This is a genomic window from Alishewanella sp. WH16-1, from assembly GCF_001441695.1.
GTDB lineage: Bacteria > Pseudomonadota > Gammaproteobacteria > Enterobacterales > Alteromonadaceae > Alishewanella > Alishewanella agri.
In genome coordinates this window covers 1-44,343 of sequence record NZ_LCWL01000037.1, presented here as the reverse complement: position 1 = coordinate 44,343, position 44,343 = coordinate 1, and the positions used below count along the sequence as shown (strand labels likewise).

The window sequence follows — 44,343 nt, the reverse complement described above, 5'->3', positions numbered from 1 at the left end:
ACCGGAGACGTGTGGATAACTTTGAGGGTTAGCTTAAGCTTAGTTGGCGCAGGGTATCGAGGATACGGGAACAGGCTTTACCATCGCCATAGGGGTTATGGGCAAAGCTCATGCTTTCGTAATAGGCTTTGTCGGTCAGTAATTTAGTTACTTCGCTGACAATTTTTGCCTTATCGGTGCCGACCAGCTTCACGGTGCCCGCAGCAACCGCTTCCGGCCGCTCAGTAGTATCCCGCATCACTAATACCGGTTTACCCAATGACGGGGCTTCTTCCTGAATACCACCAGAATCCGTTAACACCAGATAGCTGCGATTCATCAGATAAACGAAAGGCAGATAATCTTGCGGCGGGATCAGGTGCACGTTAGAAACATCGCTCAACAAGCGATAAACCGGCTCTTTTACGTTCGGGTTCAGATGCACCGGGTAGACGATATCGCAATCCGGATAGGTTTTAGCAATTTCTGACAAAGCGGCGCAGATCTGCTCAAAACCCCCACCAAAGCTTTCACGGCGATGACCGGTAACTAAAATCATCCGCCGATCGTGCTGGCCGTAGGGAAATTGCGTTGCAAATTGCTGGTTCAATGCGCTGTTATTTTCGATTTTCGCAACTACCTGCAGTAGTGCATCAATCACCGTATTACCGGTAATAACGATCTGCTCTGCCGGAACCCGTTCTGCCAATAAATTATCAGCGGAGGTTTGAGTGGGTGCGAAATGCCAGCGGGTTAAGGCGCCAGTTAGCTTGCGATTCGCTTCTTCCGGCCAGGGGCTGTAAATATTACCGGTACGTAAACCGGCTTCGACATGGCCGACAGCAATTTTTTCATAATAGCAGGCGAGCGCAGCTGCAAAGGTCGTACTGGTATCGCCATGAACTAACACGATATCAGGCTGGAACTCACGTAAAACCGGTTTGATATTCAGTAGGATACTGGTTGTAACATCATACAGATCCTGACCGGGCTTCATAATTGCCAGATCGTATTCGGGTTTGATATCAAATAACTTTAGGACCTGATCTAACATTTCCCGGTGCTGACCGGTAACACAAACCCGGCTGTCGAAAGCGGCATCCTGCTTCAGCTGATTAACCAGCGGTGCCATTTTGATAGCTTCAGGCCGGGTGCCAAACACGCTTAGAACTTTAATCATCTTGTCCCTCTTTTTTTCGTCTCCGGTACCGGTCGGAGGTCAGGCCGGTACCGGAGACGTGTGGATAAACTGGTCGGTCTGGTACCGGAGACGTGTGGATATGTGGATAAGTTATTCGATTTCGTCGAGGAAATCGAGGGTGTCATCGTCCAGGGTTTCTTCCGGTGGCGGTGGATTGCCGTCGTAAATTTTAAATTGTTGCCGTTGGAAGTAGCCTTCTTTAACAAAGGAGTACGGATCCAGTGAATCGTTCAACATATTTTCGACCTGCATCAGCTGTTCACGGGCATCCAGCGCCATAATGGCAGCGCGGGTCAGGGTTAGCGGCGTATTCAGTAACCCTAGCGGGAAATACAGGTTATCGACGATACCACCTGCCGTGCCACGAATGGTGGTAGGGCCGCGGGCAGGCACCATCAGATAAGGACCATCGCCAACGCCCCACACCGCAAGCGTCTGGTTAAAGTCTTCGTCTGCCGGCTCCATCCCCATTTTACTGGCTACATCAAACAAGCCGACTATACCCACGGTGCTGTTGACCAGAAACCGGCCGGCACTCACCGCAGCTTTTTCTGGTTTTGCCTGCAAAATACTATTTAAAAAGCTGGCTGGCTCGCCCAGGTTGTCGACGACATTAATCAAACCTTTGCGCACCGGCTTGGGTACCACCGTCATATAGCCGACGGTTACCGGGCGCAGTACATAGGCATCCAGCACATCGTAGTTAAAATCCCACAGTGGCCGGTTGACCCGCTCCCAGGGATCGCGCGGATCATCATAAACTGGCGGCGGCACAGCATTAGACTCTGCCGCCTGCTGTTTCGCTTGCTCCGAGCTGGCACAACCAGCCAGAAATGCCAGCGATAGTACCAGCGTAGCGGCTCTGCTAATAAGACGAAATGTATTCAAAGCGCTCATCCTAATCTTCCAATGTTAAGGCAAGTCGAATTGCGGGTTGGTCAAAACGCAGTGCCGCCGAGTTCACTTCCACATCGGCGTCCGAGCGCTCCACTGTACCGGAAACAGTCATGCGTGCCACCACTTCAATTTGGTCTGCCTGATTCAGATCCCAGCCCTGTTGCATCGCATCTGCCGTGGTTAATTGTACCGTCAATTTACCGGCTTGCATCGGGATCCGTTTCGCCGCCAGCGGGATCGGGGGGCCACCAACTGCGCGGGCGAATACCAGGATCATCGCATCCGGGTGTGCCGCCGCCAGCTCTGCAGCCACTTCAAGTTCAAGCTGAATCTGCCGCCCGTCCATTGCGTCAGCTGGCGTTGGTGCTAAGCGGGCAGTTAATTCGGCCAGCCGCTCATTTACCACCTCCAGCCGCGGATCATCCGCGTCAAGGCGCTCTGCCAGCAGTTGCCAGGCTGCTATTGCCTGCTCATTATCACCGCGTTCATAGGCAATTAACGCCATCAGCGAAACCGCATCGATATTTTCCGGCTCGCGCATTAATACCTGCGCCACGCTTTGCCCGGCTTTCGCCAGGTTTAAGTCACCACCAAGCATAATCAAGGCCTGGCTGTAGCTGATCAGTAAAGGTGTGCGTTCTGGCATCAGCTTTAACGCCCGCTCGAACGACTCAATTGCCTCTTCCAGCATCCCCAGCGTCATCCAAACCCGCCCCAGCAACATCCAGGCCACAGCATCATCGCCCTCATTCGCCAACTTGGTACGCAGCGCCAGTGAGAATAACTGCATGTCGCGCTCTTCCATTGGCGCACCTTCACCTAATAAGGCGCGTTGACCAAAAGCCGGCAGATTTTGCTGGGCATACTCCCAATCAGTCAACTGGCGATAATGGCCATTCTGACTATAGGTTAACGCCACGATTACAGCGGCCACTAACACTAAACTTAAATGAAATAATGCCTTATGCCGGGGTTGCTGATAACGCACGGCTTGCTGCTCCTGCTCCAGAAACTGTTGTTTCAGTTCTGAAGCCGCACTGGCAAAGTCCTGTTCGGCCAGCTCACCGGCATCACGGGCTAATACCAACAACTGCAGTCGTTCTTCAAATAGCTGAGCCGGCGTTTGATTATTTTGCGCACTGGCACGGCGTGGCCAGCAGATAAAGATGGCACTTAGCGCCAACATGGCGAGTGCGCCGGCGACAAGATGCCAGATCATGGTTTATTACTCCGATAGCGATCGATAATGTTATCCAGCTGCTGCTCTAGCTCCGCCTTAGCTGCTGACGGTGCAGGCTCTGCTGACTGGTCAGACCGGTACCGGAGTGCGGTCTGACCAGCGCGGCGTTTAAGCTGGAACAGGAAAAGCGCCAGCAGCACCAGGGCTGGCAATAACCAGAGCCAGATTGTTATGCGGTTTAATGGCGGCTGGTAATGGACGAAGTTGCCATAACGGTCAATCATATAATCCAGTACTTGTTGCCGGCTGTAGCCCTGCTGCACCAATTCGTGGGTTTTTTCGCGCATATCCACGGCGACCACCGCATTAGAATCGGCGATATTCTGATTTTGACACTGCGGGCAGCGTAGCTCCGCAGTTAACTGGGCGTAGAGTCGGCGCTGCTCTTCACTTTCAAAGGTCATCAGCTCTTTGCTGCCATCAGCCAACACGCTAAAACTGACCAGCAATAGCAATGCAATTAAAGGCTTCATGGTTTAGCCACCCACTGTTGATAAATTGGCGCCAGTTTGCTGCGCCAAACCTGGGGGTTAATATCACCGATATGATGGGCCCGCACTATGCCTTCGGCATCAACAATAAAATGCTCCGGCGCGCCACTTACGCCTAAATCCATCGACAAACGGCGGTTGCGATCCAGAATATTGAACTGATAAGGGTCGCCAAAACTTTGTAGTCGGCTTTGCACATCCTTTTGTAGGGTGGCTAAATCAAACACTTCGCCAAACATCGGATCCTCGGGTAACACATAGTACAGACCAATAATTCGCACACCCTGCTCGTTGCGCAGCTGGCTCATATACCCCAGCTCGGCATTACAGGTTGGGCACCAGATACCCCAGACATTCAGCAAGAAGGTCTCGCCTTTTAAACTTTCCGGCGTCCACTGCTGCTGTGGGTTCATTAAATCCGGCAGGCTAAAGGCAGGTAGTGGTTTACCGATAATGGCGGAATCGCGCTCGCGCGGATCGGAAAACAGGCCGCTTAATAAAAACAGCGACAAGCCTAAAAACAGCACTAGCGGAATATAGAACAAGCCTTTACGCATGTCGCACCTCCACCGCGGTGGTTGGGCGACGATAGCGTTTATCCAGCAGCGCGATCAGTGCACCCAGTGACATCAGCAAGCCGCCTAACCAGATCCAGCGCACAAAAGGCTTCACATAAACCCGAATCGCCCAGGCGTTGCCAGGTAAGGCCTCGCCCAGCGAGACATATAAATCGCGGCTTAAGCGGGCATGTACTGCGGCCTCGGTCATTACCATGCGCTGGATTTTATATTCGCGCTTCTCGGCATGTAAATGCGTGACATAGCGGCCATCAACAGTACGCACATCCAGCTCTGCCGCCTCGCCGCCATAGTTCGGGCCGTTCAGCTTATACACATCCTGCAGCTCAAACTCATAACCGGCCAGCACCACCCGATCGCCTATTTCCATCCGTACATCGCGCTCTTCACTGTAGGTCAGCGTCATCGCTACACCGACCACCAGCACCGCAAAACCGATATGGGCCAGCGTCATGCCATAGTGCGAGGCCTGTAGTTTGGCGATACCTTTAGACAGTGAACCAAATTGCTGCAGCCGCTGGTAAATTTCCAACAAGGCCGACAAGCCAACCCAGGCACCGAGTAATAACCCCAGTAATGCCAGATTCGCTGTTACACTTTGGGTGGCCGCCAGAGTACCCAGGGCCAGGATCAGGCTAAATACCGCCACCATGCTGAGGGGTTTTAACAACGGCGCCGCCTTTTGCTGCTTCCAGCGCACCCAGGGGCCTAAACCCAGTAACAACGCAAAAGGAATATTCAGGTAATAAAACATCTGGTTAAAGAACGGCTCACCAATAGAAATCGAACCTAAACCGAGCTCTTTATGTACCAGTGGAAACAGTGTACCCAGCAGGACAACCAGGGTTGCCGTCAGTAAAAACACATTATTACCCCACAGCATCACTTCGCGGGAGAACAGCTCATAACGTGCCTGACTGCGTACCGAATGCATGCGGCTGGCATAGAGTAATAAGGAACCACCAATGACAATCAGCAGGAAAATCAGCAGAAAGACGCCGCGCTCCGGATCGGCAGCAAACGAATGCACCGACACCAGCACGCCGGAGCGCACTAAAAAGGCACCAAGTAAGCTAAGAGAAAAGGCGCCCAGCGCCAGCAATACGGTCCAGGATTTAAAGGTACCCCGCTTTTCAGTAACGGCCAGACTGTGGATCAGCGCCGTACCCACCAGCCAGGGCATAAAGGAGGCATTTTCGACCGGGTCCCAAAACCACCAGCCGCCCCAGCCCAACTCTTTATAGGCCCACCAGCTGCCGAGCATAATGCCCAGCGTCAGGAACATCCAGGCTGCTAAGGTCCAGGGTCTGGCCCAACGCGCCCAGGTGCTGTCAAATTTGCCACCAATTAATGCCGCAATGGCGAAGGCAAAAGACACCGCAAAACCCACGTAGCCCATATACAGCAGCGGCGGGTGAATGATCATACCGAAGTCCTGCAGCAGTGGGTTAAGATCATTACCCTCTACCGGATAAAACGGCAGGCTGCGCTCAAACGGATTCGACATAAACAGCGAAAAGGCGATAAAGCCAACGTTAATCAGGCCCATAATGCCGAGGATCCGGCCTTGCATCAGCAAGGGCAGGCCCTTGGAAAATTGTGCCACCAGCGCGGTCCAGGCTGCCAGAATCATCACCCACATCAGCATAGAGCCCTCATGTGAGCCCCAGGTGGCGGTGAGTTTATAGTACCAGGGCAGGATTGAACTGGAGTTGGTGGCAACGTTGATAACGGTAAAGTCATCGTGATAAAACGCCCAGCACAGCGCGATAAACGCGAGCAGCGTAAAGACAAAATTACCCACGGCTAAAGGCTTAGCGACCAGCAGGGCCCGCTCGTTAGCGGTAAAACTGCCAACTAATGGCACTACACCCAGCAATAACGACAGCGCAAAGGCAAACGTCAGCGTCAGCTGCCCTAATTCAGGAATCATGCTTAGCCTCCGTAGTTAGCGCTGCTGCGCTCAGACTGCTTTAGCTGGCTGGGCGGGACGTGGCGGATACCTTTCATCGCTTCGGCGACTTCCGGCGGCATATATTCTTCATCGTGTTTAGCCAACACTTCGGTTGCCGCCAACACTGTCGCGCTTTTTAACGAGCCCTGTGCGACGATACCCTGCCCTTCACGAAACAGATCCGGCAGAATACCTTCAAATTCCACGGTGGCAATTTCGCCACTGTCATCGGTTAAATCAAAACTGACTTTTAGGCTGGTTGCATCACGCTTCACCGAGCCTGGCACCACCATACCGCCTAAGCGTAAACGCTGACCAACATCGGGTTTAATTTTGCCTTCGCCCAGGCCCTGCACCAGCTGGCCCGGGGTATAAAACAAATTAATATTTTGGCTAAGGGCAAATAGCATGGCACCGATAGCACCGGCAATCAGGCCGATGACTAGAAGAATGGAAAACAGGCGTTTCTGACGTCTTGATTGCATTAGGTCTGTTGCTCCTGATACTGCTTAACTCGTTGTTCGCGTGCCAGCCGGGCGGCTAATTGCTGCTTAAATTGTTTGTGTTGGTAGTAACTCCAGACGATTAACCCCACCAGCAATAAATAGGTTAAGCCAAAGGATAACCAGACAAAAAACGCATAGCTGATGCCGGTGGTCGCCATGGCTAAAAAGTCACTAAAGCTGGCGAAATAGAACGGAAAAAGGCCAAAAAGTTTCTGCGGCAGCTCGGGACTGGCGGTAAAAAGCATAAAAAAATGACTCAGACTGTGCATCATACTTTACCTACCAGTTGTTTTACCCAGGGCCGGTGCTGTTCATTTTCCAAAATAGCGGTGCGTAGCCGCACGCAGGTTAACCACAGCATAAGTAACTTAAACGCCAGCAAACTAATCAACAACGGCCATAACATACTGGGATCGATTGACGGTTTGGCGAATTTGGTAATAGTCGCACCCTGGTGCAGGGTGTTCCACCACTCCACTGAAAAGTGGATGATGGGTAAATTAATCGAGCCAATCACTGCCAGCAAGGAAGCAACCTTGGCACCGGTTTGCCGGTCTGAAAAGGCACCATGCAGTGCCATGACACCAAAATACAGGAACAACAGAATCAGTTCAGAGGTTAAGCGGGCATCCCACACCCACCAGGCGCCCCACATTGGCTTACCCCAGGCCATACCGGTTAAGAGGGCAATAGCTGTATATACCGCACCAATTGGGGCAATCGCCAATACAGCCCATTGCGCGGTTTTAATTTGCCACACCAAGGCGGTAAAGGCAGCAATCGCCATCGCCAGATAGGCGCCCATCGACATAATGGCCGAAGGCACATGGATATGAATAATACGGTAGCTGTCGCCTTGCTGATAATCGGTTGGCGTAAAGCCCAAACCCCAGATATTGCCCAGCAGCAGCGTGAAAAGCGCACTGGCCATTAACCAGGGCGAGAGTTTGCCGCAAAAATGATAAAGGGTTTCTGGCTTGGCCAGCGGATGTAACCACTTAAACATATCAGCTCACATTAATTTTCAGGGCACTGCACACGGCCATCGGCACCAGCGCCAGCGCAAACAACATTATTGCCAGTAAAATTGCCAACTGCCCCTGATAGCCAAGCCCGATACTGGCGGCCTCAATCGCTGCACTGGCAAAAATCAGCAGCGGAATATACAGCGGTAAAATCAACAGGGCCAGCAAAATGCCCCCTTTATCGGCCGAAACCGTAATGGCCGCGCCAAGCACACTAAGCAAACTCAGTACCGGCGTACCCAGCAGCAGTGTCAGTGCCATCGCGCTAAAGGCGGCACTTTCCATATCAAACAGCAAGGCCACCAACGGCGATAACAACACCAGTGGCAGGCCGGTACTAAGCCAGTTGCCGCTGATTTTCGCTAATACAAAGGGCATTAATGCCTGTTGCGATGCGACCAGTTGCTCGATCACGCCGTTACGGTAGTCATCTTTAAACAACCGCTCAGCCGCCAACAGTACGCTGAGTAAGGCGGCGATCCAGACAATACCTGGCGCCATTATACGCAGCATATTCGGCTCTGGGCCAACGCCCAGCGGAAAAAGTGTTAATACGATGATAAAAAATAATACCGGATTCAGCCAATCTGACTTTTGCCGCGCTAACAAGGTTAGCTCGCGCTGTAAGAACACCACAAAACTTACCATCGGTAGTGGATCTCCAGTGCGAACAGCTGTGCATATTGCAGGCTAAGTGGCTGATGAGTAGTGAGAATAATGGCTCCGCCCTGCTCGAGGTGAGTAACAAAATGCTGCTGCAAGGTGGCGATAGCGCTTTGATCCAAAGCGGTAAAGGGTTCGTCGAGGATCCAGATTTGGGCTTTAGTGGTCCATAACCTGGCTAATGACACCCGGCGTTGCTGACCGGCAGAGAGCATCCGGCATGGGATATCTTCTAAACCGGCTAAGCCCAGGCTCGCCAGCAGGGCCAGATCATCGGCCGGTGTTAGATCACAGGCGGCGCGCCAGAAACGTAAGTTTTCCAGCGCGGTCAGCTGTTCATGAATACCACTCTGATGGCCGATAAAACACAGGTTAGTCGCATAATCGACCCGGCTTTGCGCGATAGCTTGCCCCTGATAATACAGCTCGCCTTCGTCGGCCCGTGCCAAACCGGCTAAAATACGCAATAAGCTGCTTTTGCCGGCGCCGTTTTTGCCTTTGATTTGCAGTAACTGACCGGGATGTAGCTGCAAAGATAACTGCTCAAATAGCACCCTGTCCTGCTTAACGCAGCTGAGGTTGCTGGCAGCGAGCAATGCGCTCTGCGCGTGCGATTGGGTTGATTGCGTAAGATCCACTGGCCTTAACTATCGACTCTGCAAAAATTTGCGCGCATATTAGCATAACAGGCGACGAATACGAATCAGAACCGGTACTAAGCCATGATCCAGATCAGCATCTTTTCCGCAACTTATCCACCACACTCTCTGCTGCGGTTCGGTACCACCCCAACTACTTTATCCACACGTCTCCGGTACCGGTCTGACCAGCTGATTTTATCCACAGCACTCCGGTACCGGTCTGACCAGTCAGATTCTTCTCCCGCTGCCTGTCAAAGGCCCAGGCGGGCGTGCAACGGGCAGCTCAGTTAATGGACCCTTTACTCCCACTGCTAAGAGCTGGCCAAGCATTGCCTACTCAGAGTGGCGCAGCTTTAGTGTTAAATACGCCGTATCCGGCACAACTTGAGTTACAAGCTGGCGCACCGTTATTAGTGCTGCGCTCTGGAGCTGCTGAGCTTCGTTTATCATTACTGCAATTACCTGAGTTGCCCCTCGGCAAAGCTTTAACAGCGACACTGGCATTTGAGCCAGGCCAGGGGATCCGCATCCTCGTCAGCCAGACTGGCGCCGCCATCACGCTGCCGTTGACGGCGCCACAGCGCACTATCTTGTTGCAGCCGCAGCAATTAACGCAACTTGCGCAGCAACTTAACCGTGGTGAAAGCCCACTGCTTGATGGTAAGCCGATATTGACACCAGAGATACAGCGCTTTCTGACGACGAACGCCCCGATAACTCTGCAGTTAGGCAGTCATGGAACCTTATCGGTGCAAACCGCTACACCGCGGGCAACTCAAAGTATTCCGCTGTCATCATTAAAAGAGCCTGCCGTCATTCAGAGTTTGCTTGCCACCAGGCTGCCGTTGATGAAACAATCTCAAACAGCCGAGGCTAACGGTAATAGCATGAAAACACTGAATTTAGACAAAGTCTTACAACTCTCTGGCGCTAATATCGAACAGCATAATGTCCGTTTGCAACCGGGGGTAGACTATTACGCGCGGTTACAAGTTAAGGCTAACCAAGCTGCCGAGTTAGTTGTGCAAACGCCGCAAGGTGTATTGCGCTTGCCGCTGCAGCAAGTGCCGCCGCTGCCGCCCGGTTTGCCACTATTATTGAATTTTCAGCAGCTTAATGCTGAGCGCTTGACGATACAGGTTAAGGTTCTGACCGGGATAGCAACGGAGATACCACTTACTGCAACCCAAGCCCGATTGTTGCAGGAGCCAAAACAACTGGCGATGCTGCAGCAACAATTAAGCCGGGGGGAGGTGCCGGCGCAACTGGCCGGTGAGCCGTTGAAACTTCCTGCAACGCTCAGCAGCAATACTCAACCAGTCAACTTACAGCTGCAGCCTGCTTCTACCACAAGCACAGCTGCCGGTAGCACATTTGAGCCAAAGGGCATACTTTTATCAGTGCAGCCGGTAGCCGCAGAACAAGTACTACAGCTTAATAATAAAGATTTTCTGAAACCGCTACCCTGGCAGAGCAACCAGGGCGCGGCAACAGCGACATCTGGCGCAGATAAAGCCACAAACCACGTGGCTGAGCAGGGCTGGCGTCAGTTACTGCCGCTACTTAGCAGCAGTCCGGCCCGACTGGCTGCCTTGCCGGAAATGCCCGCGGCTGTCGTGGCATTACTGCAGCAAGTCCGGCAAGCTCAACCGGGCGGTAATCAGGTACTTAGTGTGTCGGAAATCCAGCAACAGCTGCAAGCCGTGTTGCAATTTCAGCCACTGCAGGCTCAGCCTAATCTGAGCACTGGCGCCGGCACGCTGGCCGTAGCGATTCAATTATTGTTAGGACATTTATTACGTCAACCGTTAAGCGACAACAGCAAAGCCGGCGGCAAAATCCAGCAGCTGGCGCAGCAAATTGGCCAGTTAGATAACCAGCAAGCCAGCCAATTGCTGCGGGCACTGGGCAGCCACAGTAGTTTGCTGCAGTTATCGCAGCTGCAAAATGCTGATTTGCCGCAGCTAAACCAGCAGTGGTTTATTCCGCTCGCGCTGCAGCAGCAACAAGAAAGCCGGTTTAGTGAAATTTTACTCGAGCAACGTGAAGCAGAGAAAAAGCCAGGCGCAGAGAAACAAAAACTTTGGCAACTGACGATGAAGTTTGATTTGTGCCAGTATGGCCAGCTGTTGGCTGTCGCTAAACTGGCGGGCCAGGATCTGCAACTGCAATTTTATACTGATCAGCCCGCAGCGCTGCGCCAGGCCGAGAAGTTTTTACCCTTGCTCACCGAGCGCTGTCAGGCGCAAGGCATTCAGGTTAGCCAGGCCGCTTGCCAGCTCGGGAAAATCCCCGACACCCTCGGCAGCCGCAGAACAAGCCTTATCGCTACCCAAGCCTGAGTTATCCACAGCACTCCGGTACCGGCCAGACCTCAGAGGTCATACCGGTACCGGAGTGCGGTTGGACCAGTTAGAACAGTAAGTTTTTACCGAAATAGATGGTTGAGACGGTGTTTACAAAAATAATTAACAGGATCAGTGGGATAAAAGTACCCAATGAGAAGTTAACGTATTTTTGCAGCACTGAACCGGCAAAGCCCGGGTTGCCATCGGCGATTTCTTTATCCAGGTTGTGCGCTTTCCAGCGGTAAACGACAAACAAACACAGCAAGAAACCGTTTAACGGCAGAATGGTTTCGTAGAACATGTCGTAAACCATATCGAAGAAGGACTTGTTGTTACCGCCATAGTTCAGAATATTGCTTAGCCAATCTATGCGACCAAATGACAAGGCAGATACTACCGCCAATGCCACCATTACCGCACCTAGCGTGTAAAGCGCCTTGCGGCGGCTTAAACCTTTACCGTCCATCACACTGGCCACCGGCACTTCGATAATGGATACCAGTGAGGTCATGGCAGCAAAAAACACCAGTAAGAAAAAGAACGCGGCGACAAAAGAAGCACCGAAATAGCCGATATCCGCCTGTAAAGCCAGGAAAATTTTTGGCAAAAACATAAAAATCATGCCGATACTGGACTCGGATAACTCGGCGATTTGAATGTCAGGATTAAACGAAAATACTGCAGGCAGGATCAGCAAGCCGGAACAAGCGGCAACTAACAACGATAAACCTGCCACGGTTTTACCGGCTGAGACGATATTGTCATGCTTTTGGATATAAGAGCCATAGGTGATCAGGATACCCATTGCCAGTGATAACGAGAAGAATGCCTGCGCCAAGGCACCATTTAGGACTTCACCGGTAAGCTTAGTAAAATCCGGGATAAGGAAAAACTTGACGCCTAACATGGCGTTATCTAGTGTCAGCACGTAAATTACCAGTGCAATTAGCATGATAAACAGTGTCGGCATTAATACCGTAGTCGCCTTTTCGATACCCTTTTTGACACCACCCTGCAGAATTAAGAAGGTTAAGCCGACCACCAGCGCCATATACACAAAGAGTTCATTGCTGTTAATAAAGACATTAAAACCTTCAGGATCAGCCAGTTGGTCGAGCTGGCCTAACACTGCTTTACCAAGATAACCGGCAATCCACACCGTGATCACCAGATAAAATACCCCAATCATAAAAGGGGTAATTACCGACAACCAACCCACAGTGCGCCAGGCGCGGTTTTGACCAATTTGGGTGTAAGCGCCAAGTGGATTTTGTCGCGTGTGACGCCCCAGGCTCATTTCGGCCAGCATCACGGGTAAACAAATAAAGAACACGAAAATCGCGTACATGATAAGGAAGGCGGCGCCGCCATTTTTACTGGCCATTACCGGAAAGGCGACCAGATTACCGATACCAACGGCGGAGCCGGCCGCGGCCAGAATAAAGCCAAGGCTGGAACTGAATTGTTCACGTTTCATGCGTGGGTGGACTCCCTGAATGGATTTTTTTAGTTATTGTTAGAAAAAGCGCCTTCATGCTAACAGCCTGTGCCGGGAAATCCTAGCCCGACCTGCCGGCCTGAATTGGTTTTAAAGCACAAATCTGCTAAGGTGCAGCCAGAATTTCTAGCGTAGCGAGTTTTAACATGTTCTATATGATTTATGCCGAAGATGCGGCCAATAGTCTGGAAAAACGGTTACAAGCCCGGCCGGCGCATTTAGCCCGCCTGGAGCAATTAAAAACGGAAGGTCGGCTGCTAATGGCCGGCCCGCTGCCCGCCGTTGATTCAGACAATCCAGGCGCAGCCGGCTTTACCGGCTCGCTGGTGGTGGCTGAATTCCCCTCGTTAGCAGATGCAGAAGCCTGGGCTGCGGCTGACCCGTATTGGGCAGCAGGCGTTTATGTTAAGGCGACTGTTAAACCTTATAAAAAAGTCTTGCCTTAACTGCTTCGTTTTTTAGCCAAAGGATTGCCTATGAGCTCTTATATTTTGCTAACCGGCGGTGCCGGTTATATCGGTAGCCACACGGCACTGTGTTTGCTGCGCGCTGGCTATAACGTGATTAGCTTTGATAATTTTAGTAACAGCTCGGCAGAGTCGCTAAAGCGGGTCGAACAACTGGCGGGTAAATCACTACTCAGTATCAATGGTGATATCCGCGATCAGGCCGCGCTTACGGCAGTATTCAGTCAGTATAAAATCAGCGCGGTGGTTCATTTCGCTGGTTTAAAGGCGGTAGGAGAATCGACCGAACTGCCATTGCATTACTACGACAATAACGTCGCTGGCACTGTCACCCTGTGCCGGGTAATGCGGCATTTCCACGTCAAAAAGCTGGTGTTTAGCTCTTCGGCGACGGTTTATGGTGATGCCAAAGAAGTGCCTATTAAGGAAACTTCGCCACGCTCGGCTACGAATCCTTACGGCCAAAGTAAGCTGATGATCGAGCTAATTCTGGAAGACTTAGTAAAAGCCGAACCGGACTGGTCTATTGCACTGCTGCGCTACTTTAACCCGGTCGGCGCCGATGACAGTGGCCAGATCGGCGAAGATCCTAATGGCATCCCGAACAATTTAATGCCGTTTATTTCCCAGGTTGCGGTTGGTAAACGTCAACAACTCAGTGTGTTTGGTAACGATTATCCGACCAAAGATGGTACCGGCGTACGTGATTATATTCATGTCGTGGATCTCGCCAATGGCCATTTAAAGGCGCTGCAATATCTGGAACAGAGTAAAGGTATAGAGGCGATTAACCTCGGTACCGGCGTTGGCTACAGCGTGCTGGATATGGTTAACGCCTTTAGCGAAGTGAATCAGGTCGCGGTGCCGTATCAGATTGCGCCGCGTCGCCCCGGTGATATTGCGGTCTGTTATGCTGAGCCAACTAAAGCCCTGACTTTACTGGGTTGGAAAACAGAGAAAACGCTGGACGATATGGTCCGCGATACCTGGCGCTGGCAGAAACAAAACCCCAACGGCTATCGCAGCTAGCTGGTCAGACCCTGCTCTTACCAAAGAAAAGGGAGACGTGTGGGTAAAACTGGTCAGACCGGTACCGGAGACATGTGGATAAACTGGTCAGACCCTGCTCTTCCCAAAAAAAGGGAGACGTGTGGATAAGTTTAAGGGGTGATAAGGCCCAGCTCCAGAGCGAGTAATACTGCGCGGGTGCGATCCCGCACCCCCAGCTTACTTAAAATGGTCGAGCACTGGTTTTTTACTGTGCCTTCAGATTTAAACAGCGCGCTGGCAATTTCTTTATTACTGTAGCCAGCCGCCATCAGCCGCAAAATCTCTAACTCTTTATCAGTTAGCGGCTCGGGCAACACCGGCTTGCGGTACTGGGTATCGCTACTGCCAGGTAGTTGCTGCAACAAGCGCTCGGTTATAGTGGGCTGAAAACAGCTGCCCCCGGCCGCCAGGCTCTCAATGGCTTTGATGAGCGTATCAAGCGACACATCCTTTAATAAAAAGCCACGGGCCCCAGCTTGCAGGCTTTGCAGCACTAACTCATGGTCGTCAAAGGTGGTCAATACCAGCACCGGCGTGTCGCTGCCGGCTGCTTTCAAGGCTTTAATGGCGGCGATACCGTCCATTTTCGGCATTGACAGATCCATCAGGATCACTTGCGGCCGGCAGCTTTGCCACAGCGCCACCACTTCACTGCCATCACAGGCTTCACCGACTACCTCGACCTTGCCGGATATCGCCAGCAAGCTACGAATGCCATCGCGGATCAGTTTTTGGTCATCGACTAATAGCACCTTAAACATTGGCCACTCCTGCCTGAGGTAACCAGATCTGTAAAGCCAGGCCACCGGCATCAGCGACAAGATGTAGTTTACCTCCACATTCGGCAACGCGCTCGCGCATGCCAATCAGACCATTACCGGGCTGCCAGCTTGCCTTTAGCTGACCATTGTCTTTAATTCCCAGAGCGATGCCCTGCTCTGCCTCCCTGGCATGGATCCACAAGCGGCTGGCATTGGCATGCTTCAAAGTATTACTAATAGCTTCCTGCGCCAGATACTGTAGATGCTGAGCCTGGCTTAGAGAACTGGCTTTTAGCTTGGGGGCAATATCCAGTTCAACCTGCAAGCTTTCCGGCAAATGCTGCAACAAGGGGGTAAATAACTGCTGTAAATCCAGCTCGGAACTGTCGCGCATGGCGGATACCGCTTCGCGCACATCAGAAAGTAACAATCTGGCCAGTTGCAGACTTTTCTCTACCTGTAATTTGGCCTCGCCATCGCACTGATAACTGGCAATCTGTAGCTGTATTGTCAGCGCGGTCAAATGATGCCCCAATAAGTCGTGCAGATCGCGGACGATCCGATTACGCTCCTCCGCGCGTGACGCCAGCTGCAATAGCTGTTGTGCCGCCAGCAGTTGGCGATGCTTTTCTGTTAATTCAGCGCGCGCCTCAGTCTCAGCTTTGATTGCTGCCTGCATCAGTACCGCAAATAAATGAAAGCTGCCGTACAGGGCTGCGGTGATCCACAGGCTGCGCTGTTCCAGATAGGCCTGTAAGCCAAACCACAGCACCACTATGCCCAGAGTCAGTAGCAAAGCCAAACGCTGCGACATCAAATGTGGTAGCAAACAGACCCAGATAATGGTCAGGATGGCCAGATAATCGAAAATAGCGGTCGGTAATAACCACTGTAAGGCAAAGGCACAGAGCAGTGGCAACGGTAGTAACCAGCGACCATAGCGGCCACCAAGACCCAGCGGGTGCTGCTCCTGCGTCAGTAAGATAAAGCTGATGCCATAGACTAACAACAGCAAGCCTGCTGGCAGCAGAGGCTGCGGTGCAGGCAGCCGTAACAGCAGCATCAAAGTGATACCGGATACCAGTAGCCAGGTCAGGATGCCGGCCAGAGTTGCCAGCGGAAAATGGTATTTCATCGGCTTATTATGACGCTTGTCTTAACGAGTGCAATAGGCCAAAAGTCATGTTCGAAAATCCTGACTTCCGGCACCTGCGATCGGGCAACTGCAGGCGTAAGCTGAATTTGTTTTCAGCCTAAGGAGGCGTTAAATGAACTACTTACATACAACTCTACTTTTTCTGCACATTTTATTGGGCGCTATTTGCCTGATGCTATTTTGGGTGCCGGTCGCCAGTGCCAAAGGCAGTATGCTGCACAATACGGCCGGTAAGCTTTACTACCAGATGATGCTATTAATTGCGGGCTCCGGGGTACTGATGTGCCTGATGGTGTTATATAGCCCCACCATGGTTTATGGTCAGAATCCGAACTGGACAGTGGCACAGCTGGAGAGATTTATTTCAGAGCGGCGTGTGTTTTCCTTCTTTTTATTACAACTCAGCTTATTGACCTGGGTGACAGTGCGCCATGCCTATGGTGTGCTGAAAGTAAAAGCTGAGCTGGCACAGCTACGGGTATGGTCTTATCAGGGACCGGTGTGGACGTTGCTGGTCGGCAGTGTTGCGCTGGCAATAGTCGGTTTTGCTGCCGGTGATTTGTTATCAATCATCTTTAGCGGTGTGGGTGCTATGACAGTGATTGGGATTTTGCGTTATATCCGTCAACCCGGCTTAAAGCCGCGGCAATGGATTATTGAGCACTTTACTTCAATGATTGGCACCGGTATCGCGCTATACACTGCCTTTTTTGCCGCCGGTGGCCGCCGCTTACTGGCCGAAGTGCTGACTGGTCAATGGCAGTTGGTAAGCTGGATTATCGCCCCGGTAATGGGCATTAGCGCCATTATGCTGTTTAAACGCCACTTTAGCCGAAAATTCCGTGTCGGCAACTAACTTATCCACACGTCTCCGGTACCGGTCTGACCAGTTTGCCCACACGTCTCCCCTAATTTTGGGAAGCAGGGGTCTGACCAGTCATGGTGACTTCACTTTGACAGTCACACCGCAAATCCCCTAACATCGGCCATCTGTATCTTAAGATGGCTATAACAATGACAATATCGCTACAAGACAAGGTGATCTGGATCACCGGTGCGTCAGGGGGCATCGGTGAAGCTTTGGCAAAGCAATTTTCCGCAGCCGGCGCCAAGGTGGTGCTGAGCGCCCGCCGTAAAACAGAGCTTGAGCGCGTGCAGCAAAGCTTGCCGCATCCAGAGCGGCATTTAACTGTACCATTGGATATCTGCGATGAGCCTGCACAGCAGCAAGCGCTTGATAAGATTATTCATCACTACGGCCGGCTGGACTGGCTGATCAATAACGCCGGGATCAGCCAGCGCGCGCTAGTAATGGATACCAGTAGCGACACTGATCGCAAAATTATGGAAATTGATTACTTTGCGCAGGTGGCGCTGAGTCGGCGGGTGTTGTCGGTGATGTTAAAACAAGGCACCGGCCAGCTGGTGTTTATCTCCAGTGTCGCCGGTTTAGTCGGTACCCAATACCGCGGCAGTTACTCTGCCGCTAAAGCCGCGCTGCATTTATGGGCCAATAGCGTACGGGCTGAGCTATATAGTCAGGGTATTCGCGTGGCGGTGGTTTTCCCCGGCTTTGTGAAAACCGCGGTATCAATGAATGCACTAACCGGCAGTGGCGAAGCGCTCGGTAAAATGGACGATGCCCAGGCAAAAGCCATGACTGCCGATGAGTTTGCTACGGCAACACTGAAAGCATTGCGCAAAGGTAACAGTTATATTGTTATCGGCGGCTTTAAAGAAAAGCTGGCGGCTTGCATCGCCCGGCTATCACCTGAGTTGCTGTACCGGCTGATCCGCAAAAGCAAGGTGCGTTAAGGCAGGTAACTGGTCGGTCCGGTACCGGAGACCTGTGGATAAAGTGGTCAGACCGGTACCGGAGACGTGTGGAGAGTGCTGTGGATAATTAGCCTCTGCCTTCACGGGTTGGAGTTTTGCCGGTTGGCTGCCGCTGTGTGCTGTTGCCTCTACCCGCTTGACCTTTAGTCGCAGTCGGTTTCTTGGCCGGCTCGGCACGGTTGGGTTTTGCGCCGGGTTCAGTTTTTTTAGCGGGCGTTTTTTCGGCAATTTGATGCTTACGCACGGCCCGCTTCATGCTGGCCAGGCGGCGACGCCGTTCGGTGCGATCTTCCGGTTTTACCAGCGATGCCACTTCGTCTTTTAACCCGACCAGGTTACGCAGATAGTTGACTTCAGCCAGCGGATATTCGGTATAACCCCCGGCAGGTAAGTGCTTAGGCAACAACAGGTCACCATAGCGTACCCGGATCAGCCGGCTTACGACCGCGCCCTGAGATTCCCACATCCGGCGTACCTCACGGTTACGCCCCTCGGTAAGTACGACATGGAACCAGCGGTTAATCCCCTCGCCCGGCAGCGCTTTAATACGTTTAAAGTTAGCTTTACCGTCTTCCAGTTCCACCCCAGTGCGCAGACGCTGGATCATGGCATCGTTAATCTCACCGAAAACCCGCACCGCGTATTCGCGTTCTACTTCAAATTTAGGGTGCATCAGGCGGTTAGCCAGCTCGCCGTCAGTGGTGAACAGCAGCAAACCTGAGGTATTGATATCCAACCGGCCGATGGCGATCCAACGTGCGCCCTTGATATTGGGTAAGCGCGAGAACACCGTGGGCCGTCCTTCCGGATCGGTACGCGAACAAATCTCGCCCTCGGGCTTATGATAAGCCAGTACCCGACAGACTTGCTGCTCTTCGCTCGCCACCTGTACCGGATGACCATCAACGCGGATCGCTTGGTTCGGGGTAACCCGATCGCCTAGGCTAGCCGGTTTACCATCCACGGTCACGCGGCCACGGCTGATATAGTCTTCCATTTCGCGGCGCGAACCGATGCCGGCACGGGCCAAAACTTTCTGTAATTTTTCACTCATTAGTGGAGCTCTCCTGTCATCCCGACGGTGGTTAATAATTCCGCTTCTGCCGGCTGCAAGGCTGCAAACTCGGCCAATGGCGGTAATTGGTCTAAATGGCGTAAGCCAAAGTAATCTAAAAAGGCCTCAGTAGTGGCATAAAGCCCGGGCCGACCCGGTACCTCTTTGTGGCCGACCACCTTGACCCAGCCGCGTTCGGTCAGGGTGCGCATAATCTGGCTACTAACCGATACGCCACGAATTTGCTCAATTTCACCGCGGGTAATGGGCTGGCGATAAGCAATTAAGGCGAGCGTTTCCAGCACCGCACGCGAATAACGCGGTGAACGCTCGGGCCAGAGTCTGGCCAGCGGTTCACTTAATTCAGGGCGGGTTTGAAACCGGTAGCCACTGGCCGTTTCCATCAACTGGATGCCACGGGCACTGTAATCGTCCTGCAGTTGTTTCAGACATTGTAGCAGCCGTTTCGCGCTGACGTTAAAGCCCTCCAGCACGGAGGCTTGCAATTCGGCGCGGCTAAGGGGCTTTTCGGCAGCAAAGATCGCGGCTTCGACAAGTTGCAGTAATTGAATATCGTTAATTTTCTGCGCCATTATGCCTCACTTAGCGCCAGTTTGACATGAATTTGTGCATAAGGCGCCACCTGGATCAGCTCTACCAGCTTTTCTTTGGTTAGCTCCAGGATCGCTAAAAAGGTCACCACCACGCCTTCCCGGCCTTCAGTTAAGTCAAAGCACTCAGCAAACTCCAGATAACCCTGCCGCTGCTGCAATAAATCCAGAATACGGCTCATCCGCTCGCGGGTCGACAGATGTTCACGCTGAATATGATGATGCGCCAGCGCCTTGCTGCGCTTGACTATGTCATTTAAGGCGCTGATCAGCTCAGTAAAATCCACATCCGGTAAAATCAATAACGGGCTGAAATTATCAGCCAGGCTGGCCTGGGCAGTAAAATAGTCGCGCTCATCGCGCGGTAAGGCATCCAGATCGGTCGCTGCCTGTTTAAAGATTTCATATTCCTGTAAGCGGCGCACCAGTTCGGCGCGAGGGTCGTGCTCATCGTCTTCCAGACTGGTGATTTTCGGCAGCAACAAGCGTGATTTAATTTCCGCCAGCATAGCGGCCATTACCAGATATTCGGCCGCCAGCTCGAAATTCAGCTCCTGCATCAGCTCAATATATTCCATATATTGCAGGGTTATTTCGTTCACCGGTAAATCGACCAAATCAAACTTGTGTTTGCGAATTAAATACAGCAGGAAATCCAGTGGGCCTTCAAACGTATCGAGCAGAACTTCAAGCGCATCCGGCGGGATATACAAGTCTTCCGGCCGTTCCAGCACCGCCTCACCGCGGACAAAGGCCAGCGGTAACGGCTGCTGTATCGTTAACGGCGGTAGCTGCTCAGCCATCTTAACTCGTTACTTATTCAAACGGCCGGCTATCGCCACGGCCCTGGCGAATAATCTCCGGCGTATCTTCAGAGAGATCAACCACTGTAGTCGGATCTTCACCGATAATACCGCCATGCAAAATCAAATCAACCTGCCGCTCTAACTGATGCCGCATCTCATCCGGATCACTCTCGGCAAATTCCTGACCGGGTAAAATCAAACTGGTGGTCAATAAAGGCTCAGCCAGCTCTTGCAACAGCGCCAGCGCGATTTTATTTTCCGGAATGCGCAGGCCGATGGTCTTCTTCTTTTCATTTAACAGCCGACGAGGCACTTCTTTGGTACCGCGCAAAATAAAGGTGTAGGCGCCTGGCGTGTTATTTTTAATCAGTCGAAAGGCGGTGTTTTCAACTTTTGCGTAAACCGACAACTCCGACAAATCCCGACACATCAGCGTAAAGTGGTGTTCGCCGCTAACCTGACGGATTTGCATAATGCGGTCCATGGCGTTTTTATCGCCGACATGGCAGCCCAGCGCATAGCCGCTATCAGTGGGGAAAATCACCACACCGCCCTTTTGGATAATTTGCACCGCTTGTTTAAGCAAGCGCTGCTGCGGATTTTCCGGGTGAATATGAAAAAACTGGCTCATCTTGGCGTATCCATGCTAGTAGTTGGTGCAGCGGATAAGACCGCTGTGGCTTCAGGCTCCTGAGTTAGTCTTTTCGGGACTAAGCCCCAGTTCGCCCAAACCGGAGTGACATCGTCTGGTAAATATAGATGCTTTCCCAGCTCATTCCAAGTTGTTGGCTGATGAAAATCCGAGCCGACAGAGGCAGTTAGCTGATGTTGCAGGCAAAGTGTCCACAGGTCGCGGCGCTGTACCGGCGTTTGCTGCGGGGAGATAATTTCCATCGCATCGCCGCCAGCCGCAGCAAAATCGGTGACCAGCCGTTTTAAATAGCGCCCGTTCAGGTTGTATTTTAATGGATGCGCCAGCACAGCCTGGCCGCCGGCATCATGGATCCATTGCACAGCACTGGCTAAATCGACCCAATTATTGGGTACATAGCCGGTTTTACCGCGTGCCAGGTACTTTTTGAATACCGCATTCATAGAATCGGCACGGCCAGTTTTCACCAGAAAGCGTGCAAAATGACTTCTGGTAATGGCGCCGTTGCCAACCTCTGCCAACACTGCCTCTAATGCGCCCGGAATTTGCGCTTTTTCCAGCCGGCGAGCCATTTCCTGCGCCCGCTCCAACCGTCGCTGCTGCTGTGATGCCAAACGCGCTAAAAATTGTGGGCAATCGGGGTTGATATTTAAGCCAACAATATGGATTTCAAACTCATGCCAGGCGGTAGAAATTTCCACGCCGTTAATCAGCGTTAACGATGCCTGAGTTTCTGTCAGCCAGGCCGCAGCTTGTGGCAAGGCACTCACCGTATCATGGTCGGTAATGGCCAGCACATCCAGATTACAGCTGATCGCCCGCGCTAACAGCTCGGCAACCGGCAGCAGGCCGTCTGAGTGGTTAGTGTGGCTATGTAAATCGATTTTCATGCAGTCCCCTATTCAGAGGACTATTGTCGCATAGATACCGTTAAAGCCAAACCGCTTCAGGGCGTTTCCGTCGCTTTTAACATCTCCCGCAGTCGCTGCTTTAAATCCAGCTCTACCTCAGGTACCGGATCGGTTTTATCTATTACCACTGTAAAGTACATCGCATCGCGTACTTTTTTAACTGCACTGACAAAATCCAGGGCTTGTTCGGGCGTGATGTGGTCACTTTTGCTTTGGTAGTGGTGCACCACCGTAATGCTGGTCGCACTGGTGTCGACTTGGCGCTGATAGACAAAACCCGGGTGATCGATCTTTACCTGTAAATCGCCCAACTGCCAATCGATCGGGCTTGCCAGATCGAAATGGATCCGATGCTGTACCCGGACATTAGGTTCGATATAGAGTGGCATTTTACGCCGCGTATTTTTGGGTAACTGCATAAAGCGCTCGAGGTAGTCGCCAAATAGCAACAGCTCCTGTCTCGGTTCAGTTTCATCCCAAAAGTTGTCGATGCTAAAGCTGGCAACCACCTGCACCTGGTTATTCTGTTTATCGTCAGAAATCACAGGATCCGCCATTAAGTCTGCGCCCGGATATTGCTGTTGATAAACCCGTTCCAAATGATTCGCATATTCAGTCAGGCCATGCTGGTCCAGCATCCCCCGAAAAGACTCTGCTTCGTATTGCTGATAATTCAGTGATATTGAGAGAGTAACCGGCGCACCAACCGCAGCAAGCTGAAAGCGCTCTTCCGTTTCGATAATACCATCGGTGTTGCTTGGCATCGGTATTGACGTAAGCTCTGTTACGCCGTTTTTGATCAACAATGCCTGTTGAAAATACTGACGGCCTTTTTGCTCGAGGCTGCCATATTGCTGACTACGGGTGCCGTCCAGCCAGTAGTCTTTACCGTTTAAAGGCAGATAGGTAATAACATGATCAAACACAATAGGGCCTGGCAAGCGCCGCTGAATATGGCCCCGCGTAGCATTGGAAACCAGTGCCGGATAGGCTTCGATGCCACCGGCTGCCAGCAACGCAATCATTAAGGTGGTTTTATCTTTGCAATCGCCATATTTGCGGGCAAACACGGTATTGGGTGAGTAAGGTTGATGGCTGTTCAGACCAATTTCCATCCCAAAGTAACGGATGTCGTTCTGTACATAGCGGACAACTTTCGCGGCATAATCTTCCAGCGAACGACTTTCCGCCAGCCAGCTTTTCACTAATAACTGTAGGTCGCCGTGCAGTGGTTCGTTAAACTGATAGAGCGGAATAGCCCAGGCGACGACGTCCTGCCAATGGCCAAACTCATTAAATTCAATAAAACTGTAGGGCATAAACCACTGCGGATAATTGTCTTCTGCTTTTACTGCGGCAATCGCATTTTGCTGCCACCGGTATTCGTAGTGATCACCGATTTTGCGTTGTTGCGGCGCAACAGCCGCTTGATTACTGTAATACGCCAGTTTTTCTTGCCTGGACAAGACCCGGAGTTGTAACTGTTGCACGGCGACAGACCAGGTCAGCGGAAAGTAAACCGAGCGCTTACCACCATAGATTGGGTTGGTACCAGTAATAGAGTATTGAATATCAAGTCTGTCACCGGGCTGCATGTCGCTAAGCAGCACCATAGCGGTAACGTAACCGGTATAGATCTGCCGCTCCTGCTGCTGTTCACGCTGCACCAGACGAATATCAGCGATACCTAATTGCTCTTTGGTATCCCCATTGCGGGTTAACCGGATACTATGAAAAGTAAGCTGCTGATATTCCGGTGCGAAGCTGACCTGATACTGCGACGCTTGCTCAACCCCTTTACGCGTATTGGCTTGCATCGCGATATGAGAATAGGCTACCGGCTCGGCATTCAACCAGTTTATCTGTTCATCTACCAGCAGATAACTGACCGGCTCGCTGCGATCTGGTTCAGCCTGTTGCGTCATCGGTAACTCAACCCAGGCTGGCACCGGTTGTTGCTGATAGCTAAAGCCAGCAGTATTGGTGTTGGCTGTCACCTGCCAGCTAAGTGATAGTATAAGTATCAAAAAAAGCCGCATTCGTTATTCCTTGTCTTCCCTGATTATGCTCTGTAAAAGCAGTATCGGCTGTTCAGTAGGCACAATACCTTAACAAAATCAGCACAATTTAATTTTAGATTCAGCTTATGCCGGAAGCGTCGGGTTTGGCAAGTTACTACTACGAAATAACCGCTTCGAATATAAAAGTAGATGATAGAGAACTGGCAGCGGTGTAATGCCGTAATGGAGTGTACGAAGATTAAAAAGGACTCTGCAGATGTTTGGCTGGCTAAAACCCGATCCGGTAAAGAAATTGCGCAAAGCGTACGATCAAAAATTGGAGCAAGCAATGCATGCCCAGCGCAATGGCGATATGCGTTTATTTGCTGACCTGACGGCAGAAAGTGAGGAGCTTTGGCAGAAAATTGAGCAGTTGCAGCAACAACACGCTGCCAACCAATAGAGCCGTCCAGACTTTTATACGTTTTTCTTTCTTGTTTTTGTGATTAAGGGCTTGACGCCAAGCCCGATTCGCGGTTTTATGTAGGCGTTCAAGAATAAGGTAGTTAAAGCCAATGCAATTTCTAACAACGTTTTCACTGATTAACTGGTGGTGGCACATTCCCAACGGGCGTGTGTAGGCGTTGTATTCGCTTTAGAAACCCAGGCCCGTTTCCCCCGAAACGGGCTTTTTTTTGGGCGCAGTTTTGGGGTTAACCGGCAAAAAACTAATAGCATCAGGTTAACCAACTAAAAATTAAGGAAAATTATTAAGATGATTTTCAGCCATATCACAGACACCCCAGGCGAGGTAGCCAGTATTGCGCTACCTGTGCCCTATCAGCGCGATGCTTTAGCGGCTTATGCCAGCCTGTGTCAAGCCGACCGCTGCTCACTGCTGCTGGAATCAGCCGAGATTGACAGCAAAAACAGTGTCAACAGCCTGATGCTGATCGACGCCGCACTGCGTATTGAGTGTAACGGTCAGCAGGTGAGTATTACGGCGCTAAGCAGCAACGGCCTTACCCTGCTGCCCTTTTTAGCCGATCTGCTTAGCCCCATTGCCAGCCTCACTTATCCACACGTCTCCGGTACCGGTCTGACCAGCAGTTATCCACAGCACTCCGGTACCGGTCAGACCACTGCAGCTGTGTTAGTCGCCGAGTTTGCACTACCCGATCCGCTGTTAGATGAAGTCAGCCGTTTAACCCAACCTAATCCGTTTAGTGCGCTACGTTTAATACAGCAGCAATTGCGCAGCCAGGGTGATGAACCCTTTGCTATCTTTTTAGGCGGGGTGATTGGCTATGATATGGTGGCCAATATTGAGCAGTTGCCCGAGGTGCCGGTAAAAGAAAATCAGTGCCCGGATTATCTGTTTTATCTGGCCGAAACTGCACTGGTCATTGACCATAAAGCGCAGCAAAGCCGCTTAGTGGGCAATGTATTTTGCGGCGAAGCGGCTCCTGCCAACTGCTTTGCTATTGGTAAACGGCTGGAGCAGTTAAAACAGCAGCTACTGCATAGCCAGCCATTGGCTGTGGGGCAAGCCGCCAGCAGCAAAGAGATTGCGGTCGATATCAGCGACGCCGATTTTGAAGCCCAGGTCGAAACGCTAAAGCAACATATTGTCGCCGGCGATATCTTTCAGGTGGTACCGTCGCGCTGTTTCTCGCTGCCCTGCCCTAAGCCGCTGCAGGCTTATGCCAAGTTAAAGCAGCTAAACCCCAGCCCCTATATGTTTTATCTGCAAGACCCCAAGTTCTGCCTGTTTGGCGCCTCACCAGAGTCGGCGCTAAAGTTTAACGCCGCCAGCCGCGAAGTGGAGATTTATCCCATCGCTGGCACCCGCCGCCGCGGCTTTGCCGCCGATGGCAGTATTGATCGCGACCTGGATAGCCGCATTGAGCTGGAGCTTAGGCAAGATGAAAAAGAAAAAGCCGAGCATTTAATGCTGGTGGATTTAGCCCGCAATGATGTGGCACGCATCAGCACGCCCGGCAGCCGCTACGTGAAAGAGTTACTAAAAGTCGACCGTTATTCCTATGTGATGCACCTGGTATCGCGGGTGGTGGGTGAGCTAAAACCGGAGCTCGATGCGCTGCATGCGTATCAGGCCTGTATGAATATGGGTACCTTAGTGGGTGCACCTAAGGTGAAGGCCGCTGAGCTTATTCGCGGTGTTGAGGGTAAAAAACGCGGCTCTTATGGCGGTGCCGTCGGTTATCTGGCCGGTAATGGCGATTTTGACAGTTGTATCGTGATCCGCTCGGCCTATGTCGCCGATGGCATGGCCTATATTCAGGCCGGTGCCGGGGTGGTGTTTGACTCAGTGGCGAAGCTCGAAGCAGAAGAGACACGCAATAAAGCGCAAGCGGTGATTAACGCTATTCAGGCGGCGGGGTATTAAGATGAGCCAGAACCTTAATTGCACAGTGTATCTGCTGGATAATATCGATTCTTTTACCTACAACCTGGTGGATGAATTTGCACAGCTGGGCGTAAGCTTAAAGCTGTATCGCAATACTGTCCCGGCCGATTATATTTTTGAAAAAATGCAGCAGGAAACCGGCCCGGTGCTGCTGGTGTTATCACCCGGCCCGGGGGCGCCAGCCGATGCCGGCTCGATGCCGGCGTTATTAAAGCGCTGCGCCGGAGTGTATCCGGTGCTGGGGATTTGCCTCGGGCATCAGGCTATCGTTGAACATTATGGCGGTGTGGTCGGCCGCGCCGGCGAAACCGTACACGGTAAAACCTCGGCGATTAGTCTGGCAGAGCATCCGGTGTTTAACGGTTTACCACGGCCTTTCCCGGTGGCACGTTATCACTCACTAATGGCGACGACACTGCCAGACACCCTTGAGCAAATTGCCAATGAGCGACATATTCCGATGGCGGTGATTAACGAGACTGAGCGGATGCTGGGTTTTCAATTTCACCCCGAGTCGATTTTAACTACGCTGGGCAAGCCGCTGCTTAAGCAAAGTATCGAATATTTATTAAGGAGTTAAGAGCATGACAGATCTTAACAACACAGAGGCAGGGGTTTTACCGCTGGTGCAACAAGCGCTGACGGGTAAAGCACTTAGCCGCGAGCAAGCCGAGCAATTCTTTAGTGCTGTGGTAACCGGTCAGGTCGATCCACTGCATTTAACCGCTATGTTAGCCGCTTTGAAAGTACGCGGTGAAAGCTGCGCCGAAATAACCGGTGCAGCCAGTGCACTACTGCAAGCCGCCGCGCCATTCCCGGCTACGACCAAACCGAGCATCGACTGCTGTGGTACTGGCGGTGATGGCAGCAATACCATTAATATCTCCAGCACTGCCGCCATCGTTGCGGCCAGTATGGGATTGCCGGTGGTAAAACATGGCAACCGCAGTGTGTCATCACGTTCGGGCTCTGCTGACTTGCTGGAGCATCTGGGGCTGAATATTCAGCAAAGCCCACAACAGGCAGCCAGCATGCTGGCCGAGTCGCAATGTACCTTCTTATTTGCGCCCTTGTATCACAGCGGCATTAAGCATGCGATGCCGGTACGCAATGCTTTGAAAAGCAGAACTATTTTTAATTTGCTCGGGCCTTTAATTAACCCGGCGCGACCTGCTTTTCAGCTACTTGGCGTCTACGATCCGGCACTGTGCCGGGTGATGGCCGAGGCCTTACAGCAACTGGGTACTGAGCGCGCCTGGGTGGTGCACGGTAGCGGCTGTGACGAAGTCGCGCTGCATGGCAATACTTATGTCTGTGAGCTAAAAGACGGTGCACTGCGCGAATTTACGCTTACGCCGGAAGATTTTGGCCTCAATATTACTCCTCTTAGTGCCTTAGCAGGTGGCGAGCCGGAGCAAAATGCGGCAGCGACGCTGGCCATTTTGCAAGGCCGTGGCGAAGAGGCGCATAATCAGGCAGTAGCCGTAAATGTGGCGGCGATGCTAAAAATTGCCGGTTTAGGCCAGGATTTAAAAGTGAATACCCGAGCGGTACTGGAACAACTGGCCAGTGGTAAGGCGATGGCGACCTTGGAAAAAATGCAGGAGTTAAGCCGTGGCTGAACTGGTATTACACAATAAAACCATTACCGGGGTACTGGCGAAAATCGTCAGCCATAAGTTAACTGAAGTCTCGGCTATGGCTGACGAGAGGCCGTTGGAGCACTTTATCGCCAGTGTCAGCCCGACCAGCCGCGATTTTCTGGCCGCTTTGCAGCAGCCTGGCGCCCGTTTTATTCTGGAGTGTAAAAAGGCCTCGCCGTCAAAAGGCTTAATTCGGCCGGATTTTGATCTTACTGCTATTAGCCAGGTGTACAACCAATATGCCGACTGTATCTCGGTGCTGACCGACAGCGAGTTTTTTCAGGGCAGCTATCAGTATCTGGAGCAGATGCGCGCCTTATCTGACAAGCCGCTGCTGCATAAAGACTTTATCATTGATCCCTACCAGATCTATGCCGGGCGGGCTGCCGGTGCCGATGCGGTACTGTTAATGCTGTCGATTTTATCACCCCAGCAGTACCAGTTGTTAGCGGCCATTGCCGCCGAGCTGAATATGACGGTATTAACCGAAGTCAGTAACGAAGAAGAAACCTTACAGGCGGTGGAGCTTGGCGCCAAATTAATTGGGATCAATAACCGCAACCTGCGCGATCTGAGTACGGACTTAAACACCAGCTTTCGCCTGCGGCAGCTGATCCCAGCTGATCGCACTGTGGTATCGGAGTCCGGCATTTATCGTAATCAGCAGGTACGAGAGCTGCTGCAGATCACTGATGCCTTTTTAGTCGGCAGCTCACTGATGGCTGAAGCCGATCTGGCAGCTGCCTGTCAGCGGCTGATTATCGGCGAGCATAAAGTCTGTGGTTTAACCCGGATGGAAGATGTTAAGGCGGTGGCCAACGCCGGCGCTTACTATGGCGGCTTAATTTTTGCCAAGGCGTCACCGCGCTATGTGACACCGGAGCAGGCGCAACAGCTCGTTCAGGCCGCTAAACTTAATTTTGTTGGCGTTTTTGTCAATAGCCCACTAGCTGAAGTAGCCGGGCTGGCTCAGGCGCTAAAGCTGGCGGCCGTGCAGCTACATGGCGAGGAAGATGAGGCTTACCTTGCTGCCCTGCGGCCGCTATTACCGGCAGATTGTCAGATTTGGCAAGCCTATCGCGTGCAACAGCAGCTACCGGCGTTTAGCCCACAGGCCGATCGGATCTTGCTGGATAGTTTTCATGCCAGCCAGCATGGCGGCAGTGGCTTGAGTTTTGACTGGTCGCTACTGTCAGCGCTTAACAGCGCACAACCTATTATGTTAGCCGGCGGCCTTAAGCCGGATAACGTGGCGCAGGCGCTGGCCTTACCGGTGGCGGGGCTGGATTTAAACTCCGGATTAGAGAGTGCGCCGGGCATTAAAGATCACACTAAACTGGCGGCGGCCTTTAGCGCCATCCGTCATTTCGATTTTCAGAGCAAAACCAATACTAAGGGTGAGCAGAACTGATGAGTGAGTTAAAACTAAACCCCTATTTCGGCGAATATGGCGGCATGTTCGTGCCACAATTGCTGGTACCGGCGTTAAAGCAACTGGAAGCCGCCTTTGTCGAAGCACAGCAGGATCCGGCCTTTTTAGCCGAGTTTCAGCAATTGCTAACCGAATATGCCGGCCGGCCAACGCCGCTGACGCTGACCCGTAACTTATCCCCTAACCCGCTGGTTAAAATTTACTTAAAGCGTGAAGACCTGCTGCATGGCGGCGCGCATAAGACCAACCAGGTGTTAGGTCAGGCGCTGCTAACCAAACGCATGGGTAAAAAAGAAGTGATCGCTGAAACCGGTGCCGGCCAGCACGGCGTGGCCACAGCGCTGGCGTGTGCGCTGCTGGGCTTAAAATGCCGCATCTATATGGGTGCTAAAGATATTGAACGCCAGCAGCCGAACGTGTTTCGGATGAAGCTGATGGGCGCGACCGTGATTCCGGTGACGGCTGGCTCCGGTACGCTAAAGGATGCCGTAAACGAAGCGATGCGCGACTGGTCAGCTACCTATGAAACCACGCACTATATGTTGGGTACTGCAGCGGGCCCGCACCCGTTCCCCACTATTGTGCGTGACTTCCAACGGATGATTGGTGAAGAAGCCAAACAACAGATCTTAAAAGCCGAGGGCAAATTACCGGATGCGGTGATTGCCTGTGTCGGTGGTGGCTCTAATGCGATCGGCATTTTCGCTGACTTTATTGCTGAAGCCGGCGTCAAGTTGATTGGCGTCGAACCCGGTGGACTGGGTATTAACACCCATCAGCATGGTGCGGCGTTAAGTACCGGCAGCTATGGTATTTTGCACGGTGCCTATACTGCCATTATGCAAACCAGTGATGGTCAGATTGAAGAGTCGTACTCGATTTCGGCCGGTTTAGACTATCCGGCGGTCGGGCCACAACATACTTATCTGCAGCAAAGTGGTCGCGCGCAGTATGTGGCGATTAATGATGATGAAGCTTTGGCGGCGTTCCAACATCTGGCCAAAGCCGAAGGCATTATTCCGGCGCTGGAAAGCTCGCATGCCGTAGCCCAGGCGTTAAAAATTGCAGCTGATGCCACCGAGCCAATGGTGTTACTGGTGAATTTATCTGGTCGCGGTGATAAAGACTTGGCGCACGTGCATAGCGTGTTAGCGGCGCAGCAGGGAGGAGTATAAGATGCAGCGTTATCAACAGATGTTTCAGCGGCTTAATAACGAAGGCCGCGGTGCCTTTGTGCCCTTCGTGACCCTTGGTGATCCGAACCCTGAGCTGTCGTTTGAAATTTTAAAAGCCCTGGTCGATGGCGGCGCCGATGCGCTGGAGCTGGGTATTCCGTTCTCTGATCCTATTGCTGACGGCCCAACGATTCAAAATGCCAATATCCGGGCGCTGGCCGCTGGCGTCACGCCGGCAGTCAGCTTTGAGCTGATTGAAAAAATCCGCGCCTATGCCCCAGCAGTACCTATTGGTTTATTACTGTATTCAAACCTGGTAATGGCTAAAGGCATTACTAAGTTTTACGAGCAAGCGGCGGCTGCCGGCGTCGACTCGGTACTGATTGCCGACGTGCCGCTGCATGAGAGTAAGCTGTTCCGCCAGGCCGCGATGGCACAAAACATCGCGCCGATTTATATCGTGCCGCCCAATGTCGATGATGATGACCTACGCGCTATCGCCTCTTATGGCCGCGGCTATACTTATCTTTTAAGTCGCGCCGGCGTGACCGGTGCCGAAACCAAGGCCGCAATGCCAACCTCGGAGCTGATCGCGCGCATTCGTGCTTATAATCCGGCGCCACCGCTGCTGGGTTTTGGGATCTCCGCACCCGAGCAGGTAAAAGATGCGATTAAAAATGGTGCGGCCGGCGCCATTAGCGGTTCGGCTATCGTCAAGCTGATTGAGCAGCATCAGCACGAGCCTGAGTTACTGCTCACTAAGCTGCGCGACTTTGTCAGCACCATGAAAGCCGCCACCTAATTTATCCACACCACTTATCCACACCACTCCGGTACCGGTCTGACCTGTTTACCCACAGGTCTCCGGTACCGGTCATACCAGTTTACTTTGCAGCCTGAATCACTGCTATAGCTGTTATCTGCATGCAGATGCCATATAATGGCGCCACTTTTATCAGCTAACAGACTTATCATTATGCAAATTACCAACAATGCCGTTGTGCAATTCCACTACACCCTAAGCGATGCCTCAGGCGAGCTGGAAAGCTCGCGGAAAGCCGCGCCCCTGCTCTATCTGCATGGTCATAATCAGATGTTGCCAAAATTAGAAGCGGCGCTGGAAGGTAAAACTGCCGGCGATACGTTCGAAATTACGCTGGCACCAGTTGATGCCTATGGTGAGCGTCGTGACGATGCAATTCAGAGCGTGCAGGTCAAACATTTGCAGGGAGCTAAAAAATGGAAACCAGGCATGGTGGCCTGGGTGAACACTGATCAGGGCGAGCGTCAAGTGACTATCGTCAAAGTAGGCATGTTTAAGGCGGATGTTGATACCAATCACCCACTGGCCGGCAAAACCCTAACCTTCGCACTCGAAGTGCTGAGCGTACGTGAGGCGACTGCAGAAGAAATCGCTCACGGCCACGCCCATGGTGAAGGCGGCCATCAGCACTAACTGGTCATACCCTGATTTTCCCAGAAAAAAGGGAGACCTGTGGATAAACTGGTCAGACCGGTACCGGAGTGCTGTGGATAAGTTACTGCGGGGTCAGGCGCAGTAACTTGCCGGCTGGGCCGTCGGTCAGAATATAGATTAAGCCGTCAGGACCGGTGCGCACATCACGCAAACGGCTATCGAGTTCAGTGAGCAGCTTTTCCTCCTCTATCACCTTATCGCCGTCCAGCACCAACCGGTGCAAGGCTTTGCCGGCTAAAGCCGTAATAAAGATATTGCCGTGATACTGCGGGAAAGCCTCACCGCGATACAGCGTCATCCCGGCAGGGGCAATCGAAGGTGACCACTGGTACACCGGCTCAGCCATGCCAGTAAAGCGGGTAAAGGGAGAAATCCGGGCTCCGGTGTAATCAATACCGGTGGTCGCCACCGGCCAGCCGTAATTAACACCGGCTTGTAGCAGGTTCAGCTCATCGCCACCTTTGGGGCCATGTTCGTGACTCCACAATTTACCGGTTGCTGCATCATAGATAATACCCTGCACATTTCGATGCCCGAGCGTAAAAATCTCGGCGGCAACAGCCGCTTGCCCAACAAAGGGGTTATCGGCTGGCACGCTGCCATCTTGCTGTAAACGTACGATTTTCCCCAAGTGATTGGCTTTATTCTGGGCTTGCTCACGATAATCAAAGCCATCGCCTAAGGTTAGCACCAGGCTTTGATCCGGTAGCTGCACCATCCGACCGCCATAGTGCGCGGCACCGCGCCGATCTGGAGTTGCCCGAAAAATTTTTTTGACATCAGTCAGCTGATTATCCTGCCAACTGGCGCTGGCCAAACAAACACTGTTGGCATTAGCCGTACCGCAGACATAGCTTAAAAATAAACGACCACTTTGTGCGAAATTATCGGCCAGTAACACTTCCAGCAAACCACCCTGCGCAGCGGCATAAAATTCCGGTAAATTGACATCGAGTTTTTGCAACACCTGACCATCACTGCCTAATGTCACCAACTGCCCGCTGCGCTCGGTCAGTAAAAAGCCGCCGGAAGGCAAAAAACTGAGTGACCAGGGATATTCTAACCCCTCAGTCAGGATCTGAACTTTAGGCCCGGAAGGCGGCAATGAGGAAGGCAGCGATGACGCAGCCAGCGCAACCTGCTGCAAACTTAACGCCAGCGTAAATAATAGGGTTCGGCTCAGGCTCATGCGACGCTCCTGCTACGACTAAAATAATGATAAAAAACCGCGCCCAGACCACTGCAACTTAGCAATAACAAAGTACCGGCCAGAGTACGATTTAACGCGATTAAGGTTGGCATTGGCGCCAACTGATTAATTATCAGTAACGCTGCCCAGGTACTCAGTGCCGTAATAACAAAAACGGCCGGCACCTTACCCAGCGTTGCGCGTTTCAAAACAATACGGCTTAGCACTAAGCTTAGTAGCATAATCGGCAGGAAAATCGCCGCCAGTACCGGCATAAAATGGCGTAAATCAAACCAGAGGGTGCTCAACTGCTCGGCAGTAGCAATAGGGCCAGTTAGAGCAGCAATCGCCTGCAGATTCACCAGGCTTTGGATCATCGAGCCGGCGCTGGCAGCCAGTAGCACCGCCAACAGAAAAACGAGGATTCTACGCATTTAGTTCTCCCTGATGTCAGTTACACCTTAACAGGTTAGACCTCGTACCGGTACCGGAGTGCGGTCTGACCAGTGATGCTAAATATTCTGTTCCAGTCATAGGTTTACGCAGCTGAAACTGCTAAGATCACTATAAAGCCGGGCGATCTAACGGGGCTCCTTCGCCGTAATGCCGGCTTTAGTATAATCAGGAGCACAGCGCCGTATGGGATATATTAATAGCAAAGATTTCAGTCATGGTCGCGCCGATAAGATTGGCGTACTGTTAACTAACCTGGGAACGCCGGATGAGGCTAGCCCAAAAGCATTAAAACGCTATTTAAAGCAGTTTCTATCCGATCCCCGGGTTGTCGAAGTGCCACGGCTGCTGTGGTGGTTTATTTTAAATGGCGTTATTCTGAATATCCGGCCACGCCGCTCGGCTAAAGCCTATCAAACGGTATTTACCGAGCAAGGCTCGCCACTACTGTTTCATACGGTAAGCCAAACTAAAGCGGTGGCTGCCGAACTGGCGGCTCAGGGCTACACCGATGTGGTGGTCGACTTTGCTATGCGCTACGGTAACCCCAGTTTTCAGTCAGTGCTGGAACGTATGATGCAACAAGGGGTACGCAAGCTGATTGTGCTGCCACTGTATCCGCAGTATTCTGCCTCGACTTCTGGTTCAACCTTTGATGAACTGGCGCGGGATTTTATGCAGCGTCGCTGGCTGCCTGACTTACGTTTTGTCAGTCATTATCATGATAATCCGGGTTATATCGCGGCTTGTGTTGAGCGGATTAAGGCACACTGGCAGCAGCATGGTCAGGCCGATAAGTTGCTATTTTCTTATCATGGCATCCCGAAGCGCTATTTACTGAATGGCGATCCCTATCACTGCGAATGCTATAAAACCTCGCGGCTGATTGCTGAAGGCCTGGGTTTAGCACCCGAGCAGTACCTTACCACCTTTCAATCGCGTTTTGGCCGTGAAGAGTGGCTTAAACCCTACACCGACGAAACGCTAAAAGCACTTCCGGGCCAGGGTGTCGGTTCGGTACAGGTATTTTGCCCGGGATTCTCCGCCGATTGTCTGGAGACCATCGAAGAAATTGGCGAAGAAAATAAGGAATACTTTGAACATGCCGGTGGTAAGCGCTATGAATATATCAGTGCACTAAATGATCGCCCCGAGCATATCAAAGCACTCAGTCAACTGATTATTGATAATTTACAAGGCTGGCAAGTGACAGCCGATCCGCAGCGCCTAGCCCGCGCTAAACAGCTAAATTCACAGGAAGTGCAGTAAGTTTTACTATGTCAGATCAACAAAGGGTTGAACCACGCCTTGGCGACGCACCACTGGATGCCCCACCGGTATTAAGCCGGCGGCGTTTCGAGAACACTCGTGAACCACAAAACGGCGCAGCGCAAGCGCCAGGCCGGGGGCCGAGACAACCTGTTAACTGGCGGCCATTAAAGTGGCTGTTATGGTTACTGTTGCTGGTGCTGCTGGCAGGGTTAATCTATCAGGAGATGCGCAGCAGTGTACTGCAAGCCAGGGTATGGCACTATCTGGCGCAGCAACTGACATTCAGCACCGAGGCCGGGCCGGCACCGCAAGAGGCGGCACCGGTTTATCCGCAGGGCGGCCCTTTTGATTTACGGGCAGGCTACAGTCAGTTGCCCGCCTGGTTGACAACCTTAAATGAACAGGGTTTTTCGATTACCCGGCAAAGCCGGTTCTCACCAGCCCTACAACGCTATACCGAGCTGGGTTTTTATCCGCCCTATGCCGAAAAGAATCAATGGGGACTGCAGGTATTTGATTGCCGGCAGCAACCGTTATTTAGTTTTCAAAAACCTGAGTTTCAGTTTTCGCAATTTGAGCAGGTTGCGCCCTTACTGCTGCGGGCTTTGCTCTATGTCGAAAACCGCGATTTGTTTCAACCAACTGCCTATGCTAACCCCGCAGTGGACTGGTCGCGCCTTGGCGCCGCTGTTTTAGCCCAAACCCAGAAAGCGGTTGGGCGTGAAGCGGCCGCCGCCGGTGGTAGCACCCTGGCTACCCAAATTGAAAAGTACCGGCACTCTGAGCAAGGCTTTACCGCCGATGTGTTGGATAAGCTACAACAGATGGTCTCTGCCAGTGTGCGCGCTTATCAACCGGCACGGGAAACGATGGAAAGGCGCAAACAAATCGCGCTGGACTATATTAATACCGTACCACTGGCGGCCACCCCCCAAGCTGGCGAAGTCCATGGCATGGCCGACGGCCTGCATGCCTGGTTCGGTGCAGATCCACAGCGGGTCAACCGGCTGCTGCAAGACATTAACCCTAACACCGCCGCCCATGGTACAGCTTTGCGCCAGGTGATGGCGCTGATTATTGCTCAGCGCCGCCCCAGTTATTATCTACTGCAGGGACGTGACGAGCTGGAGCAGTTGGTTGATAGCCATTTACGCTTGCTACGTCAGGCCAATATTATCAGTCAGGCCTGGCTGGAACAGGCCAGCGCAGTCAGATTAGCCTTTCAAACGCCAGCCAGCGTTAGCCGGCCGCAGCTGGATAAAACCGCCTTGCTGGTTCGCAACCGGGTCGCAGCCTTACTGGAGCGGACGCTGTATCAGACTGATCGGCTGGATTTAACAGTGCAAACTACCTTGGATCTGCCGCTACAGCAACAAATCAAAAACTATTTGCAACAACTGGAGCAACTTTCTGCGGCCGAAAAAGCCGGTATTATTGGCCCGCGCTTGCTGCGCGAAGACCAAATTCGCGGTGTAAAGTACAGTTTTACGCTGTATGAAAGTACGCCTACCGGTAATAAGCTGCGCGTACAAACCGACAACCATGCCGAGCAACCTTTTGATTTAAATGAAGGCAGTAAGCTGGAGTTGGGCTCGACGGCAAAACTACGGATGCTGGGAACCTATCTGGAGTTAGTCGCTGAACTGCACCAAACTTATGCGGAGCAACCGGCTTCAGCCTTGGCATTGCTGGAAATTGCACCACAGGATAATTTGTCACAGTGGGCTATTAACTATCTGATTGCGAACCCCGGGGTCAGTTTACTGACGATGTTAAACGCGGCTATGGACCGTGAATTCTCAGCCGATCCCCGCCACAGCTTTTTCACCGGCGGCGGCCTGCATACTTTTAGTAACTTCCGCCGTGAAGAAGATCGGATGGTACCGACGATGCGCCAGGCGCTGTATGAGTCTATTAACCTGCCGTTTGTCCGTCTGACCCAGGAAATTGTTAACTACAATATTTATCATGGTGAGAGCAGTAGCTATCAGCTGTTAAAAAACGACAATGACCCACGCCGCGACCAGTATTTGCGCCGCTTTGCTGATAAAGAAGGCGTAAGTTTCCTGCAGCGGTTCTGGCGCAAATATCATCGTTTAACGGCTGAACAGCGGCTGGAGGTGTTTTTAAATGGCTTGCGCCAGACGCCCGATCGGTTAAGTGCCGGGTATCGGTTTATTTACCCTGAGGTTGGCGAAGCCGAGTTTATCCGCTTTATGCAGCAGCGCTTTGCTGATAACCCGCAAACGCCGGCACAGTGGCGGCAACTGTACCGCAAATATGCTCCAAGTGAATTTAGCTTGCCGGATCAAGCCTATTTGGCACGCAGCCATCCTCTGGAGCTGTGGTTGCTCGGCTATTTACAGCAACAACCCAACCCAACCCTGGCTGAAGCGATCAATTTAACCGCTGACGTACGCCAGCAAGCCTACCAATGGCTGTTCCGCACTCAGTCGCGCAGTGCCAGGGATAACCGTATTCGCACTATGCTGGAAATTGAAGCCTTTTGGGACATTCACCAGCGCTGGCAGCGGCTGGGTTACCCCTTTGAGTATTTAGTGCCTTCGCTGGCAACTGCACTGGGTAGTTCTGGCGACCGCCCTGCGGCACTGGCGGAATTGATGGGTATTATTCAAAACGACGGCCGCCGCCTGCCGATGTTCCGGATTGAAGGCTTACATTTTGCCGCTGATACGCCTTACGAGGTGCAAGTTGCCCGCACCGAACTGCAGCAAGAGCGGGTCATGCTCCCTGAAGTTGCTCAAGTATTACGGGAAAGTCTGGCAGGAGTGGTACAACAGGGCACCGGCCGGCGCTTGCAGGCGAATTTTAGCCAACCGCTGGCGCCGGATATTGCACTGATAGGTGGTAAGACCGGTACCGGAGACAACAGGATCAGTACGGTAAATAGCCGCGGGCAAACAGTGACGTCCAGGGCGTTAAACCGTACTGCGACCTTTGCGTTTTATCTCGGTGATCGGCATTTTGGGGTAATTTCGGTTTATTTGCCGGGTAATGCGGCGGAGGATTATTTCTTTACTTCAGCGCTGCCATTACAGGTACTGAACGGTATGGCCCCCTTGCTGATGCCGATATTAAAACCTCAGGCGGGTTGCCCGCTGTAGGCATTTAGCGATAAGGCCTGCTATTTATTGCATGGTGGGCCTGTTGGTTTCCTTTCAGGCGGCAACCACCTGGTTGCGACCATTGTTTTTAGCCTGATACAAGGCCATATCGGCGCGGTGTAACCACTGCTCCCAGTCTTCATCAGGCTGCAGCATGGCAACTCCGGCTGACAAGGTAACGGGCTTAGCATCAGGTAACAGTAACCGGCGTTCAACATTCAGCCGGATTTTCTCCGCTAATTGCGGCAAATCGGCCGCATTGATATCACGTAGCAGCACGAGAAACTCTTCACCACCATAGCGAAATACCCGGTCACTCTGTCGCAACACACTGCTGATCAGCGGCACCAGTTGCACCAGAATTTCATCGCCGGTACGGTGACCATAGTTGTCATTAATCTGCTTAAAATGGTCTAAATCAAACAGAATAACGCCAAAGTTAGTCTGCAACCGCTGATTAAGTTGCATCGCCAACTCTAACTCCGCATTTAAAGTATGGCGATTGCCAGCACCGGTCAGGCTGTCGATGCTGGCCAGTTGTTTTAGCTCGCTGCGTTGTAGTTGTGTCCGATAAGCAAATACATAGGCGAAAAAGCTGGAAATAAAGGCCGTAACCGCAAATGCCAGTAATTGATAGTGGCTTTGGAAAATCATGCCCGGCACCACTAGGTCGGTAACAATCAAGATGCCCAACATCAGCATCGACAAGACCACTGCCGTCAGCGGCGATACCAGAAAGAAGATAAAAACCAGAATGGGATAAATCCAGAATATGCCATTGGTTTTAAGACTAAAACAGACGACCAATACGCCAACACAGAAAGTAACCGCCATAAACTGCCCTGGCCGCACCGTGTCACCGGTACGCCAGGCATAGATCACGGCAATAATAGAAGACAGTACAATCAGCAGATCGGCAATGCCCACCACCAGATTGCCACTTAATAAGCGATAAATGCCATAAGGCGTAACAAATAGCGTGATAATCAGGCCGACCAGGCTAATCATTGCCAGATAAAAATTGTTCCTTAAACGCGTCAGCACCTTGCACCTTTATTATAGGTTGTTCTTATACAACCACTATAGTGCCAAAAGGGGGTACCTGACAACCGTTGCACAAATATCGCTCAGGCAAAGGCGCGGGCTAACTCCGCAAAATGCCCGATATGGTAGTTTGCCAGCGGCTTAAAATGCTGATTTGTTTCATTAAGATACAAGCAGGACCAGGCACCGGCATTCGCTGCAGTCTGCAAATCAAACACATAGTCCCCGACATATAATAGCTGCTGGCAACTAATATTCAGGCTGGACGAGATACTATATAAACCGGCAGGATCGGGTTTGGCGGCGCAATCCTCGCGGGTTAACACCAGCGAAATCGGTATTTGCAGTCGCTGCAGCGTCAGGCGGGTGGCAGCGCGCATATTGCGGGTTAAAATGGCCAGCGGTATCTGCTGAGCCTGTAACTGCTGCAAGCAGTCGGCGGCGCCGGGCATCCAACTCGCCTGCTCAGCACCGCGCATCTCATGCTGATAAATAATGTCTGCCGCCCGCTGCGCTTCGGCACAGTCGCCAAGCTGAGAAAGCCGCTCCAGTAAGGGCGTGCCCTCAGGCCAGCCGATATCGCGACAGATCGCCCGAAAATCCAGCTTGGAGTCGACCAGGGTGCCATCTAAATCAAAAGCCACTGCCCGGATATGTTGTAAATTCATTGCAGGTTCCACGTCTAAAGCACCAGTACAGGCCGCAGTTACGCAAAGCGCGCGCTAACGGATTAAAAAAATCCGGGCAGCGGTTGCGGCCGGTAGCTGCAATTCGCTAGACTAGCCGACCGAAATTTTCTCTTTAGCTTAACAGGAATGCATTATGGGTGCCCAGTGGAAAACCAAGCATAAAATGGATGCGGCCAATGCCAGAGGCCGGATCTTTACCAAACTTGCCAAAGAAATTATGGTTGCCGCGCGCAATGGTGCAGATCCCAGCATGAACGCCAAATTACGGGCCGCAGTTGAGGCTGCGAAAAAAGCCTCGATGCCGAAAGATACCCTGGAGCGGGCGATTAAAAAGGGCGCCGGCTTGCTGGATGGCCCGGTTAACTACGAAACCGTGGTTTATGAGGGTTTTGCGCCACACCAGGTGCCGGTGATTGTCGAGTGCTTAACGGATAACAAAAACCGCAGTGCCCAAAGTATGCGGATCCTGTTCCGTAAAGGCCAGTTAGGTAGTTCAGGTTCGGTATCCTGGGATTTTAAACATCTGGGACAAATTGAGGCCGTACCCACTTCCGCCGACGCCGATCTGGAACTGGCAGCGATTGAAGCCGGCGCTCAGGATTTTGAGCAAGGCGAAGACGGTGAAGTGATTTTCTTAACCGAAAGTACCGATTTAGACGCTGTTGCCAAGGCCCTGCCAGATTTTGGCTATGAAGTGCATTCGGCGAAACTGGTTTACCGCGCCAACAACCCGGTCAGTCTTGATGACGCAGCCCGCGCCGAAGTCGAAGCCTTTTTAGATGCTATCGACAATGATGACGACGTGCAGAACGTCTATGTCGGCTTGGCGTAATATCTAAACCAGCCTTGCCCGGCGGCTTCTGCGCCGGGCAGCCATCTTTGTTATAACCCGGTTATAACCTAGTTATACCCCAACACCGCGCAATGCTCGGTATCGCCATCAACGGCTGTGACTTCCGGCTCATCCGGCTCAGACCATACCAGACTTAACGCCCGCTGCTCCTGTTTGCTTAAGTCCACCGTATGTGGTTGATAGTAGTAACGCTCGGCATGGGGTTGCTTAGTTTGTTTCGCTTTCATCACTAAAGCTCCTTCGCTGCATAGTAAGCTAAGCTTAGGAGGCGGCGGCTGAGCGTGCGCTGAACAGCAAATACGCTTTTACACTTTACCGAAAATCAACTGCCAGAAACTAAAGCGCCGCTCTTTATGGTAACGCTTTTTCAGTTGCTCGACAGCCGCTAAATGCTGCTGCAGTTTTACCGCATCGTCTGCCGCGGCTGCTTGCTTCGCCAGGGTTAGCTCCGCCAGCACTTTATCCAGACCTTCCTGAAACACGTCAGCTTTATCCGTTGGCATAGGTGCGCGTTTCGCGTCATGCGTTAAACGGTGCAGTTTTTCTAAATGCGGTAGAGCTGCTGCCGGATTGGCAGCTTCCGAGGCCTGTTTAAAAGCAAACCCCATGGTTTTCATGGTACGTTCCAACGTCAGAGGCTCGGCAGCCTGCACTACCTGACTGCACACCAAACCGCCCGCTAACAGCAACATCGCAACAGATGCTTTAAACATAAGGCCCTCGAACTGACAAAAAAGTGCGCTTATTATAACGGATGCAGCGCAGAGGGCCACCTTAAAAGCGGGAAAGCCCGGTAGTCATTACGGCTACCGGGCTTGTTTTGGCTTCAGATACTGTCAAAAAACTCCTGAACCCATTGGCGGGCATCGTCTTCATCCAGTTGATAACGCTCTTGCACTAATTCAGCGAGATAATCGGGATTGCCCCGGGCTTGCTCGAGCTCAGCATAGCTGATCCTATCCCACTGTAACTTAGCCTGAGCGCGGACCCTGCCCCATTCACTTTCGGCAAAGTATGAGCTCATCGCATTTTCCTCGCAGCAGAGAAAATGACCTGACGCCAAGGCTGGCGTCAGCTTTAGTATAGTCGTTGGCTGCAGCTTTGCCCGAGTATTGCTTACAGGTAAGCTTTGTTAAACGACTCGCGTGATTGCTTCAGATATTCACGGGCTTTTTTGGCATGATTTTCCCACGCTTCACGGTCAGCTTTGTCGGTAAAGGGGTTTTGTTCTGGTGCCACTGAACGGTCAAATCGCTCGTAATAAGTGAGCATTTGCGAGGTGATCTGGTTAAAACCGTCTTTATAACTCTGCATTGAATCAAGCAATTCTGAGGTTTTCAGCACAAAGCGGATCAGCTCGGTATTATTGCCATCATTCAGATAGGAGCCGGCTTTCAGGCTGATATTGCCCGAAACTGCCGCACTCATACTTTGCCGGACTTTTTCATCTTTACTGAGTACCCGGCTGATATTCTCTTTCGAGCTGGCGATATTGGCATGCAGTAAGGTATCCCGCAGGTGTTTTTCCAAATCACGCCTGAAGCTTTCAATCGTACGCTGAATATTGCTCAGCTCATTGTCCAGTTGGCTGACTTGCTGTAATTCCCGCTCCAGCTCGGTTAGAAAACGCTCAGCGTCCTGATAAATTTTTAAGCCATGCTCTTCAGCGAATTTGCGGTCGGCACGGCTTAAACCGGCGTTTTGATAACTGGAGCGGTCAAAACTGGTTGCCAGAAAAGATTTAAATGGCTCGGCAAAAGCAGAATAGGTACCGGCACTGACCACATTTAAGGTGGCAGTTACCAGATCACCGAAAGGTTTAATCATCGAGTTTAAGCGGGCTTGCTGGATTTTTGATGTCACCCTTTTGGTATCGCTAATAATGTTGCGAAAACTGGCATAAGCCATCGGGTTCGACATCTTATTGCGTTCAGAGCTGGCCAATACCAGTGAAATGCCGGAATGCAGCGCATTAGCATATTCCAGATATTGACGCTGTACTTCAAGCTGTGCCGCGTAGTTGCTGCCTAAGCTGCGAAAAGACTCTGCCTGTAATTCGATATTTTGATCGCGACGCAGTTTATCCAGAATGCCGCTAATAATGCGCTGTTCATTTTTCGTCAGCGCGGTGGCCAGCAAGATACGTTCTATTTGCAGATCGTCCAGCTGCACAAAGCCATGCTGCGCTTCAATATCGAGGCGTAAAAACTTACGCCCCGGATCGTCAACCGATACCCGGTGCGCTTTGTAGCCACTGCTGCCACTTTGATGTTCAATCACCGCGACCGGCTGCCAGGCACTATCCAGTGTGCTGCGATCTGACACCAGTACCTGAATACGGTAACTGGTAAGTTCTGACTCCGGCAACACCCAAAGCTCCAACAAACCTTGCTCGCCCAAGGCATCACGGCTAAATAGTGTATGACTACCACTGGTGCAACGTAAGGCGCCCTGCCCACTGCGTGGTTGCTCGCTGGTAAGCTGGCAATCACCCAGGGTGCGCCACTGGCTAAGGCCGCTTTGTTCAAAGTCACTGTTAAAAACGGTGCCGGCAGGTCTGGCTAAGACAGGCAGTGCCAGAATGACACCACAGAACAACATAAATCGACGCATCTGAACCCCGATTAACAGACTGACCACGATAACACCATGCTACCTTATCAGTTGCGGTGCAAATTTTAGCAATAGCGTACTAGCGCAGCAATGCACTGCCAAGGAAATAATCAACCTGCCAGCTCCTGGCAGGTCAGAAACAGCCGTAAATCGAACTCTAACTGATGATAAGCCGGCTCCATATACTGACAAAGCTGATAAAAGGCTTTGTTATGGTCCTTTTCCCGCAAATGCGCCAATTCATGCACCACCACCATTCGCAGCAATGGTAACGGCAGTTGCTTTAACTGACTGGCAATACGGATTTCGTTCTTACTTTTTAATTTACCACCCTGCACCCGGCTGATTTGGGTGTGAGTGCCTAACGCATTATTAATAATATGAATTTTCGGATCAAACACCGCCTTGCTAATCGGCTCACTACTTTTCATATATTGCCGCTTTAATTGTTGGGTGTAATCGTAAAGTGCTTTATCGGTTTGAATATTATGGCTATTTTTCGGGTAGCGAGCGGCCAGCGTTGCCGCCAGTTTGCCTGTCGCCAGCAAGTGTTGCACCTGTTGGCGAATGTTATCCGGATAACCTTGCAAGTAAGGCAGTTCAGCTGAGGGATCCCCACAAA

Annotated in this window: 45 protein-coding genes; 16 read left to right on the top strand and 29 right to left on the bottom strand. The window is 51.9% G+C overall.

What is annotated here, in order from left to right; translation table 11 throughout:
* Positions 1-28: 28 nt before the first annotated feature.
* The 11 genes from wecB to ccmA all read right to left on the bottom strand — a co-directional run bounded on the left by wecB (position 29) and on the right by ccmA (position 9,172).
* A complete protein-coding gene (gene wecB, locus AAY72_RS04155; RefSeq protein ID WP_008983878.1) occupies positions 29-1,159 on the bottom strand; it encodes a non-hydrolyzing UDP-N-acetylglucosamine 2-epimerase in 1,131 nt (376 codons plus the stop codon).
* A 111-nt stretch (positions 1,160-1,270) separates the two neighbouring features.
* Entirely contained in the window at positions 1,271-2,077 is an 807-nt protein-coding gene (locus AAY72_RS04150) for a VacJ family lipoprotein (protein WP_008983879.1), read from the bottom strand.
* Between the two features lies 1 nt (position 2,078).
* Complete coding sequence (gene ccmI, locus AAY72_RS04145; protein ID WP_008983880.1) at positions 2,079-3,296, bottom strand: c-type cytochrome biogenesis protein CcmI; 1,218 nt, start codon at positions 3,294-3,296, stop codon at positions 2,079-2,081.
* On the bottom strand, positions 3,293-3,790 hold the full coding sequence (locus AAY72_RS04140; RefSeq protein WP_156411276.1) for a cytochrome c-type biogenesis protein: 498 nt from the start codon (positions 3,788-3,790) through the stop codon (positions 3,293-3,295). The genes ccmI and AAY72_RS04140 overlap by 4 nt, the downstream gene beginning before the upstream one ends.
* Positions 3,787-4,365, bottom strand: a complete 579-nt coding sequence (locus AAY72_RS04135; RefSeq protein WP_057785702.1) for a redoxin family protein — start codon at positions 4,363-4,365, stop codon at positions 3,787-3,789. The genes AAY72_RS04140 and AAY72_RS04135 overlap by 4 nt, the downstream gene beginning before the upstream one ends.
* A complete protein-coding gene (locus AAY72_RS04130) occupies positions 4,358-6,319 on the bottom strand; it encodes a heme lyase CcmF/NrfE family subunit (RefSeq protein ID WP_057785701.1) in 1,962 nt (653 codons plus the stop codon). Before AAY72_RS04130 ends, AAY72_RS04135 begins: the two co-directional genes overlap by 8 nt.
* A 2-nt stretch (positions 6,320-6,321) precedes the next feature.
* A complete protein-coding gene (gene ccmE, locus AAY72_RS04125) occupies positions 6,322-6,825 on the bottom strand; it encodes a cytochrome c maturation protein CcmE (protein ID WP_008983884.1) in 504 nt (167 codons plus the stop codon).
* Entirely contained in the window at positions 6,825-7,118 is a 294-nt protein-coding gene (gene ccmD / locus AAY72_RS04120) for a heme exporter protein CcmD (protein ID WP_057785700.1), read from the bottom strand. The genes ccmE and ccmD overlap by 1 nt, the downstream gene beginning before the upstream one ends.
* Positions 7,115-7,852, bottom strand: coding sequence for a heme ABC transporter permease (locus tag AAY72_RS04115; RefSeq protein ID WP_008983886.1), 738 nt, complete (start codon positions 7,850-7,852; stop codon positions 7,115-7,117). The genes ccmD and AAY72_RS04115 overlap by 4 nt, the downstream gene beginning before the upstream one ends.
* Position 7,853: 1 nt before the next feature.
* On the bottom strand, positions 7,854-8,519 hold the full coding sequence (gene ccmB, locus AAY72_RS04110; RefSeq protein WP_057785699.1) for a heme exporter protein CcmB: 666 nt from the start codon (positions 8,517-8,519) through the stop codon (positions 7,854-7,856).
* Complete coding sequence (gene ccmA, locus AAY72_RS04105) at positions 8,513-9,172, bottom strand: cytochrome c biogenesis heme-transporting ATPase CcmA (RefSeq protein WP_040291467.1); 660 nt, start codon at positions 9,170-9,172, stop codon at positions 8,513-8,515. The genes ccmB and ccmA overlap by 7 nt, the downstream gene beginning before the upstream one ends.
* A 293-nt stretch (positions 9,173-9,465) precedes the next feature.
* Here ccmA and AAY72_RS04100 point away from each other — a divergent pair, with 293 nt between their 5' ends.
* Positions 9,466-11,517: a flagellar hook-length control protein FliK gene (locus AAY72_RS04100; protein ID WP_057785698.1), complete on the top strand. Its 2,052-nt coding sequence runs from the start codon at positions 9,466-9,468 to the stop codon at positions 11,515-11,517.
* A 70-nt stretch (positions 11,518-11,587) separates the two neighbouring features.
* Here the strand turns inward: AAY72_RS04100 and AAY72_RS04095 are convergent, their stop codons facing one another.
* Positions 11,588-13,000 (bottom strand): sodium-dependent transporter, encoded by a 1,413-nt coding sequence (locus AAY72_RS04095; protein ID WP_057785697.1) that lies wholly within the window; start codon positions 12,998-13,000, stop codon positions 11,588-11,590.
* A 167-nt stretch (positions 13,001-13,167) separates the two neighbouring features.
* Here AAY72_RS04095 and AAY72_RS04090 point away from each other — a divergent pair, with 167 nt between their 5' ends.
* Positions 13,168-13,467 carry a YciI family protein gene (locus AAY72_RS04090; protein ID WP_008983891.1) on the top strand — a complete coding sequence of 100 codons (300 nt, stop codon included), beginning with the start codon at positions 13,168-13,170 and terminating at the stop codon, positions 13,465-13,467.
* Positions 13,468-13,497: 30 nt separating this feature from the next.
* A complete protein-coding gene (gene galE / locus AAY72_RS04085) occupies positions 13,498-14,517 on the top strand; it encodes a UDP-glucose 4-epimerase GalE (protein ID WP_057785696.1) in 1,020 nt (339 codons plus the stop codon).
* A 131-nt stretch (positions 14,518-14,648) separates the two neighbouring features.
* Here galE and AAY72_RS04080 read toward each other — a convergent pair whose 3' ends face one another.
* Complete coding sequence (locus tag AAY72_RS04080) at positions 14,649-15,299, bottom strand: response regulator transcription factor (RefSeq protein WP_008951756.1); 651 nt, start codon at positions 15,297-15,299, stop codon at positions 14,649-14,651.
* Entirely contained in the window at positions 15,292-16,434 is a 1,143-nt protein-coding gene (locus tag AAY72_RS04075; protein ID WP_057785695.1) for a sensor histidine kinase, read from the bottom strand. The genes AAY72_RS04080 and AAY72_RS04075 overlap by 8 nt, the downstream gene beginning before the upstream one ends.
* A gap of 133 nt (positions 16,435-16,567) precedes the next feature.
* On the opposite strand from AAY72_RS04075, the gene AAY72_RS04070 reads away from it, so the two are divergent.
* Complete coding sequence (locus AAY72_RS04070) at positions 16,568-17,311, top strand: hypothetical protein (RefSeq protein WP_057785694.1); 744 nt, start codon at positions 16,568-16,570, stop codon at positions 17,309-17,311.
* A gap of 158 nt (positions 17,312-17,469) precedes the next feature.
* Positions 17,470-18,270 carry an SDR family NAD(P)-dependent oxidoreductase gene (locus tag AAY72_RS04065; protein WP_057785693.1) on the top strand — a complete coding sequence of 267 codons (801 nt, stop codon included), beginning with the start codon at positions 17,470-17,472 and terminating at the stop codon, positions 18,268-18,270.
* A gap of 88 nt (positions 18,271-18,358) precedes the next feature.
* Here AAY72_RS04065 and rluB read toward each other — a convergent pair whose 3' ends face one another.
* The 6 genes from rluB to AAY72_RS04035 are packed head-to-tail and all read right to left on the bottom strand — an operon-like array spanning position 18,359 to position 24,364.
* Positions 18,359-19,345: a 23S rRNA pseudouridine(2605) synthase RluB gene (gene rluB, locus AAY72_RS04060; RefSeq protein WP_008983896.1), complete on the bottom strand. Its 987-nt coding sequence runs from the start codon at positions 19,343-19,345 to the stop codon at positions 18,359-18,361.
* A complete protein-coding gene (gene scpB / locus AAY72_RS04055; RefSeq protein ID WP_008983897.1) occupies positions 19,345-19,938 on the bottom strand; it encodes an SMC-Scp complex subunit ScpB in 594 nt (197 codons plus the stop codon). The genes rluB and scpB overlap by 1 nt, the downstream gene beginning before the upstream one ends.
* Positions 19,938-20,759 (bottom strand): ScpA family protein, encoded by an 822-nt coding sequence (locus AAY72_RS04050; protein ID WP_057785692.1) that lies wholly within the window; start codon positions 20,757-20,759, stop codon positions 19,938-19,940. The genes scpB and AAY72_RS04050 overlap by 1 nt, the downstream gene beginning before the upstream one ends.
* A gap of 13 nt (positions 20,760-20,772) precedes the next feature.
* Entirely contained in the window at positions 20,773-21,393 is a 621-nt protein-coding gene (locus AAY72_RS04045) for an L-threonylcarbamoyladenylate synthase (RefSeq protein ID WP_057785691.1), read from the bottom strand.
* Complete coding sequence (locus AAY72_RS04040; RefSeq protein ID WP_057785690.1) at positions 21,390-22,304, bottom strand: PHP domain-containing protein; 915 nt, start codon at positions 22,302-22,304, stop codon at positions 21,390-21,392. Before AAY72_RS04040 ends, AAY72_RS04045 begins: the two co-directional genes overlap by 4 nt.
* Positions 22,305-22,360: 56 nt before the next feature.
* Entirely contained in the window at positions 22,361-24,364 is a 2,004-nt protein-coding gene (locus AAY72_RS04035) for a DUF3857 domain-containing transglutaminase family protein (protein WP_057785689.1), read from the bottom strand.
* A gap of 238 nt (positions 24,365-24,602) precedes the next feature.
* On the opposite strand from AAY72_RS04035, the gene AAY72_RS04030 reads away from it, so the two are divergent.
* The 8 genes from AAY72_RS04030 to AAY72_RS03995 all read left to right on the top strand — a co-directional run bounded on the left by AAY72_RS04030 (position 24,603) and on the right by AAY72_RS03995 (position 32,462).
* Positions 24,603-24,788 (top strand): DUF6435 family protein, encoded by a 186-nt coding sequence (locus tag AAY72_RS04030; RefSeq protein ID WP_057785688.1) that lies wholly within the window; start codon positions 24,603-24,605, stop codon positions 24,786-24,788.
* Positions 24,789-25,100: 312 nt separating this feature from the next.
* On the top strand, positions 25,101-26,735 hold the full coding sequence (locus AAY72_RS04025; RefSeq protein WP_057785687.1) for an anthranilate synthase component 1: 1,635 nt from the start codon (positions 25,101-25,103) through the stop codon (positions 26,733-26,735).
* Position 26,736: 1 nt separating this feature from the next.
* The gene (locus AAY72_RS04020; protein ID WP_057785686.1) at positions 26,737-27,336 is read left to right on the top strand and encodes an aminodeoxychorismate/anthranilate synthase component II; all 600 of its coding nucleotides are present in this window, start codon (positions 26,737-26,739) and stop codon (positions 27,334-27,336) included.
* A gap of 4 nt (positions 27,337-27,340) precedes the next feature.
* Positions 27,341-28,378, top strand: coding sequence for an anthranilate phosphoribosyltransferase (trpD, locus tag AAY72_RS04015; RefSeq protein WP_057785685.1), 1,038 nt, complete (start codon positions 27,341-27,343; stop codon positions 28,376-28,378).
* A complete protein-coding gene (gene trpCF / locus AAY72_RS04010) occupies positions 28,371-29,810 on the top strand; it encodes a bifunctional indole-3-glycerol-phosphate synthase TrpC/phosphoribosylanthranilate isomerase TrpF (RefSeq protein WP_057785684.1) in 1,440 nt (479 codons plus the stop codon). Before trpD ends, trpCF begins: the two co-directional genes overlap by 8 nt.
* On the top strand, positions 29,810-31,006 hold the full coding sequence (trpB, locus tag AAY72_RS04005) for a tryptophan synthase subunit beta (RefSeq protein WP_057785683.1): 1,197 nt from the start codon (positions 29,810-29,812) through the stop codon (positions 31,004-31,006). Before trpCF ends, trpB begins: the two co-directional genes overlap by 1 nt.
* A 1-nt stretch (position 31,007) precedes the next feature.
* Positions 31,008-31,808, top strand: coding sequence for a tryptophan synthase subunit alpha (gene trpA, locus AAY72_RS04000; RefSeq protein ID WP_057785682.1), 801 nt, complete (start codon positions 31,008-31,010; stop codon positions 31,806-31,808).
* Between the two features lie 174 nt (positions 31,809-31,982).
* On the top strand, positions 31,983-32,462 hold the full coding sequence (locus AAY72_RS03995; RefSeq protein WP_057785705.1) for a peptidylprolyl isomerase: 480 nt from the start codon (positions 31,983-31,985) through the stop codon (positions 32,460-32,462).
* Positions 32,463-32,544: 82 nt separating this feature from the next.
* Here the strand turns inward: AAY72_RS03995 and AAY72_RS03990 are convergent, their stop codons facing one another.
* On the bottom strand, positions 32,545-33,672 hold the full coding sequence (locus AAY72_RS03990; protein ID WP_057785681.1) for a PQQ-dependent sugar dehydrogenase: 1,128 nt from the start codon (positions 33,670-33,672) through the stop codon (positions 32,545-32,547).
* Positions 33,669-34,106 (bottom strand): hypothetical protein, encoded by a 438-nt coding sequence (locus AAY72_RS03985; protein WP_057785680.1) that lies wholly within the window; start codon positions 34,104-34,106, stop codon positions 33,669-33,671. The genes AAY72_RS03990 and AAY72_RS03985 overlap by 4 nt, the downstream gene beginning before the upstream one ends.
* A 205-nt stretch (positions 34,107-34,311) precedes the next feature.
* Here AAY72_RS03985 and hemH point away from each other — a divergent pair, with 205 nt between their 5' ends.
* Together hemH and AAY72_RS03975 are read left to right on the top strand one after the other, a co-directional pair.
* Positions 34,312-35,394 carry a ferrochelatase gene (gene hemH, locus AAY72_RS03980; protein ID WP_057785679.1) on the top strand — a complete coding sequence of 361 codons (1,083 nt, stop codon included), beginning with the start codon at positions 34,312-34,314 and terminating at the stop codon, positions 35,392-35,394.
* 8 nt (positions 35,395-35,402) lie between these two features.
* The gene (locus AAY72_RS03975) at positions 35,403-38,522 is read left to right on the top strand and encodes a transglycosylase domain-containing protein (protein WP_057785678.1); all 3,120 of its coding nucleotides are present in this window, start codon (positions 35,403-35,405) and stop codon (positions 38,520-38,522) included.
* 54 nt (positions 38,523-38,576) lie between these two features.
* Here AAY72_RS03975 and AAY72_RS03970 read toward each other — a convergent pair whose 3' ends face one another.
* Positions 38,577-39,566 (bottom strand): GGDEF domain-containing protein, encoded by a 990-nt coding sequence (locus AAY72_RS03970; protein WP_057785677.1) that lies wholly within the window; start codon positions 39,564-39,566, stop codon positions 38,577-38,579.
* Positions 39,567-39,649: 83 nt separating this feature from the next.
* Positions 39,650-40,234 (bottom strand): HAD family hydrolase, encoded by a 585-nt coding sequence (locus AAY72_RS03965; protein ID WP_057785676.1) that lies wholly within the window; start codon positions 40,232-40,234, stop codon positions 39,650-39,652.
* 154 nt (positions 40,235-40,388) lie between these two features.
* Between AAY72_RS03965 and AAY72_RS03960 the strand changes: the two genes are divergently transcribed.
* The gene (locus tag AAY72_RS03960) at positions 40,389-41,087 is read left to right on the top strand and encodes a YebC/PmpR family DNA-binding transcriptional regulator (RefSeq protein ID WP_008983916.1); all 699 of its coding nucleotides are present in this window, start codon (positions 40,389-40,391) and stop codon (positions 41,085-41,087) included.
* Positions 41,088-41,155: 68 nt separating this feature from the next.
* On the opposite strand, the gene AAY72_RS03955 is transcribed toward AAY72_RS03960, so the two are convergent.
* The 5 genes from AAY72_RS03955 to AAY72_RS03935 form a co-directional block, all read right to left on the bottom strand.
* Positions 41,156-41,335: a hypothetical protein gene (locus AAY72_RS03955; protein ID WP_057785675.1), complete on the bottom strand. Its 180-nt coding sequence runs from the start codon at positions 41,333-41,335 to the stop codon at positions 41,156-41,158.
* A 78-nt stretch (positions 41,336-41,413) separates the two neighbouring features.
* The gene (locus AAY72_RS03950; protein ID WP_231728889.1) at positions 41,414-41,821 is read right to left on the bottom strand and encodes a cytochrome b562; all 408 of its coding nucleotides are present in this window, start codon (positions 41,819-41,821) and stop codon (positions 41,414-41,416) included.
* 113 nt (positions 41,822-41,934) lie between these two features.
* On the bottom strand, positions 41,935-42,132 hold the full coding sequence (locus AAY72_RS03945) for a hypothetical protein (protein ID WP_057785673.1): 198 nt from the start codon (positions 42,130-42,132) through the stop codon (positions 41,935-41,937).
* 92 nt (positions 42,133-42,224) lie between these two features.
* Positions 42,225-43,721, bottom strand: coding sequence for a hypothetical protein (locus tag AAY72_RS03940; protein WP_057785704.1), 1,497 nt, complete (start codon positions 43,719-43,721; stop codon positions 42,225-42,227).
* Positions 43,722-43,831: 110 nt separating this feature from the next.
* Positions 43,832-44,320, bottom strand: coding sequence for a M48 family metallopeptidase (locus AAY72_RS03935; RefSeq protein WP_057785703.1), 489 nt, complete (start codon positions 44,318-44,320; stop codon positions 43,832-43,834).
* Between the last annotated feature and the right edge of the window lie 23 nt (positions 44,321-44,343).

Coding starts and splice junctions, on each gene's coding strand:
- AAY72_RS04035 (WP_057785689.1), bottom strand. CDS start 24,364: ATGCGGCTTTTTTTGATACTTATACTATCACTTAGCTGGCAGGTGACA.
- AAY72_RS03950 (WP_231728889.1), bottom strand. CDS start 41,821: ATGTTTAAAGCATCTGTTGCGATGTTGCTGTTAGCGGGCGGTTTGGTG.
- AAY72_RS04135 (WP_057785702.1), bottom strand. CDS start 4,365: ATGCGTAAAGGCTTGTTCTATATTCCGCTAGTGCTGTTTTTAGGCTTG.
- AAY72_RS03945 (WP_057785673.1), bottom strand. CDS start 42,132: ATGAGCTCATACTTTGCCGAAAGTGAATGGGGCAGGGTCCGCGCTCAG.
- AAY72_RS04080 (WP_008951756.1), bottom strand. CDS start 15,299: ATGTTTAAGGTGCTATTAGTCGATGACCAAAAACTGATCCGCGATGGC.
- wecB (WP_008983878.1), bottom strand. CDS start 1,159: ATGATTAAAGTTCTAAGCGTGTTTGGCACCCGGCCTGAAGCTATCAAA.
- rluB (WP_008983896.1), bottom strand. CDS start 19,345: ATGAGTGAAAAATTACAGAAAGTTTTGGCCCGTGCCGGCATCGGTTCG.
- AAY72_RS04020 (WP_057785686.1), top strand. CDS start 26,737: ATGAGCCAGAACCTTAATTGCACAGTGTATCTGCTGGATAATATCGAT.
- trpD (WP_057785685.1), top strand. CDS start 27,341: ATGACAGATCTTAACAACACAGAGGCAGGGGTTTTACCGCTGGTGCAA.
- AAY72_RS04130 (WP_057785701.1), bottom strand. CDS start 6,319: ATGATTCCTGAATTAGGGCAGCTGACGCTGACGTTTGCCTTTGCGCTG.
- AAY72_RS04045 (WP_057785691.1), bottom strand. CDS start 21,393: ATGAGCCAGTTTTTTCATATTCACCCGGAAAATCCGCAGCAGCGCTTG.
- AAY72_RS03955 (WP_057785675.1), bottom strand. CDS start 41,335: ATGAAAGCGAAACAAACTAAGCAACCCCATGCCGAGCGTTACTACTAT.
- ccmB (WP_057785699.1), bottom strand. CDS start 8,519: ATGGTAAGTTTTGTGGTGTTCTTACAGCGCGAGCTAACCTTGTTAGCG.
- AAY72_RS04100 (WP_057785698.1), top strand. CDS start 9,466: ATGGACCCTTTACTCCCACTGCTAAGAGCTGGCCAAGCATTGCCTACT.
- scpB (WP_008983897.1), bottom strand. CDS start 19,938: ATGGCGCAGAAAATTAACGATATTCAATTACTGCAACTTGTCGAAGCC.
- AAY72_RS04150 (WP_008983879.1), bottom strand. CDS start 2,077: ATGAGCGCTTTGAATACATTTCGTCTTATTAGCAGAGCCGCTACGCTG.
- AAY72_RS04025 (WP_057785687.1), top strand. CDS start 25,101: ATGATTTTCAGCCATATCACAGACACCCCAGGCGAGGTAGCCAGTATT.
- AAY72_RS03940 (WP_057785704.1), bottom strand. CDS start 43,721: ATGCGTCGATTTATGTTGTTCTGTGGTGTCATTCTGGCACTGCCTGTC.
- AAY72_RS03975 (WP_057785678.1), top strand. CDS start 35,403: ATGTCAGATCAACAAAGGGTTGAACCACGCCTTGGCGACGCACCACTG.
- AAY72_RS03995 (WP_057785705.1), top strand. CDS start 31,983: ATGCAAATTACCAACAATGCCGTTGTGCAATTCCACTACACCCTAAGC.
- AAY72_RS04030 (WP_057785688.1), top strand. CDS start 24,603: ATGTTTGGCTGGCTAAAACCCGATCCGGTAAAGAAATTGCGCAAAGCG.
- AAY72_RS04075 (WP_057785695.1), bottom strand. CDS start 16,434: ATGAAATACCATTTTCCGCTGGCAACTCTGGCCGGCATCCTGACCTGG.
- AAY72_RS04070 (WP_057785694.1), top strand. CDS start 16,568: ATGAACTACTTACATACAACTCTACTTTTTCTGCACATTTTATTGGGC.
- ccmI (WP_008983880.1), bottom strand. CDS start 3,296: ATGATCTGGCATCTTGTCGCCGGCGCACTCGCCATGTTGGCGCTAAGT.
- hemH (WP_057785679.1), top strand. CDS start 34,312: ATGGGATATATTAATAGCAAAGATTTCAGTCATGGTCGCGCCGATAAG.
- AAY72_RS04040 (WP_057785690.1), bottom strand. CDS start 22,304: ATGAAAATCGATTTACATAGCCACACTAACCACTCAGACGGCCTGCTG.
- AAY72_RS04050 (WP_057785692.1), bottom strand. CDS start 20,759: ATGGCTGAGCAGCTACCGCCGTTAACGATACAGCAGCCGTTACCGCTG.
- AAY72_RS03965 (WP_057785676.1), bottom strand. CDS start 40,234: ATGAATTTACAACATATCCGGGCAGTGGCTTTTGATTTAGATGGCACC.
- AAY72_RS04140 (WP_156411276.1), bottom strand. CDS start 3,790: ATGAAGCCTTTAATTGCATTGCTATTGCTGGTCAGTTTTAGCGTGTTG.
- trpA (WP_057785682.1), top strand. CDS start 31,008: ATGCAGCGTTATCAACAGATGTTTCAGCGGCTTAATAACGAAGGCCGC.
- ccmE (WP_008983884.1), bottom strand. CDS start 6,825: ATGCAATCAAGACGTCAGAAACGCCTGTTTTCCATTCTTCTAGTCATC.
- AAY72_RS04090 (WP_008983891.1), top strand. CDS start 13,168: ATGTTCTATATGATTTATGCCGAAGATGCGGCCAATAGTCTGGAAAAA.
- AAY72_RS03990 (WP_057785681.1), bottom strand. CDS start 33,672: ATGAGCCTGAGCCGAACCCTATTATTTACGCTGGCGTTAAGTTTGCAG.
- AAY72_RS04095 (WP_057785697.1), bottom strand. CDS start 13,000: ATGAAACGTGAACAATTCAGTTCCAGCCTTGGCTTTATTCTGGCCGCG.
- galE (WP_057785696.1), top strand. CDS start 13,498: ATGAGCTCTTATATTTTGCTAACCGGCGGTGCCGGTTATATCGGTAGC.
- AAY72_RS04115 (WP_008983886.1), bottom strand. CDS start 7,852: ATGTTTAAGTGGTTACATCCGCTGGCCAAGCCAGAAACCCTTTATCAT.
- AAY72_RS03960 (WP_008983916.1), top strand. CDS start 40,389: ATGGGTGCCCAGTGGAAAACCAAGCATAAAATGGATGCGGCCAATGCC.
- trpB (WP_057785683.1), top strand. CDS start 29,810: ATGAGTGAGTTAAAACTAAACCCCTATTTCGGCGAATATGGCGGCATG.
- AAY72_RS03985 (WP_057785680.1), bottom strand. CDS start 34,106: ATGCGTAGAATCCTCGTTTTTCTGTTGGCGGTGCTACTGGCTGCCAGC.
- ccmD (WP_057785700.1), bottom strand. CDS start 7,118: ATGATGCACAGTCTGAGTCATTTTTTTATGCTTTTTACCGCCAGTCCC.
- AAY72_RS04065 (WP_057785693.1), top strand. CDS start 17,470: ATGACAATATCGCTACAAGACAAGGTGATCTGGATCACCGGTGCGTCA.